The following is a 57,465-nucleotide window of genomic DNA, read 5'->3' on the forward strand; positions in this document are numbered from 1 at the left end:
GAGACAGGCAGTCAGGCCCTTCTTGGGTCACAGGCATCGACGAGAGGTGAACCCTCGTCGTCGAAAAATCTGAGGTGCCGACGGGTCAATGGAAGGACATGGGTGTCAGTCTATCGGCGTGTGAGTCAGGCAACCTCAGAGTCTCAACGACACCAGACTTGCAAAGGTTAGCTTGGTTTTTAAGAACCGGTCTAATCCAATTAGATCTGGTATCTGTAGTATTACTATCGGCGTGTAATACCAGTGGCTGGTTGATGCAGCCTTCGCGCAGCACGGCACGCTGGATTACCTCGCTGCTATTGGCCATGGACTCCTGGTCGAAGACCTCGGCATCGACGATCTTGCGACTGTAGATGTCGACGATCATATACAGGTAGTAGAACTGCCCACGCACCTGGGTCGGTAAGTAGGTCACGTCCCAGCTCCAACAGGCATTGGGGCGTGTCACCCGGTGTCGCTGGGGGTCGCCCTTGGGACGTGGAGCGCGAGCGCGGCCACGGTGGTCAGGTTACATCCGGAAACTCAGCCTGCCGGATGTAGTGCACCTAAATCCCGAACGGGACCCAGTGCCACAGGCCGCAGGATTTTAAAGAGCTGAAGTCATTTTATATGGCAACTATGTTGACAGACTCCGCACTCCTCCGGCGATAGGGCATGACGCGGGACAGGCCGCACCGCTTGAGGCCGGCGATCCTGATCGCCCCGCACCCAGCGGCGATACGTGTTGGTGCCGATGCCGAGTTCAGCGCATGCCGACTGCAGGCGTGCCCCTTGGGCACGCGCCTCATCGATCAGCTGTATGGCGTCCTGGCGATCTGTGGTGCTGATCATTCGTCCTCGTCCCCCAGATCGCTCGGGCCTTTTTTCGCAGCGTCAACAGGGCAGCGGTTTCGGCGAGCGCGGCCTCCTTGCGGCGGAGCTCGCGCTTGAGTTCCTTGTTCTCCTGGCGTTCCGCCTTGCGTGCTTCACTCTGCTGCTTGGTGGCGGCATCGCTTCGGTCGTTAGCGCCTTCACAGCTCGCACGCCAGCGCTGGATCTGCTCGGGATAGAGGCCACGCTGCCGGCAGTATTCAGCACGCTCAGCCTCGCTGAGGGCCGCTGTCTCCAGAACGGCGTGGAACTTGTCCTGCGAGCTCCAGCCTTCGGGATCATCGCTCTGGTCAGGTAGCAAACGGCCTGCTTGCCGAGCCTTCTTGCGCCAGTTGTACAGTGTCGCAGCGGAGATGCCTTCTTCCTGGGCCACTTCTGCCACCGTGCGGTTGTGCGGCGGGAGCAGCTTCTTGAGGATGGCCTCCCGGCGCTCGTCGGAGTACTTCATCGGAACCTCATCACGCCCCATATGGTTCAGAGTCTAACAGCCGCTGATACTCCAACTAGCGTGACAGTGGGGGGAAGGGTACCAGCGCTGGCCCTCCTGCTTCTACCGGGTGGTCCAAAGTGCTGCGGTTATTCTATGAATCCAGGTAAGGCAGTCTTCGGTGTTCACGTTAATCATTTAGAAAGCTATAAAAGGCAGTTTTTAATGTTAAAAAGGTATGCCAAAAACACAGGAGTTATGAAAATATCTTCCGTTGTGGCTGTTTTTTTAATAAGCTTGCAAAGCTTTTATTTCCACACGATTGGTGCGTCACTGTTAACAGTCTTCGGAAGTGTTTTGTTGTTGGCCACAGGCCTTTCTCGCATATTCTTTTCTCCTCGCATGATTCTTTTCCTGGTGGCGGTTTTTTTCTTTTTTACATATCACTCTTTTGTTTCAATATATAGTCACTCTTCGTATTCTCCGCTATTTTCTTTCGTGGTTACTGTTTTTACAGTTTGTGGTGCTTTTTTTGTTTTTTCAAACAATCCAAGGCTTCTTACAGATGTGCTAGGCCTTGTGATTTCTATCCATATCTTCTTTTATCTACTTCAAGTGGTTTATTGGTTTACTTTTGGGGAGTATTTGGATTTCCTAGAGCCTGTGACCGGCGACACACAAAGATACTCCTCCCAAAAAGGAATGCTACTAGACGGTGAGCGTGTGCCAAGATTTACCGGACTTTTTAACGAGCCTGGATCTTATAGCACTTATTTATTCTCCCTCGCGGCGGTTAGGTTTTTAGCAGTGAGAAAACTCGACCGCATTCTAATATTTGCATTGGCTTCTATGGTGTTGAGTTTTAGCTTGTTTGGCATCGTTCTCTCTTTTTTGTTTCTGGTCTTTGCTTTATTTGTAGTGAGAGAGAGAAGAACTGTATGGTTTTTAGCCCCTTTGTTTCTAGTCGCTGCTTATGTGATATTTCCGGAAGTTGAGCGGAGGTTGTCTTCAGATTTTTCAGGCTTAGATGGTAGATTTCAGGTGGTTGATAATATTTTTATTCTACGAAACTTTTTATATGGATCTTTGAGCTACGGTGAGGCTTCATTCGCTGCTAATGATACAGGTGTTTTTTTGTTTCTTTTGTCATATGGTGGTATAGGTGAGTTGCTTGTTTTTTTGATAGTTGTTGTAAGTGTTTTATATTCTCGCGGTTGGATCGCGGCATGCGTGCTTATAATGATTTTGTCTACAAAAATTAAAATAAACTATCCTATGCTTTGGTTTGTCATGGCATGTATTGTTATTGCTGGGTCTAGAACTCAATTATACTATAATAATGCTAGTTTTAAGAATGTAAAAGCAGGACCTTCACTTTCCTGATGTGCTAAGTGCGGGTTGCTTGTTTCAGGTGTTTTTTTTAGCTGTGCCAATAATTTTCGAGAGGCTCAATGAAGGCCGTACATGTTATCATCGGTTTAAATGTGGGTGGCGCTGAGCTGATGCTCAAGAGACTTATTGAGGCTCATGGGGGGCAGCCGGAGATAGTTCATAGCGTGATTTCATTAACAGATCAAGGTGTACTGGGTGACTCTTTAAGTAAACAGGGAGTGAAAGTTTACTGCTTAGGCATGTCGGGTATCACTACGGGGCTTGCAGCATTTTTTAAGTTACGGAAGTTGTTGCTGCAGCTGCGTCCCGATATTGTTCATACTTGGATGTACCATGCCGATCTGCTGGGTGGACTGGCCGCACGCAGCATCGGAATGAAAAACTTGATCTGGTGCATTCGCAGTACTGATATTCACAAAGGAGGCAGTAAAGTTACCTTGTTGATTCGAAAGCTTTGTGCCTTGCTGTCATGGCGATTGCCGCGTGTGATTATCTGTGCGGCAGATGCGTCTCGTCAGGTACATGAGGCGGTTGGCTATGCATCGGATAAAATGCAGGTGATACCCAACGGTTTTGACCTTGATAAGCTGTTGGTTACGCATGACCCAGGCACCCGCGTTCGAGATGAGCTAGGTATAAGCCATGCGTGCACGTTGGTGGTATCCGTTGGCCGGTATAATCCAGTCAAAGACCACAGGACTTTTATTGAAGCAGCAGCCAAGGTGGCAGAACTGCGTGGTGATGTGAGATTTATGCTTGTTGGGCGAGGTCTTGAGTGTGCTAACTCGCAACTTATGGCATTGATTGATGCAACTGGCCATAAAGATGCTTTTTATCTGTTGGGAGAACGCAACGATGCCACCGCCTGCCTAAAAGCCAGTGATGTTTTTTGCCTACACTCTATTACTGAAGGGTTTCCCAATGTACTGGGTGAGGCAATGGCCGTGGGGTTGCCCTGTGTAACGACGGATGTAGGCGACGCGGCCTACCTTTTGAATAACCCTGATTGGGTGGTGCCTGCTGCTAAACCCGATCAGCTTGCCGAGAAGCTCAATGCTATGCTGTCCCTTCCTCACGCTGAAAGATTGGCACTGGGTAAAGCGGCTGCTTTCCGTATTCGTGAACATTTCACTATGGAAGTGATCAGTCGTCGTTACTACCATCTTTACACATCGCTTATCGACTAAAGTTATTTTATTTTAAGATAGATATCTTTATGCAAAATGATGCATGCACCCCTGTTTTTCGGGTCGTGATTTTAGCTGGCCTCCCGCGCTCCCTTATAAACTTTCGCGGCCCCTTGGTCAAAGCCCTTTGTGATGCAGGCCTTGAAGTCCATGCAGTTGCCCCTGGCTTTAACTCTGATTTGGAAACTCAGGCACAGCTTGAAGTCTGGGGTGTCATCACCCATGATGTGCCTATGCAGCGCACGGGTACCAACCCGCTGAGAGACCTGAAGGCGCTTCGCTTTCTCTACCATCTCTTCCGCGAGATCAAGCCTGATATGGTGCTGGGCTATACTATTAAGCCAGTGATCTACGGTACCCTGGCGGCCAGGCTTGCCAAGGTGCCCAAACGCTATGCGCTTATTACCGGACTGGGATATGCCTTCACTGGAGAAGCACGGGGCAAGCGAGGGCTGATACAACTCATGGTTCGTGGGCTCTATCGTCAGTCGCTGAAGCGAGCCAACCTTGTGTTCTTCCAGAACCCCGATGATGAGGCGCTGTTCAAGCAACTTGGGCTTCTTAGCCAGCAAGTGCGTTCCAAGGTTGTGAACGGCTCGGGCATCGATACGTCACGATTCACGCAGGTTCCGCTGCCCAAGGGCAACCCCAGCTTCTTGCTAATCGCTCGCCTGCTGGGTGACAAAGGCATTCGCGAGTATGTGGAAGCCGCTGCGTGTGTGCGTGAGCGCCATCCGGAAATCAGTTTCAAGGTGGTAGGTGATATCGACGCCAATCCGGATTCCATTACGCTCCATGAGCTGGATGCTTGGATCGCGGCGGGGCATATCGATTACCTGGGCAAGCTCGATGATGTGCGCCCGGCGATTGCCGATGCTAGTGTCTATGTACTGCCAAGTTACCGAGAAGGTACGCCGCGAACTGTGCTAGAGGCTATGGCCATGGGCCGGCCTATTATCACCACTGATGCACCCGGCTGCCGGGAGACGGTGGTAGAGGGTGACAATGGTTACTTGGTGCCGGTGAAGTCCGTGGATGCTCTGGTCGAGGCGATGTTGAAATTTATCGATCAGCCGGCCCTGATCGAGAGGATGGGACAGCGCTCACGTGCGATAGCCGAAGAAAAATATGATGTGCAAAAGGTTAACGCAGTGATGCTGGAGGCGATGGGCATTACGGATAGGTCTACACCGGACATTTCCAGTAACACTTAAACCGATACAGCTCATCAGTCATGGAAAGAGCTAATCCATATTATGTTGAAACGTGGTTTTGATGTTTTTGCATCGTTGTTCGGCTTGTTAATACTATCTCCGTTGATGATGGTTGTTGCGGTGATAATCCGCGTCAGGCTAGGTTCGCCAGTTTTGTTTCGTCAGGCGCGCCCCGGCCTGAACGGCAAACCCTTCGAAATGATCAAGTTCCGCACCATGCGCGATACCTATGATGAAAATGGCAATCCGCTGCCTGACTCCGAGCGAATCACGCCCTTTGGCCGTTTCTTGCGCTCCACGAGCCTGGATGAGCTGCCCGAGCTCTGGAATGTGTTGAAGGGTGACATGAGTGTGGTGGGGCCACGGCCGCTTAGAATGGAGTATTTGCCACTTTACAACGCCCATCAGACAAGAAGGCATGAAGTTAGGCCTGGTGTGACGGGCTGGGCACAAGTAAATGGTAGAAACTCAATATCGTGGGAAGAAAAATTCGATCTTGATATTTGGTATGTCGATAACCACACGTTTTTTTTAGATATCAAGATAATATTGGCAACCATCAGGAAGGTGCTGTCTCGGGAAGGTATCAGCAGTAGTAAAGAGGTTCCTATGCCAAAGTTTGAGGGGAGTCATCGTGGATCACGAAAATAGTTCAGACTTGGTCATTGTAGGAGCAAGTGGATTCGGAAAAGAAGTTGCCTGGCTTTCACGCCGTCTTGGATTAAATGTCAAAGGCTTTTTGGATGATGGGATTGAGCCTGGTAGTATAGTTTTCAACTACCCAGTTCTCGGAAGAATTTTAGATTGGCCTGAATATTCTTTCTGTAAATTTGTGATTGCAATAGCATCGCCTAGAGTGAGAAAGATTGTCGTTGAAAAGATGTCTCAAGTTAGGTCGCCTGACTTTGCTACCTTAGTAGATCCTGCCGCTATCCTGGAGGATGATTCGTTAGATATCGGCCCAGGAACGATAGTATGTGCTGGTACCATATGTACTGCTGACATTGTCATTGGAAGCCACTGCATTGTAAACAAAGCTTGCAGTATCGGTCATGATGTTAAAATTGGTGAGTTCGTCACTATATCTCCAAAGGTAATGCTTGGCGGGAGCGTTTTAATCGAGCATGGTGTGGAAATAGGTGCTATGACTGCTGTTCAGCAAGGGGTAAAAGTTTCTCAAGGCGCCATGATAGGTATGGGAAGTGTTATTAGGAAAAATCTACCCGCCAATACTCTGGTAGTTGGCAACCCGCCTAAAACACTCCGCAAGCTGAAGGAGTTTTGATGCTAAACGGACCCTTTTCGCCCTGGCCCTCCTTTACGGAAGAAGAGGCCGAGGCAGTGCAGCGGGTGCTGCTCTCCAACCAGGTGAACTACTGGACCGGCCAGGAAGGCCGCGAGTTCGAGCATGAGTTTGCCCGCTTCGCCCAAACCGAGTACGCCATCGCCGTTTCCAATGGCACCACCGCGCTGGATCTCGCCTTGAAGGGGCTGGGAATTGGAGAGGGTGATGGTCGGGGCCGCGATGAGGTGATCGTTACCTCGCGTACGTTCCTGGCGTCTGCTTCCAGCATCGTCACTGCCGGTGCGGTGCCGGTGTTTGCCGATGTGGATCGTGACTCCCAGAATATTACTGCCGCTACGGTGGCCGAAAAGATCACGCCAAATACCCGCGCGATACTCGCCGTGCATCTGGCAGGCTGGCCATGTGAGATGGATGAGCAGATGGCGCTGGCCGAGAAGCACGGCCTCACTGTGATTGAGGACTGCGCCCAGGCTCATGGCGCCACCTATCGGGGTCGCAGCGTGGGCAGCATCGGCCACGTGGGCTGCTGGTCGTTCTGTCAGGACAAGATCATGACCACTGGTGGGGAAGGGGGCATGGTCACCACCAGCGATGAGGCGCTGTGGCGCAGGATGTGGGCCTACAAGGACCATGGCAAGAGCTGGGAGGCGGTGTACGAGCGCGAACACCCACCGGGTTTCCGCTGGCTCCACGAAAGCTTTGGTACCAACTGGCGGCTGACCGAGATGCAGGCCGCCATCGGTCGCATTCAGCTGGCTCGCATGCCGCAGTGGAAGGGGGCGCGCCAGGCCAACGCCCAGCGTATCTGGCAGGCGGCCAACGAGTGCCCTGGTCTACGGGTGCCGCCGATTCCCGAGCATATCGAGCATGCGGCCTACAAGTGCTATGTGTTTGTGGAACCGGAAAAACTGGCCGAAGGCTGGGATCGCGATCGTATCCAGGCGGCAATCGTCGAGCGGGGTGTGCCGTGCTTCTCGGGCTCGTGTTCCGAGGTCTATCTCGAAAAGGCCTTCGATGGTTATTCGGGTAACCCTGGCTGGCGGCCCGAACACCGCTTGCCCGTGGCGCGGGAGCTGGGTGAGACCAGCCTGATGTTTCTGTGCCACCCCACGCTAACCGAGGCCGAGATCGACAAGACCTGCGAGATGATTCGTGAGGTGATGGAAGAGGCGGGGGCTGAGGGGCGAGGTACGAGGTACGAGGGGCGAGGAAGAGAGGAGCGAGGAGCGAGGAGCGAGGAAGAGAGGGACGAGGGGCGAGGAAGCGAGGGGCGAGGGGCGAGGAAAAAGAGGTACGAGGGGCGCGGGACGAGGAAGTGAGCGGGTAGGGGCGAGGAAGCGAGGGGCGAGAATCGAGTGATTGGTGGGGCTGGCCTATGCTGATGGTATGAAGTCAGTATGGGGGAGCGGACATGCGGTTTGAGGACTTGGAGGTTTGGAAGCGTGCCGCGCGCCTGAGCACGAATATTTACCAGCACTTCTCGGACTCAAGAGATTTTGGCTTCAAGGATCAAATCACTCGCTCATCGTTGTCCATCGCCAGCAATATCGCTGAGGGCTATGAGCGTATCGGCGAGAAAGATCGCATTCGCTTTCTGAATTATGCCAAGGGCTCTTGTGGTGAGCTGCGTACACAAATCTACATCGGCACCCAGATCGGCTATATCGACCGCCAAGTAGGCAAGCTATGGGTTGAAGAGACTCATGAGCTTTCCAGAATGCTTTACGGTCTGATGAACCACTTCCGTAAGCAAGGATAGTCGAGGGCCTAAATTTGAGGGATATTGCTCCTCGCCCCTCGCCCCTCGCCCCTCGCCCCTCGCCCCTCGCCCCTCGCCCCTCGCCCCTCGCCCCTTTCCCATCTATTTCAATCAAGGACATCAACCATGTTGAATCTGGATAACGTGCGCCTGGGCGTGATTGGCCTGGGCTATGTGGGGCTGCCGCTGGCGGTGGAGTTTGGCAAGGTGCTGCCCACCGTGGGGTTCGATATCAATGCCCGGCGCATCGGTGAGTTGCGTGATGGGGTGGATCACACCCTGGAGGTGGAGCCGGAGCTGCTGGCGCAGGCGAGCCAGCTGTCGTTCTCGAGCGAGCTGGAGGCGCTTCGGGAGTGCAACGTCTATATCGTGACCGTGCCGACCCCCATCGATGCCAGCCGCCGGCCGGATCTCACGCCGCTGGTTCGTGCCAGTGAGACCTTGGGCCAGGTGGTGGGGCAGGGCGATGTGGTGATCTATGAATCCACCGTCTACCCCGGTGCCACCGAGGAGGCCTGCATTCCGGTGGTGGAGCGGGTCTCGGGGCTGACCTACAACCAGGACTTCTATGCCGGGTATAGCCCGGAGCGTATCAACCCGGGCGACAAGGAGCACCGCGTTACTACCATCAAGAAGGTGACCTCGGGCTCCACACCGGAGGTGGCCGAGTTCGTGGATGCCCTCTATCGCCGGGTGATCACCGCCGGTACCCACCAGGCCAGCTCCATCGCCGTGGCCGAGGCCGCCAAGGTGATCGAGAACACCCAGCGCGATGTGAATATCGCCCTGATCAACGAGCTGGCGGTGATCTTCAATCGTTTGGGGATCGATACCGAAGAGGTGCTGGAGGCGGCCGGTACCAAGTGGAACTTCCTGCCGTTTCGGCCGGGGTTGGTGGGCGGTCACTGCATCGGCGTGGACCCCTACTACCTGACCCACAGGGCCCAGCAGGTGGGCTACCACCCCGAGATGATCCTGGCCGGGCGCCGGCTCAACGATGGCATGGGCGCCTATGTGGCAAGCCAGCTGGTCAAGCAGATGATCAAGCGGCGCATCCATGTAGACGGTGCCCGGGTGCTGGTGTTGGGCCTGGCCTTCAAGGAGAACTGCCCGGATCTACGCAATACCCGGGTGGTCGATATCCTCAATGAGCTTGCCGAGTACAACGTCCGGGTGGATGTCTTCGATCCCCAGGTCAATGGCGATGAGGCCGAGGTGGAGTATGGCATTCGCCCGGTGGAAACACCGGAAGAGGGCGCCTACGATGCCACCATCCTGGCCGTGGCTCACCGCGAGTTCTGCGAACTGGGTGCCGAGGGCATTCGTGCCTGGGGCAAGCCCGAGCAGGTTCTGTACGATCTGAAGTACGCGCTCGACAAGACCCAGGTCGATCTCAGGCTGTAATGATGTCGCAGTTAACGTAGCTGTAGCGTTTCACTCAGCTGTGGTGACTCTCGCACGCCGTGTACGACATCTCTTACACGGCGTGTCACTTTCCTGGCGTTACTAGCGGCTGAATGCTGGCGCCATCGGCTGCTATTATTCCGCGATTCCCCACCTTGCTCACCTTATCCCATGTCTCCTGGATCCTATGCATCCTGGAGTGGGAATGAGAAGGACCGTTCTGTGCTGATAAAGTTGTTTTACCCGCTGTTCCGGCTGCCACGCACCCAGAAGCGCCTGGTGCAGCTGCTGGCGGATGTGGTGCTGATCATCTTCAGCTTCGCCACGGCCATGCTGCTGCGTCTGGATAGCCTGGCCTTTATGACCCAGCCGGAGGTGTGGCTGGTGCTGCCGGTGATGATTCCGGTGAGCCTGTTGATCTTCATTCGCGTGGGGTTCTACCGCGCGGTGATCCGCTATATGAACCAGAAGGCGGTGAAGGCGGTGCTGGCGGGAGTGGCCGGCTCGGCGATTTCCCTGGCGGTGATCAACGTGCTGCTGAATCTGCCGGTGCCGCGCTCGGTGCCCTTTATCTACGCCATGCTGGCGATGCTGACCATCGGCGGGGTGCGGTTCTTCCTGCGGGCGATCTATCTACGGGGGCAGCTGCGCCACAAGACCCGGGTGCTGATCTACGGTGCCGGCTCGGCGGGTCGTCAGCTGGTGGTGTCGCTGCGTCAGGGGCATGAGTATGAGCCCTGCGCCTTCGTGGATGATGCCCAGGGGCTGCATCGCGCCTTTATCGAGGGGCTGAAGGTCTACCCACCCCAGGCAATACCGAGCCTGATCGATAACTACGGCATCCAGAAGGTGCTGATGGCCATTCCCAGCAGCAGCCGGGCAAGGCGGCGCGAGATTCTCGAGAGCCTGGAGCCGCTCAGCGTGCCGGTGCAGAGCATCCCCGGCATGAAGGATGTGATCCAGGGCCTGGCCAAGATCAACGAGGTGCGTGATGTGGCGGTGGAGGATCTGCTGGGCCGTGATCCGGTGCCGCCGGATGCCACCCTGATGGGCGCCAATATCCGCGATAAGGTGGTGATGGTGACCGGCGCCGGGGGCTCCATCGGCAGCGAGCTGTGTCGCCAGATCCTGCGCCAGGGGCCTCGCCAGCTGATCCTGCTGGAGGTCTCGGAGTACAACCTCTACCACGTGGAGCAGGACCTGCTGGGCCTGTTGGCCCGCGAGGGCCTCTCGGTGCCGCTGAAGGCGCTGCTGGGGTCGGTGCAGCACCAGGCCCGCCTCGAGGCGGTGATGACGCAGTTCGGCGTGCAGACTGTCTACCATGCGGCGGCCTACAAGCATGTGCCCATGGTGGAGCACAATGTGGTGGAGGGGCTGCTGAACAACGTGATGGGCACCCATGCCTGCGCCGAGGCGGCGATCGCCAGTGGGGTCGAGGCCTTCGTGCTGGTCTCCACCGACAAGGCGGTGCGCCCCACCAACGTGATGGGGGCCAGCAAGCGGCTGGCCGAGCTGGTGTGCCAGGCACTCGGCGGCGAATCGCACGGCACGCTGTTCTCCATGGTGCGTTTCGGAAATGTGCTGGGCTCCAGTGGCTCGGTGGTTCCGCTGTTCCGTCGCCAGATCGAGGCGGGCGGGCCGCTTACCGTGACCCATCCCGATATCACCCGTTACTTCATGACCATTCCCGAGGCCGCCCAGCTGGTCATTCAGGCGGGGGCCATGGCGCGCGGCGGCGATGTGTTCGTGCTGGATATGGGCGAGCCGGTCAAGATCGCCGAGCTGGCGGGCCAGATGGTGCGCCTCTCCGGCCTGGAGCCGGCGTTCCCCGACCGCGATGAGGTGATCGAGGGGCAGGAGAACCACCGGCAGGGCGATATCGAGATCGTCTTCACCGGCCTGCGCCCCGGCGAGAAGCTGTATGAAGAGCTGCTGATCGGCGATAACCCCGGGGCGACGCGTCACCCGCGGATCATGACCGCCAACGAGGTCTCGATCGCCTGGCGAGAGATGCGCCAACTGCTCGAGCGCCTGCTGGAGGCCTGTTACCGTTTCGACTACCCGGCCCTGCGTGAGCTCCTGCTGGAAGCGCCTACCGGCTACCAACCGACTGGCGAGGTCGAGGACCTGCTGTGGCAGGCGCAGCAGGCCGGCCACCAGACGGAAGACCTCAGCGCGGATCAGACCGCCAGGGTGGTAGACCTGCGAACCAGAAAGCGATCGTTAATGGGGTAAGTGAAAGAGGCAAGACGCCGAGCTCGGGAAGCCGAGCCTCGTTGATGCCTGCCGAGGGCACGTGTTGAGAGGCACGCCTTGGTACGCATGGTGCCACCTACGATTTTCAAACATGCAGTTAGCAAACAAGTACCCAAGACACCCGGCCGGGGAGACCCGCGCCGGGTGTCTTGCGTTCTGGGCCACAGATTTCGGCGCGCTGGTCATGGGGGCCGGGCGGGATTCATTGTCAGGGCCAGGGGTTGATTGTGGGAGGCCGGCTTTGCCGGGCGAATGGAGGCCAACGGCCTCCCCGAATGAGCCAGAAACATGCGCCAAGACAAGCGGGCGCCTGTCGGCGCCATCGCCCGGGAGGACCCGGCCTCCCACAGGGTGGCGAAGCCCCCAGTGGGTAGCGGAGCGTGGGCGGACGGGGGCATTGTCAGGGCCAGGGGTTGATTGTGGGAGGCCGGGGTTCCTTGTCAGGGCCAGGGGTTCATTGTGGGAGGCCGGCTTTGCCGGGCGAATGGAGGCCAACGGCCTCCCCGAATGGGCCAGAAACATTCGCCAAGACTACGGGCGTCTGACGGCGCCATCGCCCGGGGGGGCTCGGCCTCCAACAGGGTGGCGAAAGCCTCTCTGTGGCTCCTTGTTGAGTTCCACTGTTTGGCCGCCCTCTCGGCTCCCTTTATGGCATTGGGGGAGGGCAAGCTTCTCGGCTCCCTTATGGCTCTCTTTATGGCAAGCGGGGGAGGGCAAGCGGCTGTTTACACGGGATGTTGAATTTTATTCATGATTTTTTATCGGTCGAATAGTGCCATTAAAGTTAATTTTTGTAACTTATTGATTCTATGAGATAAGGGGAAATCCCGCCAAACCGGATTATGGTGACTTTGGTACACATGCTGTTACAAAGGTTTACGTTGCTGGGTGTCCGTACCATACTTCCTACTACCTGGCCTAAAGACGCTTGCGGAACGATGGTTGAGCCCGATCATACTGGAGATAAGCATGAACCTAAGGACTGGAAGTGTGGTGTTTGTCTCGGAGCAGAATCCACAGTCGACCCTATTCATTGACTATATCAAGAACCATATAAGCTGCTCCGTTTCACAGCTATCGCCCAATGAGAATACAGCCCGCCTTCCGGAAGGCACCGAGCTCGTGATCATCGATGCCGGCTATATGGACGAAAGCCTGATGCTGAAGTGGCATGAGCTGGTCGCCGAAAACCAGGATGTGCGCATGGCGGCCCTCAATATGCGGGATGAGGCGCACGCCGCTGAATTGCTGACGTTTCTGCATCTCTCGGGGGTGTTCTATCAGCACGACTCCCTCGACATGATCTGCAAGGGAATCGACCAGCTGCTCGAGGGGCACCTGTGGATGTCCCGGGCGCTGATGACGCGGCTGATCGAGTTCTTCAGAAAGCAGGCACTGAACTCCTACCGCCCCGCCTGCGGGCTCACTCAGCGGGAGCTTGAGATCATCGGGCTGCTGGGGTCGGGCGCTTCCAATATGCAGATCGCCGATACCCTGTTCGTGAGTGAGCACACCGTCAAGTCTCACCTCTATAACATCTTCAAGAAGATTGACGTTCACAACAGAACTCAAGCGGTTAACTGGGCCAGGCAGAATATTGGCGCCCCGCCTCCGCTGATGAAACCGAACACACGCCGGGGAGGAAAGGGATGCGACAGCGACTCGCTTCAGTAGTGTCTTCCTCGCTAGCGTCTCTCGTTACGCTGCTGATGCTGGTGGCCGTCAGCTCCCATGCTCAGGTGTCGCTTGACTCGGGTGGAGCGGCGCAGGGGCAGGCCAGCCGGGGTCAGGACAGCATCGCCGAACAGGAGGAGGGGGTCGCGGAGACGCCCGGCCAGGCCGAAGAGGAGTTGGAGCAGCAGTTCCAGCTTGGCGAGCCCGGCATTGCCGGGGTGCTGATCGATCGCACCATCACCATGACGGGGAAGACGTTCTTTCGGCAGTTTAGCCAGCTGAGTCTCGCCAGGCCGATTATTTCGGAGGCGAACCTGGCCGTCTACGAGAGACCCTCGGCGAGATGGGGAAGCCAGGTCTGGATTACCCTCGATAATCAGGTGGTGTTCGAGGCAACGATGCCCCCGCGCCTCAGCGATGTAGACGACTATGTCGAAGTGGCCATTGAACAGGTGGAGCAGCGGGTTATCAGGAAGTCCATTCTTCAGGCGCTCGATAACGACCCTGATCTGGCTGACGAAGAAATCTAGCACACACACGTTTATCTCGCGCAGGCGTATCTCGCAAAAGCTAGCTCGCACTGGTCAGCTCGTATAGGCGAGTCGTATAGGAGAGTAATAATGAAACCGAAACTTATCGTATCCGCAGCACTCGTCGCCGGTGTCGCATTCACGGCGAGCCTGACCTACGCGGGGGAGATGATCTACAGGCCCATCAACCCCTCCTTCGGCGGTGATCCCTTGGTGGGTAACTACCTGCTGGGCAAGGCACAGGCCCAGGATGACAACACCGATCCCAATGCCCCGGATTTCGGCGGGTTTTCCGAGACGGATCTGTTCCTTCAGAATCTGGAAGCGAACCTAGTCGAAAGGGCCATTAATGATGCTGTGAATGGTGAGCCAGGGCGTACTAGCGAGATCGAGAGTTCCAACCTGAGAATCAGGGTTCGCAGCCTGGGTGGCGGTGGCTTCGTGATGAATATTCTGGATCGCACGACGGGCGAACAGACAACGGTAAACCTAGGCCAACCCACGGGTCAGTTCTAATAGAACACTGGGCAGCCCTGAAAAGGCCGCCTGGATGACAAAGAAAAAAGGGACAGGGAGCAGAAGAATGAAAGTGATCTCGACGCTAATGGCGGCAGGGCTCTTGACCCTGAGCGGTTGTGCCAGTGTGGTGACATCCTATGATCATCTTGAGGGGGCGCCGGCGACCCTGACGCCACGAACAGAGACCTACAAGGATCTGACTCAGCTGCCGAAACCCACGGCGCCGGTATTGGCCGCCGTCTATGACTTCCGCGACCAGACCGGGCAGTACCGCCCGTCTCCCGCGAGCACGTTCTCCACGGCGGTGACTCAGGGTGGGGCGGCGATGTTGAGCTCGGCACTGGCGGAGTCGGGCTGGTTCGTGCCCCTCGAGCGGGTCGGTCTTCAGAACCTGCTGACCGAGCGGCGAATCATCAGGGCCAATCTGGAGCGCATTGGCAGGGAGAACGAGCTGTCGTCGCTGAATGCCGCGCGCGTTCTGCTGGAGGGGGGCATCATCGCCTACGACTCCAATATGAAGACCGGCGGGCTAGGGGCCGAGTACTTCGGTATCGGTGCCTCGGGCGAATATCAGGTGGATCAGGTAACGGTTAACCTGCGCGCCGTGGATATCGCGACGGGTGAGGTGCTGGGCAATGTCACCACCAGCAAGACCATCTACTCCCACGAGATCAGGGCCGGGGTCTATCGTTTTATCAGCTTCCAGCGGCTGCTCGAGGCCGAGGCCGGCTACACCCACAATGAGCCGGTGCAGATGGCGGTGATGTCGGCGATCGAGTCTGCGGTGATTCATCTGGTCACCCAGGGGGTCGACCGGGGGCTGTGGGCGCTACAGAACCCCGCGGATATCGATCACGAGGTGTTTGCCGCCTATCGCGACGCACCCGTTCCCATGCTGTAGCGCGTTATTGTTTCCTTACCGCATCACACCAGGCCGGCCCCTTGAGGCCGGCTTTTTTGTGATTCATCACAGACTGACGTGAAACCTGTAGGTCGGAGGGATGCTCCGCTACCCACTGGGGGGGAGACCCCCTGTGGGAGGCCGGGTCCCCCGGGCGATGGCGCCGACAGGCGTCTTGGTAGTGTTGCCCAGTACTGTGCCCTTACCGGGAGGCCGTTGGCCGCCATTCGCCCGGCAGAGCCGGCCTCCCACGATGAACCCCGGCCTCTCACGGTGAACCCCGGCCTCTCACGGTGAACCCCAGCCTCCCAATACTTACTGCCGAACGGATTCAGACCAGTTTGCGAGGAACCTTGTTAGTAAGCACTTTTTGCAAAAATGTCGAAAAATCAGACTTTTGAATGCGATTGTTGGCTTATCTAATGAACGACAGGAAAAGAGGATGAGTCTTTTAGTCATTTAAATTAATGTAAACCTATGATTGCTGTGTGTCTTGTTTGTGTAAATACTTGTAACAAGCTTAACGAGCAGGCAGGGCACACCATCATGACCTTCAAGGCGACTCAATTACCGGCGACTCCTTCCTTGCACTGCGCCGACATTCATCCGGCGTTTCGCAGGTCACTTTTGAGTCTTGCCTGTCTGGCGGCCCTGGGGGTTTCCGTATCGGTTTCGGCCCTGGATGTGCATCAGACGTCCGAGCTCGCCACGCAAGATTCGGCCTACTCCACTGGTAGTGTCGCGATAACGGAGCAGTCCGGTTTCGGCCATGTTAGCCGAATTCAGCAGTCGGGTAGTAACAATGAGTCGCAGATTATCCAGGACGGTCGCGTTAACCGAGCACTCGTGATGCAGAGCGGCGCGGGACATGACGCCAGGCTGCTGCAGTCGGGCGGCTACCTGGAAGGCTCCATTGTGCAGTATGGCCAGGGCCACGAGGCCAATCTGGTGCAAAAGGGCTACGGCAAGGAAGCCCATATTATTCAGTCTGGCGTCCGCGGTCGGGTGGATGTCATGCAAGTTAACGCCTCTCGTGGGACCCCTGTGGAAGTGACGCAGTTCTCCCGCGGAAAGGCAGCCATTCAGGTGATCCAACACTAACCAAGAGCATGGGTGGGTTGCCTGATTCGATGGGGTCGACTTACTTGAAGCGACTTCATAAAACAACCTGGTAAATGCCAACAACTATTGCTATGCCAGGGCAACACGTAAGGGGATCGATCATGAAAATCAAGATGACTCTGCTGGCTGCCGCTGTTGCCATGTCTAGTGGCTATGCCGTTGCAAGCGACGACAACACCGCCGTGGTCGGTCAGACCGGCTGGGGCAACGATGCAAGCGTCGATCAACAGTCAGGTGGAAACCACAATGCCAGCGTGACGCAGATTCTTGTGGGGAACGATGCCGCTGTGGTGCAGGCGGGCAATAGCCAAAATGCGACTCACTTCCAGTATGGCTGGGGTAACGAGTCGGTGAGTGAGCAGGATGGCCGTAATAACACCGTCAACGTGACCCAGTGGGGGGCACACAACGACTCTACCGTGGTGCAGGATGGCAGGCGCAACATGGCCACGGTGGATCAGTACGGCCGGCGTAACGTGTCGCTGGTCAAGCAGGATGGCTATCGCCACAGCGCCACTGTGCTGCAGACAAACCGCTCCAATGACTCCAATATCAAGCAGTCGGGCTACCGCCAGATTGCCAATGTGAGCCAAACCGGATCCTACAACGATGTCAATATCGACCAGGTGAACGGTGGCTGGTTCGGTGGCCTGAACATCGCCAACGTTTCCCAGACCGGTTTCGGGGGCAACGGTGATATCGAGCAGTCAGGTTTCCACAACATCACCGATGTGGATCAGGGCGGCTCCTTCAACGATGTCGATGTGCGGCAGACGGGCAGCCTTAACTATGCCGATGTCGATCAGACCGGTACCGGCGACTACGCCCTCGTCTCCCAGTATGGGTTGTTGAACGAGTCCTACGTGGAGCAGTCCGGTTACTACAATGACGCCGATATCAGCCAGTCTGGCTGGTACAACACCTCCAACGTCAACCAGTCCGGCTGGTTCGATGACGCCTCGGTGGCACAGAGCGGCGTCAACAACATGTCCAGCATCACCCAGTCCGGTGGCTTCCTGAACACTGCCTCGCATGTTCAGACCGGCAGCAATAACGTTGCCACCACCACCCAGACTGGCAGCTTCAACAACGCCTCGATCGTTCAGTAAATCGCCACTGGCGTTACGATCCTAGCGAACCGGCCTCTTGCGAGGCCGGTTTTTTGATTCATTGCAGACTGACGTAAAACCTGTCGGTAGGGGGATGCTTCGCTACCTGCTGGGGGCACCACCTTGTGGGAGGCCGGGTTCCCCGGGCGATGGCGCCGACAGGCGCCCGTAAGTCTTGACACATTTTTCTGGCCCATTCAGGGAGGCCTTCGGCCTCCATTCGCCCGGCAGAGCCGACCTCCCACAATGAATTCCGGCTTCCTGCAATCTACAATGAATCCCGGCCTCCCAATACTCAGTGCCGAACGGATTCACGCCAGTTTGCGAAGAACCTTTTTTCAATCATTGCATTTCAGTGCGAAGCCTATCGAACAGAGAGTCGCACGCGGCTTCCCTGCCCGCTGACGCGGGAGCTGCTGCGATTTCCGTTCTTGCTAAGTTCGATGACCAGGTTGCCGGCGTTCAGCTGTGTCAGCTCCAGGTCGATACCTTCCCCCTGGAACGTCAGGTGAGTAGGCACGCTGCCATCCAGCTGATGGTGCTGTGTCTCGCCATCAGCATAAAGGGTGGCGCTGCCCGTGAAGCGTGTGTCGGCATTGCCGGTGATATCCAGCGCTATCATGTCGTTTGCGAGGCTCCTGTTATTGTGGCCACCGTTGTATTGGTGGATGTTAGCTTGATCGCTGCTGATCGCGGATTGACAGGGGGCCAGCGTCAGAGCGGCCATGGCGAGGCATGTGGTGAGCTTCATTGCTGCATCCTCCAGGCGTTGTGAGTAGGGCGCTTCCGGTCAATATCCAGGTTGCCGCCGTTTGGACCATGCCTGGTACCTCTCGACAGCATGATTTTTATCACTCTTTCGATCATGAGGCGTCACCTTGGAAACAATTTGTTACTATATTTTTCTATATGGTAGCTCATCACAGCCTGTACCGGCTGAGGGGGGAGCCATGGCGACACTGCCATGGCGACAAGACGGCTGACATGGCACCGAGCGGGTATGGCATCGAGCGGGTATCACACCAAGCGGATGGCAGGGTGATCGAGGGCTGATATGACAATAGGCGATGGCATGGCGATACGAGGCGGCGATGTGAACCGCATGTCGGCTAGGCGTGAGGCCAGCGAAAAGGGAGTGATGGCAGGCCTGACCTGGATCGGGGTGCTGGCCACCATGGTGCTGCCGGTGCTGTTGCCGGGGGGCTACTGGTGGGGTCCGCTGTGGCTTGCACTGTTCGGTGTGTTCGCCGCGCTACGCCGGTTATGGCCGGCCGATCAGCCGCCGCGGGAGTTCGGTGATCGTGGCTGGGGGCTGGCGATTGTGCTGCTGTTGATTGCCCTGGGGCTGGTGATCATGGCGGGGGTGCATGATGAACTGCTCAAGGTGGCGCCACGAGTATTGGCGATCGGCGCCGTGCTGCTGGCCCTGGTCGCCCTGCATGCCTGGCTGCCAGCGATTTCCGCGTTCTGGGGCGGGGTGGCGCTGGGTGGCATGCTGACCGGCGCCTGGTCGCTGTGGCAGCGCCTGGAGCTGGGGGTGAGCCGGGCCAGCGGCCATGATCCGCTGCATGCCATTCTGTACGGCAATATCAGCCTGCTGACCGGCATGTTCTGCCTGGCCGGCGTGGCCTGGGCGCTCTCGCGTCCCCGTCGACCGCTGTGGCTGCTGGTGTTGCTGGCGGGCGCCATCGGCGGGGTGATGGCGTCGGTGCTGTCGGGCACTCGCGGGGGCTGGATCGCCATGCCGTTGATCCTGCTGGTCTTCCAGCGGGGGTTTATCAGCAGGTTGTCGGGGGGGCTGCAGGTGTCGCTATGGCTGGCCATTGCTGCGCTGATGGCGGGGCTGTATCTCGTGCCGCAGACGGGGGTGCAGCAGCGGATCTCCCAGGCGGTGAATGAGGTGACGCACTATCTGGAGGGGGAACCCACGGAGACGGTATCGGTGAGCACCCGTCTGGAGATGTGGCGCGGGACGGGTCGGTTGATCCTCGAGGCGCCGCTGCTGGGGCATGGTGCCGGGACCTATCATTCACGCATGGTCGCGATGGCCGAGTCGGGAGAGCTCGCCGAGACCGTGGCCTCGCACCGCCATGCCCATAATGATCTCCTCGATGCCTGGGTGAAATATGGAGTGCCCGGGGTTGGCATGCTGATCACCCTCTATGCGCTGCCATTCTGGCTGTTTCGTTCGGGCTTGAGCCACTCCGACCCGGGACACCGTGCCCTTGCGGTGTCGGGCCTGCTGCTGCCGGTCGCCTTTATCGACTTTGGCCTGACCTACAGCTTCATGGCCTATGCGGTGGGGGTGATGCTCTACGGCGTCTGGCTGGTGGTGATCTGGACGTTCTATCGGCATGCACCGATCCGGTCGGGCGCCAGATCACGCGATAAAACGCCGCCCGATGCCGATGCCGAGACCGCCGTCCCCGCCGCGGAATAGGCCTTTATGGTGCGAGGTCGATGAGGAAATTCAGGCAGCAGAAGGCGGTCTGCAATGTAATAGTACGTAACGACCATTGGTTGCCGCCCTGCTCCGTGAAGCCATCAAAATTGTAGAAAGGAGGGGCACGGCAGCCTGCGAAGAATCAAATAATACCGGGGGCGTGATATGCAGCAAAAAGGCACGGTGGTTCTGGTCTCCAATAGCTCCTGGTATCTCTACAACTTCCGCCGTGGCACCCTGTTGCACCTGCGCGACGCCGGATATCGGGTGATCGGCCTGGCGCCGTTCGATGACTTCTCCCATCGCCTGACGGAAGAGTTGGGGATAGTGCACTGGCCGCTGCCCATGGAGGGCAAGAATACTCGGGTGCTGGGGGAGGGCAGGAGCCTGCTGGCGCTCTTCGCCGCATTAAGGCGGGCAAAACCGCTCTTCGTTTTCAACTTCACGGTCAAGGCGAATATCTACTCGGGACTGGCCTGTCGGCTGCTGGGGCTTCCCTACGCCAATAACGTTTCCGGGCTGGGCACCGCCTTTCTCCACGATGGCTGGCTGTTTCGGCGAGTGCGTTGGCTCTACGGCGTTGCCAATCGCGGCGCGCGTCGGGTGTTCTTTCAGAACGACGAGGACCATGCGCTGTTCATGGCCCATGGTCTGCTGGGCGAGACCCCGACCACGGTGCTGCCGGGGTCGGGGGTGGATTGTGTTCGCTTCGCCTTCTCGCCTCTACCGTCACGGTCACCCTTTACCTTCGTGATGATTGCCCGGCTGTTGGGCGACAAGGGGGTGCGTGAGTACGTTCGGGCCGCCGAGCGGGTGAAGGCCGAGCACCCCGGTACTCGATTCCTGCTTGTCGGGCCGCTGGGTGCCAGCAATAAAACCGCGATCGATGCCTGCGAGGTACATGCCTGGGAGGCCGCCGGGGTGGTGGAATACCTGGGCGAGCAGCCGGATGTGCGCCCCTGGCTCGAACAGGCTCAAGTGCTGGTGTTGCCCTCTTACCGTGAGGGCATGCCGAGAACCGTGCTGGAGGCGTCCGCCATGGGGCGGCCGGCCATCGTCTCCGATGTGCCGGGGTGTCGTCAGGCCGTGGTGGCGGGCGAAACCGGCTGGTTGTGTGAGGTGCGCAGTGCCGATGCCCTGGCATTGCGCATGCGCGAGTGCCTCTCGATGTCAGTGGAGCAGCTACAGCTGGCGGGAAACGCGGCGCGTCGGCGAGTCGAGCAAGAGTTCGATGAACGCCTCGTGGTATCGGCGGTTCAGCAGCTGTTGAACGAACCCCATGCCCAGGGTTGGATGATCCGACCGGCCGATTGATGCCTTGTCTTTCCAGCGCGATGCCAGCGCGCATTTCATCCAGTAAATGCCGATTCTCTTCGCCCTTTTGATTCCTTTGGACGGGAGTGCCCATGAAACTTCAATGTCCCCATTGTCACAGCTTCGGGCTATACAAGATCAAGCCATCCTGGTGGCTGCGCTTGCTCAGGGTGGAGCGCCGTTATCAGTGTGTCGACTGCGCCAGGGAGGTGCGGCGCTCCGAGGCGAAGGAGGTCGCCTGACGGCACGGCACGTATGACAAACCTGGTCTCTCCCCTGCGGTATCGACTGAACCTCCCTCTAGAAATTGAGTAAAAAAATCCGGCGGCACGGCTTCATTTGGAATGTAACAATTAGTGACATAGATAGTCGTCACGCTATAGCCGCCGGAGTTGCGAATGACCCTCAAGCCGAGCTCAACGTCCTCTCTTCATTGCGTGCCACGCAGCCTGGGCACGCGTGCCGCCTCTCCGGTCTGGGGTGCCAGGGTGCTGGCACCTCGAGAGCATGCCCTCCATGCCGATGCGTTGCGTCGCCTGAGTCATGAAGAGCAGGCACGCCTGCAGGATGCGCTGGTGCACGGTGCCGATCTCGATACTTACCTCACTGAGGTGCTGGAGCAGGCCGATATCGCGGTGCTTACCGCGGACGGCTGTCTGGCAGGATTCTGCGCCTTCCATACCGATGCCCTCGGCCAGTCCGGTGCCTTTGTCGCGCTGCTGGTGCTGTCGCCCGAGGCGCGTCGACGCGGCATGGTTCGGCCGCTGCTGGAAGCGACGGCCGCATCGGCGGTGGCGAAGGGCTTCGATGTGTTAGCGCTACGTGTACGCCATAGAGACTGGCAGACGATTCGCTTCTATCTGCGTCAAGGCTTTCGTGAGGCGGGGCGACATGGCCATGAACTTGAGATGTGTCTGGACCTGACTGGTGCGTTCTCCCTGGTGGCCGACGCTCTAACGGCAGAACCACGACGCTATTCGGCCGGCTGTGCCGGGCGGTAACAGACACTGATGGGTGAGGCGATGACGTTCAGACGATGCAAGAGAAGTCCCGTGGCGGCATCGATGACTTCACCAGGCCGACTCTATCGCGCGGAGCAGGAGTGAGATGACGATGGTAACGCATGCATTTCTGAACGAGAGCGCACGAAAGGTCGGCGACAGCTTTTATCTCTTCGATGAAGCGGCCTTCCGGCGCAACTACCTGGGGTTACGTCATCGTCTTCGGCAGCACTGGCCCGGCACCGATGTCGCCTATGCGCTGAAAGCCAACTATATGCCGGCCATCGTGGCCTGTGTGGCGGACATGCAGGGCCAGGTGGAGGTGGTGTCACGCTTCGAATATGACGTGGCGCGCCGCATCCTTCCCGCCGAGCGCATCATCTACAACGGGCCGATCAAGCGTGAGGCGGATCTGCGTCTCGCCCTCGAGGCGGGCAGCCAGGTCAATCTGGATTCGTTCGCCGAGCTCGAGGCCCTCGCCCGTCTTGCCGGGGAGTTACCGAGGGTGCGGGTGGGGCTGCGCCTCAACTTCCCCTCATCCGAGCTGATCAGCCGCTTCGGTTTCGGTGTGGGAAACGGTGAGCTCGAGGAGGCTCTCACCCTCCTGGAGGCTCTGCCGGGGGTCGAGGTGGTGGCGCTGCACTGTCATGCCACATGCCGTGCGTTGGGGGTGAAGGATCCGGTTCGGCGTATTCGCCTGCTGTGCGAGGTGGCCCGTCGTCTGCTCCCGGATCACCCCATCGAGACGATCAATATCGGGGGTGGCTTGCTGGGTGAGATGCCGGCCAGCCTGCGTTCCCAGTTTTCCTTTCCGGTGCCCTCCCTGGAGGAGTATGCCGATGCCATCGGCGAGGCCTTCTTGCGCCACCGGCCTGCGGCGGTGACGCGACTGGTGGTCGAGCCGGGTACCTCGATGGTGGCCAATACCATGACTCTGGCCGCCCGGGTGATGGAGGTGCGCCAGCGTCGCGATGGCTGGCAGGCGCTGCTGGATACCAGCATCAACGCCGTCAACCCGACGCGTTCGAGCGTGGCACCGCTGCTGGAGGCCGTCACTTCTCGCGCCGACCAGGCGAGCCCGACGCCGGCATTCAAGCTGGTGGGCAATACCTGCATGGAACACGACGTGATCCGCGAGGAGTTCATGGCGGATCTGCAGGCGGGGGACTTCGTGCTGGTCCTGAACCGGGGCGCCTACTCCTTGAACTATACCCCCCCCTTTATCGTGCCGGCCTGTGGTGTTGTCGACCTGGAGGGGCGCGTCCTCAAGCGGGCCGACCGGGAAGAGACCATTCTCGCCAGCTATACGCAACCGGCCGAGGCGTTTCAGGCGTTCCCGCCAGTTGATAACAAGGATACTGCCGACCATGAACATTCTCTTCACCTGTGCGGGTAGACGGAATTATCTGATCGCCTACTTTCGAACTGCATTGCGAGGCACTGGTCGCCTGGTGGCGGCAGATTGCTCTGCCTATGCGACGGCGCTGCAGGAGGCCGACGAAGCGGTCATCGTGCCGCGGGTCGATGATCCGGGATATATCGACGAGCTGTTATCGCTGTGTGTGAAGAAGCAGATCTCTCTGCTGGTGCCCCTGAACGACCATGAACTGCCGCTATTGGCGCGGGAGCAGAAGCGTTTTGCCGCTATGGGTACCCGTGTGCTGGTCTCTTCCCCCGAGGTGGTGGAGCTCGCCGCCGACAAGCTGGCCACGGCTCGCTTTGCCGAACGGATCGGGCTGCTTGCTCCGAAGACCTATCTGAGCCTGGAGGCTGCTCTGAAGGCCCTCGAGAGCCATGAAGTCCAGTTTCCCTTGATCATCAAGCCGCGCTGGGGGAGTGCGTCGCTGGGGGTCGAGCGTGTCGAGGATCGTGAAACGCTGGAGCTGGCCTGGCGCTGGAGTCAGCATCGCTTCCCGGCCCTGGGGCTTCGCCAGGCCAGCTCTACCGGCAGCGGTCTGATCATTCAATCGATGCTGCCGGGGCAGGAGTATGGTCTCGATGTGGTCAACGACCTGTCGGGCTACTATCGCACCACCTTCGTCAAGCGCAAGCTGGCGATGCGCTCCGGCGAGACCGAGCGTGCCATCACCGAGTCCAACCCCTTGCTCAAGGCCGTGGGGGAGCGCCTGGGTCAGGCGCTGGGGCATATAGGCAATCTCGATTGCGACCTGTTCTTCGATGGGCAGCAGGCCTACCTGCTGGAGCTTAACCCGCGTTTTGGTGGGGGCTATCCGTTCAGTGCCGAGGCGGGAGCCGATGTGCCGGCGGCGCTGATTGCCTGGGCCCAGGGACGAGAGCCCGCCTCCCGCTGGTGGGATCTGCGCGCCGGTGTATGCGCGGCCAAGTGTGATCGACTGGTGGACGTGGCACAGATCAATCGACCTGCCGATGTGGTCCATCTACGGGATCCTGTGGTGGAGCTGTATCTTCCCGTAGCGGTTGGCATGAGCCACTAAGGGGCAGGATGATGCGGTCATGGTCTGGTTTGGCCGTGTGGTCAGCGGGGGCGCTTGCGCTCACATTTTCCGGCAGCTATCTGGTCTTCATCATCCTCCTCTGCGTCGGGATTCCGGTAAGCGTCTGGGCGGGAGGCAGGCTCTGGGACAATGCCTTGCCCATGATTCTGCCAGTAGTGGCGGCGCTGTTTGCCTTCGCCTGGCTACTGGGAGGGAGTTGGCACGGCGAGACGCTGCAGGCCTTCAAGCTGGTGTGGCCGACGATGCTGATGGCGCCCATGCTACTGGTGCTTTTGCTGTTTCCCCCTGCCTCGGCATGGTTCTGGGCCGGTGTCTTGACCGGTGGTGTGGCGAGTGGTGTCTCGAGCCTGTGGCAACGGCTTGTCCTGGATGAGGTGCGTTCCGAGGGGGCAGGGAGCCTGAACGCGATTCTGTATGGCAACTTCAGTCTGATGCTGGCGGTATTCTGTCTCGCCGGCCTGGGCTGGGCCTGGGGTTATCGGCGCTCATCGCTCTGGACAGTAGCGCTGCTGGCTGGTGCCGGGGGTGGGTTGCTGGCGTCGGTTCTCTCGGGTACCCGAGGTGGCTGGGTAACACTGCCGGCCCTGCTGGGGGTGCTGTGGTGGGTTTATGGTCGAAGGTTCAACACCACTCAGATGCTGTTATTGGTGGCGGGAGCCGGCCTGGCGCTCGCATTGGTGATCATGTTGCCGCAGACCGGTGTGCAGCAACGCATCGCCGGAGGGCTCGAGCATGCCCACCGCTACCTCGAAGGTGAGCGGGGCGTAGAGCATGGTGGAAGGGTCGAGATCTGGCGCGGTGCGGCGATGCTGATCGCCGAGCGGCCCGTGTATGGCTGGGGCACGCGGGGGGCGCGAATTGAGCTTGAGCGCCTGGGAGCCGAAGGCTTGATTGATCCCAGGGTGGCTGATTACGCACATGCCCATAACGACATTCTGGATGCCTGGGTGCGCCGGGGGTTGCTGGGTGTACTTGCGCTATTGATGCTCTACATCGTACCGGTGGTGCTGTTCTGGTCAGGGCTCAATGACAGTTGCCCCAAGCAGAGAGCGCTGGCGACCTGTGCCCTGTTGCTGGTGGTGGGAAGCTTCGGCTTCGGGCTTAGCTACAGTTTCATGTTCTATCCGGTAGGGGTAACCCTGTATACGGGATGGCTCTGCGTGATGTGGGGCCTCTACTGTGCGTCGGATACATAGTGTGGGCACTGAGTACTCTAGGTATTGGGGGGTGAGAAAAATAAGGCAGGATTGATCTCGATACATTGTGTAACATTCATTGTGTAACATTGAGAGATGAATAGTTAACGTTGCACTTGGAGCTTGAGACCGCCGTTCCTTGGGTCTGCTATCGCTCGGCTGTGCTTATTGCTTGAATTCAGGTTGTAGAACTCAAGTCGTGGGCTCAGGACGTGAGCTCAGGTCGTGAGCCCAGGACTTTAATGCGGGGCTGTTTAGTCATTGTTGGGCACAGGGGCGCGTGCACAGGGAGTCGTGTACAGGTAGTCGTGTACAGGTAGTCGTGCACAGGGACGAGGGAATCGAGAGTGGGGTGTCGAGAAATGTATACCGAAATGGCGATGGCAGAGTACGACCACCAGATGAGTGAAGCTGGGTGGGTGATCTTCGAGAAGGCGATAGGCGATGATCTGGTCGCCGAGATGAAGGCGGATGTGCTCAAGTGGATCGATATCTGTGAAGAATATCAGATCTCGCGCGGGTTGAACGAGTCTGGTGACGGCACGGCGCATCAGACGATCGGGGGCAACGACAGCCTCGACAAGTTCTATCACATGCATCTGTTTCACGACTATATCGCTCGCTACTTCGATGATAAGCCCTACATCTTGAGCTGCAGTACGCCTACGGCAGGCTATGCACGCAAGCGCAACTACCTGCACAACATACATCGTGATATCGGTACCTACATCCCCGGCTACAATGCGCGCCTCAACATGATCGTGATGCTCGATGACTTTAGCGTCGAGAATGGGGCGACGCAGATCCTGCCAGGGTCACATCTTACGGAAGAGAGGCCTTCCGATGCGGAGTTCGAGGCCAACTGTGTCCCGATTATCGGTCCCGCGGGTTCCGTGGTGTTCTTCAACTCCTATCTCTGGCATCGCGGTGGGCAGAACAGGACCGAGGGGACACGTGTCGCCCTGACCAGCGGCTTTACCCGGCCCTTTATCAAGCCCCAGATGGATTATGCCCGCATGCTGGGGGAGGAGTATGGCCAAACGCTTTCGCCATTGACCCGACAGCTGCTGGGCTACAACAGCCGAGTGCCGGTCAGCCTGGACGAGTGGTATCAGCCCGACGCGCGGCGCTTCTATCAGAAAGGGCAGGGCTGAAGCTCAAGTGCGTTAGGCATCTAGAAAATTGTTGGGGCTGGTGCGACATGACGAAACGCAGGAACATGGTGGTGCTGGCCTCTTCCGGCGGCAGTGTGCTTGATCAGGCACTCGAGGTGGAGGCCTGCAGGCAGCATATCGCCCTCGTGGTGTGCGACCGCGAGTGCGGTGCCGTGGAGGTCGCCAGACGCCATGGAATAGCCGTTGAAGTCCTGCCATGCCGCACCGGCGGAGAGTTCTCGGATGCCCTCCATGACTATTTTCTGGACAAGCCCGAGGTGGATCTCTTTATCTCTTCATATTCCAGGCTGCTCTCTGGCCTGTTTCTGAAGAAGTACCGGGGGCGCATCATCAATTTTCATCCCGCTATCCTGCCTGCCTGTCCCGGCCTGGATGGATTCGGCGATACGCTGAAGGCGGGCTGCAGGTTTATCGGGGCGACCACTCACTTCGTGGATGAGGGGATGGATACCGGAAGGCCGATCCTGCAGGCGGCCAGGCCCTATGACCCCGAACTTACCGATGAGGCGAACAGGGAGAGGGTTTTCCAGCAGATGTGTCGAATGTTCGTTCAGGTGGTCGCCTGGTTCGCTGCAGGGCGCGTGGATCCGCATGGCCGTGTTGCCGGCGCACGTTACGAGCTGTCGGAGTTTTCTCCTAACCTCGATGAATGGGTGGAGCTGTCATGATCAAACGCACCTTCGATATTGCCATGGCCGCCATCTTGCTCCTGATCCTGAGCCCGATCATGCTCGTGGTAGCCTTGCTGATACGATGCGATATGGGCGGGGAGGTCTTTTTCCGTCAGTGGCGTCCGGGAAAGGACGAGATTCCCTTTCAGGTGATCAAGTTCAAGACCATGCGTGATGCGGTAGACAGCCAGGGTCACCCCCTGCCCGATGAAGAGCGTGTGACGCGTCTCGGGCTATGGATCCGCCGTGCAAGCCTCGATGAGTTTCCCCAGTTGTTCAATATCCTCAAGGGCGATATGTCTTTCGTGGGCCCTCGTCCCTTGCTGATGGATTATCTCCCTTACTTCATCGGCGATGAGCGGCGCCGCCACGAGGTTCGCCCCGGCGTGACCGGCCTGGCTCAGGTCAACGGCCGGCAGGATATCAGCTGGGAGAGAAAGCTGCGGCTGGATGTGGAGTATGTCGATCACCACACGCTCTGGCTGGACCTCAAGATCCTGTTTGCCACCCTGACCGTCGTGCTCAAGCGCGAGGGCATTCTCTATGCCGCTCCCCAGGGCCGACTCGATGATTACCGCAAGCGCCTGGGGCTTCGACATGTCATGTGAGTGATGCGCTGAACATACGGCGCCGTCACCGGTCGGCGTCGTCGCGCAGCTCATGGGCGAAGCAGGGCGGCGAGCTGGGCTCCCTGTCCGCCGCGTCCTCCTCGTGAAGGGCATAGAGCAGCCGCTCCTTGAGCAGCGGCAGCGGCGAGGCGTCGAGATCGCGCTCGGCGGTGAGCAGGGTGAGGGCCCCGCGATAACGGACCTGGCGCATCAGCGGCAGCAGCCGTTCGGGGTGGTCGCGCAGCTCGCCGCGATAGCGCACGGCGAACACGGTCTGGCTGATCTCCCCCCGCTGATACTGACGCCTGAGCGCCGGACTCGGCGAGGCGTCGCGGTACCAGTCGTCAAGCGCCAGCGCTTCCCGTGACCGCCCCCGGGGCCACAGTCGATCCACCAGCACGCGGGCGCCGTCCCGGGGCTCGGCGGGCTGGGCGATGCCCTTGATCTCGATGTGATAGCTCATTCGCTTCTCCTCGCTCCTCGCTCCTCGCTCCTCGCTCCTCGCTCCTTGCCCCTTGCTTCCTCGTTCCTCGCCCCTCGCTTCCTCGCCCCTCGCTCCTTGCTTCCTCGCTATTCGCTCAGCCGCTCCAGGGCCTCACGACTGTGCGACTGCCAGCGTCCGGGTAGCGCGGCGGCACGCGCCAGGGCATCGAGGGCCTCTGCTCGGCGTCCGGCGGCTTCCAGGGCGAGCCCCAGGTTGAGCCACGCCGGGGCAAGCGATTCGTTCGCCGCCGTGGCATTACCGAAGGCGCTGATGGCGCCTTCGAGATCGCCGGCGGCATGGCGGGCATTGCCGAGGCCGAAATGGACCATGGCGTTGTGCGGGTAACGCGCCGCCAGTGCCTCCCAGGCGGGCAGCGCCGCTTCGCTACCCTGTACTCCCTCGAAGTCGCCGATCGCCTGTAGTGCCGCCTCGGCGCCGATGGTGGTCGGTAGCTCCCCGGGGGGAAGCGCCACGAAGGCCCAGCGGTCGCTGCGGGCCCAGGTGGCGCCGAAGCGCTTGAACGACTCCTTGCGCCCTGCCTCCATGCCGCTGTGCAGGATCAGCGTTTCCTCCTGCAAATCGTAGCCGATGGCCACGGCGTAGTGCCACAGGGGCCAGGCGGGCAGGGAGAGGTTCTGCATCACCACGACCGGATGACCGGCATCGAGCTCGCTCAGCAGCGTCTCGAAGCGACCCTCGATCACGAAGGGAATCCTGCCATTGCGGCGCACCGTGGCCAGCATCTCGGGCTGCACGCTACCCTCGCGGCCGGGGGTAAAGACCTGGGGAATCAGGGTGTCGACGTCGGTTGCCACGCCGTCATGCTGGAGCACCATGGTCAGGGAGGCGGGCCCACACTGATAGTCGCGCTGGCCATGGAAGGGCACATCGTCGATCAGCACTCGCGGGGCTATTGCGCTACGGGTGGCGTCATCGAGACGTGGGGTGGTCGCACAGCCGGCGAGCAATAAAAGCAGCAGTACCAACGCAAGAACGCCCGCGGGGCGGGCGTTCCTGTTGCTGGTCGGCTGCCCTGAAAGGCAGTCGATCATGCTGGTACCTATCAACGCGTGAAGGGGTAGACGTTGGTCAGGCCGAGGATGTCGGTGACCAGCAGGATCACGAAGACGGCGAACAGCGCGCCGACCACGCTGGCGCCGGCGGGCATCTGGTCGAGGCGCTCGGCCATCTGGGCGGCCTCGGCGTCGGAGAGTGCGGCGACACGGGCCTCGACCTCGGCGGGGTCCACACCCTGGGCGACCAGCTGCTCGCGCACGTCATCGCGGGCCAGCACGGCATGGATCCGCTCGCGATCCGACTGGCTACGCTCCGCGGCGAGAGCCTCCTGGGTGGTGATCATGCCGCCGGCGGGAGCCGGGGCGGCGACGACCGGCAGGCTGCCCAGCATCAGGGCGAGGATCAGCAGGGGGCTGAGGTAGCGGTAGAGCTTCTTCATGATGGCGGTGTTCCTTTTCTTCGTATGGGTCTTCGTGTGGATTTCCGGCTCCTGGAGTGGCCACGCGTCGCGTCCCGGCGAGCGAGTGGCGTCACGATGATACGCGCCCAGTATAGAATGAAATGGTGTGAAATTTCATACCCTTGCTGCTTAAGGTAAGGGTTATCGTAGGTAGCTCGGTAGCTCGGGGCTGATCTGGCGACAAGTCTGCGAGGAGGCGCTGTAAATACCTCCCTGTACGCTACCTCGGCCGTCCCTGGTCCTCGGACCTCCTCTTCGACTTGCCCCCAGCGCCCCTTGGTTTCAGTAACTGCAATAGATCTGTGTTTAAGAGTCAACTGATACGGTAGGAGGAGGGCAGTTCGGCGAGCAGGCCGCGGCCGCCGGCCAGGGTCAGCGCCAGGTCATGAAGGCCATCCTGGAGGGGCAGGGCGGAGGCACCCTTGATGGAGAGGTCCAGCCGCTGGGCGAACAGCAGCAGCTTGTGCAGGCGTTTGACCGGCAGGCGGGAGAGGGCCTGCTGATAGGCCGGGCGGCGCTTCTCGAAGATGGCCGGTTTCTGCGCCTTGCAGGCGTGGTCGAAGCTCTGGCCCTGGTCGAGGTGCTGATGCAGGGAGAGCAGGGTGCGCAGCTCCCGGGTCAGGGCCCACAGCACGATGGGGGGCTCCACCCCTTCGCCGGCGAGGCCGGCCATGATGCGGGCGACCCGCGAGCGTTCGCCCTTGAGGCAGGCATCCACCAGGGTGAAGACATCGAAGCGTGCGCTGTCCTCCACGCCGCCGGCGACCTCGCGGGGGGAGACCCGGGCGCCGGCGGGCAGCAGCAGGGCGAGCTTCTGCAGCTCCTGATCGGCGGCCAGCAGGTTGCCCTCGGTGCGCTCACCCAGCAGGCGGGCGGCATCGAGATCGAGGTTGAGGCCGTGGCGAGAGGCACGATCGCGCAGCCAGAAGCCCAGCCGCGAGACATCCACTGGCCACACCGGTACGAACAGGCCCGCCTTGTCGAGCGCCTGGAACCAGGCACTCTTCTGCTGGCGGAAGTCGAGCTTGCCCATGGCCAGCAGCAGCACGTTGTCGCTGGCCTTCATCTCCTCGGCATAGGCTCTCAGCGCCTTGGTGCCCTCCTGGCCGAGGTTGCTGCCGGAGAGGCGCAGCTCGATCAGCTTGGCACTGGCGAACAGCGACATGCTGGCCGAGGCTTCGTGGAGGCGTCCCCAGGCGAAGTTGCCTTCGACATGCAGGATCTCGCGCTCCTCGATGCCGCGTGAACGCGCGGCGGCGCGCACGGCGTCGCAGGCCTCCATATGCTGCAGGGGCTCTTCGCCGGCGACGATCACCACCGGCGGCAGCTTCTTCGCCAGGGCGTCGGCCAGCTTGTCGGGGAAGACCTTCATGACAGGCTGCGCAGTCGCTCTATCAGCTGGAGGACGGCCTCCTCGAGCAGTTCCTCACGCACGGTGTCGCGACGCTCCTCGCGGCCCAGCAGGTCACCATCATCCACGCTGTAGCGGCGGGTGACCTCGAGGCGCTGCTGGTCGAGCAGATAGGCGCCATCGGCACGTTGTACCGAGAAGGGGGCGACGAGTCGCATCTCCTCGTCCCGCGGCCCCGACTCCAGCACGCTGACGCGACGCTGGCGAATATCGGGCCTGCCCAGGTTGAGAATCCGCTCGGCGCCGTCATGGACCCGGGTGCCGGCGGCGACCAGGCGCTGTTCGACCCGCCTGGCCAGGTCGCTGTCGGTCCCCGCCAGGGCGAGCTCGCTCAGCGGTGCCGATGGAGTGTTCAGGCCGCGCAGCCGAAAGCCGCAGCCGGCGAGCGCCAGGCCGGCAGTGCCGACCAGGCCCAGGGTGAGGAAGGTGCGTCGCTGCATGGCTTAGCCCACCACGATATTGACCAGCTTGCCCGGCACCACGATCACCTTGCGGACCGTCTTGCCTTCGGTGTGGCGCTGGACGTTGTCGGAGGCGAAGGCCGCGGCCTCGGCGGTGGCCTTGTCGGCGTCGGCGGGGACCTCGATGCGGGCCCGCAGCTTGCCGTTGACCTGCACGACCAGCTCGATGGTGTCGCGGGCCAGGGCGCTCTCGTCGAGCGCCGGCCAGCGGGCGTCGATCACCGGTTCGGCATGGCCCAACGCCGCCCACAGCGCATGGCAGGCGTGGGGGGTGATGGGTGCGAGCAGCAGCACGCAGGCCTCCACGGCCTCGCGCGCCACGGCGAGATCCTGAGGCGAAGACGCGTCGCTCTGCTTCTGGAACTGGCCGATGGCGTTGGTCAGTTCCATCACCGCGGCGATGGCGGTGTTGAAGGTGGTGCGGCGGCCGATGTCGTCACCCGCCTTCTTGATGGTCTCGTGGGTCTTGCGACGCAGCTCGCGCTGGGCGTCATCCAGATTGGCGACGTCCAGCGTGCCAGGCTGGCCCGCCTCGAGGTGCTCGCCGACCAGGCGCCACAGACGCTTGAGGAAGCGATGGGCCCCCTCGACGCCGGCATCGGACCACTCCAGGGACTGCTCCGGCGGGGCGGCGAACATCATGAACAGGCGCACGGTGTCGGCGCCGAAGCGGTCGATCATCGACTGGGGGTCGACGCCGTTGTTCTTCGACTTGGACATCTTCTCGATGCCGCCCATCTCCACCGGCAGGCCGTCCTCGATCAGCACGGCGCTGACCGGGCGACCCTTGTCGTCGCGCTTGACCTCGACATCGGCGGGGTTGAACCACTGCTTGCCGCCGTTCGCTTGCGGGCGGTAGTAGGTCTCGGCGATCACCATGCCCTGGGTCAGCAGGCGCTGGAAGGGCTCGTCGACATTGACCATCCCGAGGTCGCGCATCAGCTTGGTGAAGAAGCGCGCGTAGAGCAGGTGCAGGATGGCGTGCTCGATGCCGCCGATATAGAGGTCCACCGGCAGCCAGTAGTCGGCGCGCTCGTCGAGCATCGCCTCCTGGTTGTCGGCGCAGCAGAAGCGCGCGAAGTACCAGGAGGACTCCATGAAGGTGTCGAAGGTGTCGGTCTCGCGCACCCAGCCGTCGCCCAGGTCGGAGAACGCCGGCATGCGCTTGAGCGGCGAGCCGGTGGCGTCCACGGTGACCTCCATGGGCAGGGCGACCGGCAGCTCCTCATCGCTGAGCGGCTCGGTCTGGCCCTCGGGGCCGTACTTGACCGGGATGGGTGCGCCCCAGTAGCGCTGGCGCGCCACGCCCCAGTCGCGCAGACGGTAGTGGGTCTTGACCTCGCCGCGGCCGAGTTCGGCAAGCTTCGCGGCGATGGCGTCGAAGGCCGCCTCGAAGTCGAGGCCGTCGAACTCGCCGGAGTTGATCAGGATGCCGTGCTCGTCATGGGCGCCTTCGGAGAGATCCGGCGCCTGGCCGTTCTCATCGGCGATCACCGGCTCGATGGCGATTCCGTATTTGGTGGCGAACTCCCAGTCGCGCTGGTCATGGGCGGGTACCGCCATCACCGCGCCGGTTCCGAACTCCATCAGCACGAAGTTGGCCACATAGACCGGCACCTCGCGGCCGCTGAGGGGATGCACTGCCAGATGGCCGGTGGGCATGCCCTTCTTCTCGCGGGTGGCAAGCTCCGCCTCGCTGGTGCCGCCCTGGGCGCACTCCTCGCGGAAGGCGGCTAGTTCGGGGTTGTTCTCGGCGGCCTGGCGGGCCAGCGGGTGGTCGGCAGCCACCGCCACATAGGTCACCCCCAGCAGGGTGTCGGGGCGGGTGGTATAGACCGAGAGCGGCTCCTGAGTAGTCCCATCTTCAGACTTGATGTCAAAGCTCAGCTCCACGCCGCGGGACTTGCCGATCCAGTTGCGCTGCATGGTCTTGACCTGCTCGGGCCACTCGATGCTGTCGAGATCGGCCAGCAGCTCGTCGGCGTAGTCGGTGATGCGCAGGAACCACAGCGGGATCTCCTTGCGCTCGACCAGGGCGCCGGAGCGCCAGCCGCGGCCGTCGATCACCTGCTCGTTGGCGAGCACGGTCTGGTCCACGGGGTCCCAGTTGACCGTGGACATCTTCTTGTAGACCAGTCCCTTCTCCACCAGCTTGGCGAAGAACCACTGCTCCCAGCGGTAGTAATCCAGATCGCAGGTGGCGAACTCGCGGCTCCAGTCATAGGCGAAGCCCAGGGCCTTGAGCTGCTGGCGCATGTAGTCGATGTTGGCGTAGGTCCATTCGGCCGGGGGGACCTGGTTCTGGATCGCGGCGTTCTCGGCCGGCATGCCGAAGGCGTCCCAGCCCATGGGCTGCAGCACGTTCCTGCCCTGCATGCGCTGGTAGCGGGAGACCACGTCGCCGATGGTGTAGTTGCGCACATGCCCCATATGTAGCTTGCCGCTGGGGTAGGGGAACATCGACAGGCAGTAGAACTTCTCGCGGGTGGCATCCTCCACCGCCTTGAAGCACTGGTTCTTTTCCCAGAACTGCTGGGCGTCGCGTTCGATCTCTTGGGGCTTGTACTGTGCGTCCATCGCTGTCAACGGGTACCTTGGCTATCGGTTCGGCGCGCCGGGGGCGCACGCTCGAATGGCTTGTCCGGCGTCATGTTGCCTGTGCATGCTGGTGACAAGGCGTTGAACTGACGGCGGGAAGTCGTCTAAATGGTAGGGAGAGGATACCCCAGCACGGCCTTGCCCGGCTACGTTGGGGCTCGGCGTTTCCCCATTCGCATATCGAGGAGAGCACCATGAGTGATTCACACAAGGAGCACGAGGAACGCCACCTGCGCCAAGGCTATGAGCGGATGCTGGACCGCCTGCGCGAGGGGGCCCGGGAGCTGACCTGGGAGAACCTGCAGAAGGAGCTGGACGACGCGGTGGAGTTCGAGGCCGAGCTCGAGGAGTTCACCAAGGACGAGCTGTCGCTGCTGCGCGCCTGGGTGGAGCGCGATCTCAAGGATATGCGGCGCTATCTGAATGCCGGGGGGGAGGGCGTGGCGGCCTGGCTCGGCATCGATCTTTCGGCGTTGTCACGGCAGGTGAGCGAGTCGCTGCTCTCGATCGCCGATCGCAGCGTGGTGGAGCGCGAGCGCTTCGAGGAGGAGCTCGAGGCGGCCCGCGCCGATTACTGCGAAGGGGAGATGGCGGTGCCCGGCCGGCTGGCCTGCGTGCACTGCGATGCCGAGGTCGACCTGCCCGAGCTGACCCGCATCGAGCCCTGCCATCAGTGCGGGCATCGCTTCTTCCGGCGGGTGTCTCAGTAGGAACGAGGAACGAGGGGCGAGGGTCGAGGGTCGAGGAGCACCCTAGACCCCTTGCTCCTGTTATAGCCACGCATCCAGCACCACGACTCCTGCGACCACCAGCGTGGCGAGCACGGCGGCATAGCCCAGGTTCTGGCGCGTCATGCGGGTGCCGCTGATGCCGTAGCGGCCCTGCAGCGAGAGGTTGATGCCCGAGAGGGGGCCCACTGAAGTGCCCACCGCCCAGGCGGCGAGGGCGATAAAGGCGAACAGCGTCTGGCGCTCGCCACTCAGGTCGAGCATCGAGGCGAGTACCGAGACGCCGATGATGGGGTGCAGCCCGGCCACGGCGCTGGCCACGATGCCGAGGAAGCTGGCGATGGCCTGGGGGGCACCGAAGTGCGCGAAGAGCTGCCAGTCGTTGCCGGTGGCGGCGCCGATAAAGCTCGACAGCCCCTGGGTGAGCAGCCCCGCGCAGAGGAAGAGCGAGATCTCGCCGCGCATCGCCGGCAGCCGTTCCAGGGCGTGGTTGCGCACCCGTGTCAGGGTCCAGCGCGGGCCGCGGGGCAGGTTGCTGACCAGCGCCACCCCGGGCAGCAGGAAGGTGATGATGCTGACGATGGAGAGCCATGGGGTCAGGCCGAAGTGGAACAGCATCACCAGCACCGCCATGATCACGGGCATCAGCAGGCTGCGTGGCGACAGCGAGTAGCCGGCCACCCGGTCCAGGTCGAAGCGCCGGGAGAGGTCGAGCAGCGAGAGGGTGCCGGCGGCCAGGGCCAGGGGCAGGCCCAGGGCGAGGATGGTGGCATACTCCATCTGCGGGGCCAGGGTCATCACCACCCCCATGGAGGCGAAGAAGGGCGACCACAGCGCGGCGGCGGAGATGCCGCGATTGAGGGCCAGCAGCTGCGGCATGCTCAGCTCGCCATGCCGGCGCAGGCGGTCGCCGATCATGAAGATGGTGGAGAGGTTGAGGATGGCGCCGAGCAGGTGCACCCCGAGCCAGGTGCCGGCGGTGCCGCGTCGTCCCGTCACGGCGCTGCCGGGTGGCGGCGCATGCCCCTGGCGGGTGCCGATCAGGCCGATAAAGCTCACCCCGACCAGCATGGCCACCACATAGGTATTGCCATCCAGCATATGCGCCCAGGCGATCTCGGCGTCGTAGCGCAGCGCGGCGGCGAGCAGCAGCGTCACTCCCACGCCGGCCAGGACGCTGGCCTGGCGCCGATTGCTGCGCTTGAGATCCGGCCAGAGCAGGGCGACCGCCAGCCAGAAGACGACGCTGACCGCCGGCAGCATCACCGGCAGCCCCGCCAGGCGCAGGATCTGCAGTACCAGGCCGGTGAGGATCAGGCCACCGGCGAGCCGATGGCGCAGCGGTGTCGGAGAGGCAGGGCGAGCGGAGGGGGGCTTGGGCACGGGCAGGGCTCCTGGCTAGTCGGCTAGCAGTCTAACGAATCCTGCGCTGCCGTGCCGCTCAGGGGCTCGCGTGACGCCTCCAGCGCCGCCAGCATGGCCCGCGCGGCATTGGAGAGGGTGCGGTTGCGATGCACCAGATAGCCCAGCGGACGATGGATCGGCGGGTGGTCGACCGCCAGTTCGTGCAGCTCGCCGGCCACCAGGCGCTCCGGCAGCAGGCTCCAGCCCAGACCGATGGCGGTCATCATCTTGAGTGTCTCCAGATAGTTGGTGGAGAGGGCGACCGGCAGGCGCAGGCCGGCGGCTTCGAAGCGTGTCTCGATCAGCTCGCGGGTAAAGGTCTGTGGCCCCGGCAGCACGGCGTCGAAGTCGCATAGCTCGTCGAGGGCCAGGTGCTGGCGTTGGGCCAGCGGGTGGTCATGGGCGCAGACGAAGCAGAGACGGTCGACCCATAGCGGCACGGCCTCGAGCTGAGGGTCCGGATGAGGCGCCAGGGTGACCACGGCGATCTCAAGCGAGCCATCCAGCACGCCCTGATAGGCCTCCTCGGAGTCGAGGAAGTGCAGGTCGAGGCGCACGTCGGGGTGGTCCCGGGTATAGGCCTTGAGCAGCGGCGGCAGGCGATGCAGGCCGATATGGTGGCTGGTGGCCAGGGTCAGGCTGCCGCCCACGGCACCGGCCAGGTTGCCCAGGGCGCGGCGGCTGTCGCTGACCATCACCAGGATCTCCCGGGCACGAGGCAGCAGCACCCGGCCCGCCTCGGTCAGGGTGACGCGGCGGCCGATGCGGTCGAACAGCCGAGCGTCGATCTGGGTCTCGAGCACGGCGATGCGCTTGCTGACCGCCGGCTGGGTCAGATGCAGCTGCTCCGCCGCGCGTGAGAAGCTGCCGCTATCGGCCACGGCGAGAAAGGCCTGCAGGCTCTGGGTATCCACGGCGCCTCCATTTCGAATTCCATAAAGGAATGCAATCCATAAATAACATGAATTGATTTTATGGGCGAGGGGCGGGAAACTGGCCCTAAAGCGCCAAGACTGGAGCGCCGTGGGGTCAGGCCCCCTTGACCGGCTGGAGCGGCGCCGGGGATAGGCCGAAGCGGGGGTCCTATGCCAGGGGTGAGAAGCACTGCTTCGAACGGGCTGGCCATGGATGGCCAGCACTGGCCCTGCAAGCGGAGCAGGACGCGAGAGCGAAGCAGGGCATCGGTAGCGTACAGGGAAGTATTCACAGCGCCCCCGCAGAGGCCTGTCGCCGGAAAAGCCGCTCCTGGAAGGTGTATCAAGGCGCTTCCAAGACCGACTAAAAAAGCACAGGGCCGCAGGGCCCGGGAGAAACGATATGGCAGGCCAGACACTCTACGACAAGCTGTGGTCGCAGCATCTCGTCAAGGAGCGCGATGACGGTACCGCGCTGATCTACATCGACCGTCAGCTGCTCCATGAGGTGACCTCGCCCCAGGCCTTCGAGGGGCTGCGCCTGGCGGGCCGCAAGCCGTGGCGCATCGACGCCAACCTGGCCACGCCCGACCACAACGTGCCGACCACCCTCAAGGAGCGCGCCGAGGGCAATGCCGGGATCAAGGATCCGGTATCGCTGATCCAGGTGCAGACTCTCGATGACAACTGCAGCGAGTTCGGCATCGAGGAGTTCAAGATCAATGATCCGCGCCAGGGCATCGTGCATGTGGTGGGGCCGGAGCAGGGCGCGACCCTGCCGGGCATGACCGTGGTCTGCGGTGATTCCCATACCGCTACCCATGGCGCCTTCGCCGCGCTGGCGCACGGCATCGGCACCTCGGAGGTGGAGCATGTGCTCGCCACCCAGTGCCTGCTGGCCCAGAAGATGAAGAACATGCAGGTGCGTGTCGAGGGTGAGCTCGGCACCGGCGTCACCGCCAAGGACGTGGTGCTGGCGATCATCGGCAGGATCGGCACCGCCGGCGGCACCGGCTACGCCATCGAGTTCGCCGGCAGCGCCATCGAGAGCCTCTCCATGGAGGGTCGCATGACGGTGTGCAACATGGCCATCGAGGCGGGTGCGCGGGTCGGCCTGATCGCCGTCGACGACAAGACCATCGACTACCTGCGCGACCGTCACTATGCCCCCAAGGGCGAGCAGTGGGAGGCCGCGGTGGCCGACTGGCGCGGGCTGGTCTCCGACGCGGAGGCCGAGTTCGACAAGGTGGTGACCCTGGATGCCGCCGAGATCGAGCCTCAGGTGAGCTGGGGCACCAGCCCCGAGATGGTCACCGGCATCTCCGGCGAGGTACCCGACCCGGCCGCCCAGAGCGACGACAGCGTGCGCAATGGCTATACGCGCGCCCTGGAGTATATGGGACTTGAGCCGCGCCAGAAGATCACCGATATCCGCCTCGACAAGGTGTTTATCGGCTCCTGCACCAACTCGCGCATCGAGGATCTGCGTGAGGCGGCCAAGGTGGCTCGCGGCAAGAGGGTGGCCGACTCCATCCAGCTGGCCATGGTGGTGCCGGGCTCCGGCCTGGTGAAGCGTCAGGCCGAGGCCGAGGGGCTCGACCGGATCTTTATCGAGGCGGGCTTCGAGTGGCGCGAGCCGGGCTGCTCCATGTGTCTGGCCATGAACGCCGACAAGCTGGGTGCCGGCGAGCACTGCGCCTCCACCTCCAACCGCAACTTCGAGGGGCGTCAGGGCTACGGGGGGCGTACCCACCTGGTCAGCCCGGCGATGGCCGCCGCCGCCGCCATCGCGGGTCACTTCGTGGATGTCCGCGAGTTTGTCAACGATGGCGCTGCCAATGACGACGCCCAGGCGCAGGAGGCCTGAACCATGAACAAGTTTGAACGCACCACCGGCATCGTCGCGCCCCTCGATCGGGCCAATGTCGACACCGACCTGATCATTCCCAAGCAGTTTCTGAAGTCGATCAAGCGCACCGGTTTCGGCGTCAATCTGTTCGACGAGCTGCGCTACCTCGACGAGGGGTATCCCGGCCAGGACTGCTCCCAGCGCCCGCTGAATCCTGACTTCGTGCTCAATCGGCCGCGCTATCAGGGGGCCAGCGTGTTGCTGGCGCGCCGCAACTTCGGCTGTGGCAGCTCTCGCGAACACGCCCCCTGGGCGCTGGAGGACTTCGGCTTTCGGGTGGTGATCGCGCCGAGCTTCGCCGATATCTTCTACAACAACGCCTTCAAGAACGGCCTGCTGCTGGTGACCCTGCCCGAGGAGACGGTGGCGCGCCTGTTCCAGGAGGTCGAGTCCAATGAAGGTTATGCCCTGGACGTGGACCTGGAGAACCAGCGCATCACCACGCCCTCCGGCGAGGTCATCGAGTTCGAGGTGGATGCCTTCCGCAAGCACTGCCTGCTCGAGGGGCTCGACGATATCGGCATCACCCTGAAGGATGAGGGTGCCATTCGCGCCTTCGAGGCGAAGCATCGTGAGACGCGTCCGTGGCTGTTCCGCGACGGCGCCGAGGCCTGATAGTTCTTGCACCTGCTGGCGGGAAGCGGGACTGATCCGCGACGCCGCCGAGGTTTTACATTTTTAAGCACTTGCCGCCGGACCGCGGGGCTGATCCGGCGGCAGGCCTACGAGGAGGCGCTGTGAATACCTCCCTGTACGCTACCGACGCCATCCCTGGCGTAGGACCTCCTCTACGGCCTGCCCCCGGCGCCCCGCTGCGGTGTCGGCGGTAATCTCACAAGGAAGCAAAAATGACGCAGAAGATTCTGGTACTGCCGGGCGATGGCATCGGCCCCGAGATCACCGCCCAGGCCAGCCGCATCCTGGCCGCCTGTCAGGCCCGTGGCCTGGATGTCGAGATCGAGGAGGGGCTGCTGGGCGGTGGCGCCTATGACGCTCACGGCGAGCCGTTGCCCGCCGAGACCCTCGAGAAGGCCAGGGCCGCCCGCGGTATCCTGCTCGGTGCGGTCGGCGGACCCAAGTGGGACACCATCGAGGATCTCGCCAAGCGGCCCGAGAAGGGGCTGCTGGGCTTGCGCAAGGAGCTGGGTCTGTTCGGTAACCTGCGCCCGGCCATCACCTATCCCCAGCTGGCCGAGGCCTCGAGTCTCAAGCGTGAGCTGGTCGCCGGCCTCGATATCATGATCGTGCGCGAGCTGACCGGCGGCATCTATTTCGGACAGCCGCGCGGCATCGAGGAGCGTGACGGCCAGCGCGTCGGCTTCAACACCTACGTCTACAGCGAGAGCGAGATCGAGCGCATCGGGCGGGTCGCCTTCGAGCTGGCGCAGAAGCGCGGCAGGAAGCTCTGCTCCGTGGACAAGGCCAATGTGCTCGAGGCCACCATCCTGTGGCGCGAGGTGATGGAGCGGCTGGCGCCGGAGTACCCGGATGTCGAGCTCTCCCATATGTACGTCGACAATGCCGCCATGCAGCTGGTGCGCGAGCCCAAGCAGTTCGATGTGGTGGTCACCGGCAACATGTTTGGCGATATCCTCTCCGACGCGGCCGCCATGCTGACCGGCTCCATCGGCATGCTGCCCTCGGCCTCGCTCAACGAGTCAGGCCAGGGCATGTACGAGCCCTGCCATGGCAGTGCCCCGGACATCGCCGGCCAGAACGTGGCCAATCCCCTGGCAACCATCCTCTCGGTGGCCATGATGCTGCGCTACTCCCTGGACGCGCCGGCCCTGGCCGCGCAGATCGAAGAGGCCGTGGGCAAGGTGCTCGACGAGGGGCTGCGCACCGCCGATATCGCCTCCGGGGGCACCCGTACCGTCTCCACCAGCGAGATGGGCGATGCGGTGCTGGCCGCCTTCGAGGCGCTGTAGGTTCGAGGGGCGAGGTTCGAGGTTCGAGGATCAAGGGGCGAGGGGTGAGGTTCGAGGGGTCCCTCGTCCCTTGTCCCTCGCCCCTGTATACTAATGGCCACATTCTATTTCTGGAGGACTTCACATGTTGAAAGTCGGTTTCGTTGGTTGGCGCGGCATGGTGGGCTCGGTACTCATGCAGCGCATGGTCGAGGATGGTGACTTCCAGGGCATCGAGCCGGTCTTCTTCACCACCTCCCAGGTCGGCCAGGCCGGTCCCGACGTAGGCGTGGACGTTCCGCCGCTCAAGGATGCCTTCGACCTCGACGCGCTCAAGGCGCTGGATGTGGTCGTCACCTGTCAGGGCGGCGATTACACCAAGAAGGTCTATGCCGATCTGCGCCAGGGTGGCTGGAAGGGCTACTGGATCGATGCCGCCAGCACCCTGCGCATGGAGGACGAGGCCACCGTCGTGCTCGACCCGGTCAACCGTGGCGTCATCGACGCGCAGCTGGCCAAGGGTGCCAAGACCTTCGTCGGCGGCAACTGCACCGTCAGCCTGATGCTGATGGGACTCGGCGGGCTGTTCGAGGCCGACCTGATCGAGTGGATGACCTCCATGACCTATCAGGCGGCGTCCGGCTCCGGTGCCAAGCATATGCGTGAACTGCTCAACCAGATGGGCGGTCTGCGTGACAGTGTCGCCAACGAGCTGGCCGACCCGGCCAGTGCCATCCTCGATATCGACCGCAAGGTCACCGCGGCGATGCGCTCCGGCGAGTTCCCGACCGACAACTTCGGCGCACCGCTGGCCGGCAGCCTGCTGCCGTGGATCGACAGCAAGCTCGACAACGGCCAGAGCCGCGAGGAGTGGAAGGGCTCCGTCGAGACCAACAAGATCCTCGGTCTTCAGGACAACCCCATTCCCATCGATGGTCTCTGTGTGCGTATCGGCGCGATGCGCTCCCACAGCCAGGCCTTCACCATCAAGCTGAAGAAGGATGTGCCCCTCGACGAGATCGAGGACCGTCTCGCCAGGCATAATGAGTGGGTCAAGGTCGTGCCCAACGAGAAGGAGGCGACCATTCGTGATCTGACGCCGGCCGCTGCCACCGGTACCCTGACCGTACCGGTGGGGCGTCTGCGCAAGCTGGCCATGGGCGGTGAGTATCTTTCCGCCTTCAGCGTGGGTGACCAGCTGCTGTGGGGGGCCGCCGAGCCGCTCAAGCGGATGTTGATGATCCTCAAGCAGCAGTAACGCTTCGTTGTACCGGTAGCCGTACGATGGCGGGGAGCCTCCCTTGAGGCTCCCCGCTCTATTTATTGATTCATCGCAGACTGACGTGAACCCTGTAGATAGGAAGGTTGCTCTACTACCCACTGGGGGGCACTACCCTGTGGGAGGCCGGGTTCTCCGGGGGTTGGCACCACCCTGTGGGAGGCCGGGTTCTCCGGGGGTTGGCACCACCCTGTGGGAGGCCGGGTTCTCCGGGGGTTGGCACCACCCTGTGGGAGGCCGGGTTTCCCGGGCGATGGCGCCGACAGGCGCCTTGGTAATGTTGCTCAGTATTGTGCCTTTACCGGGAGGCCTTCGGCCTCCATTCGCCCGGCAGAGCCGGCCTCCCACAATGAGTCTGGCCTCCCACAATGAGTCTGGCCTCCCACAATGAGTCCGGCCTCCCACAATGAGTCTGGCCTCCCACAATGAGTCTGGCCTCCCACAATGAGTCTGGCCTCCCACAATGAGTCTGGCCTCCCACAATGAGTCCGGCCTCCCACAATGAGCTCAGCCCCCCCACACAATGAGCTCGGCCCCCAATGCTCACTGCCGAACGGATTTACGCCAGTTTGCGAAAATCCATTTATTTGCAGGTGGCTTGTCAAGGGCTAAAGGTTGAGGCTACGGGGCGCATAGGTATCAGGTTTATGGTACACAGAGAGTAAGACTCTATGGCATAACGGCTCTGCCTCGGCTGATACGACGTGTACGGTTCTTTCGTCGTTTGTAAGGGAATCACATGAAACGCAAGCTGACACTCGCCATGCTCTTCTCGCTCTCCGCCACTAGCCCCATGGCGCTGGCTGTGGGGCTGGGAGAGGTAGACGTGCGTTCGACCCTCAATGCGCCGCTGCGTGCTTCGGTGCCTCTGGTGGATGCCTCAGGCATCCAGCCGGAGTTGCTCAATGTCTCGGTGGCCAGCGAGCGGGCCTTTGCCGCGGCGGGCCTGGAGCGTACCCCGCTCGCCGCGAGCGTGAAGCTCAGCGTCGAGCGCCGTCAGGGGCGACTCCATGTCGACTTGATCACCCGGCGTCCGGTGCGTGAGCCGTGGCTCGACCTGCTGCTGCAGCTGGAGTGGCCGACGGGTCAGATGGTGCGCGAGGTCACGCTGCTGCTCGACCCCCCCAACTATGACGAGATGCCGGCGCTGGTGACCGGCAGCGCTCGCGGCGTGGCGTCTTCGGCGCCGTCTGCCGAGGAGCGCCAGGCTGCGTTCACTGCTGCTGCGGCGCCGTCCCGGTCGGCCTCCGCCTCGAATCGGGGGCCGACCTGGGTGCGCAGCGGCGACACGCTCTGGGGGGTGGCGGGTCGCCTGAGGCCGGATAGTGACATCACCATGAAGCAGATGATGGTGGCGCTGGTAGCGGCGAATCCGGAGGCTTTCCCTTCCGGCAATATCAACGCCATGCGCGCGGGCCTTGCTCTCTCGGTGCCTGATCGCGCCACCATCGTGGCCCGCTCTCCGGCAGAGGCCGAGCGTGTCGTCGGCGCCATGAACCAGGCGTGGGCCAATCGCGGCAGCGGGGCCCCGGCGCGGGTGGCGCTGAACGATGCGCAGAGCGTAGCCGAGGGCGCCGTCGTCGCCGCCCAGGATGCCTCTCGGCAGGCTCAGGTTTCGTCTGAGGGTGCCTCCGTTGATGAGGCCGCCGCCGATAGGAGCGTCGCCCAGAGCGAACCTCCGGCGACCGAAGAGGATGGTGCGGTTGATGACGCCGGCCCCCGCCTGACCCTGCTGACCGATGCCCAGGTGGCGGCGGAGCAGGGGGGCGGCGCCGAGACGGCGGCTACAGCAGGGTCGGTAGAGGAGGGCGGTGACGGTGCCTTGGAGCGTTCGGCAGCGGAGCCGGGCGTGGAAGATGCTGCATCACGAGACGACGCCGACGTCGATGCCGAGTCCGAGGCGGCGCTCTATGCCGATGGGCTCACCGAAGACCAGCGCCTATTGCGCCTGGAGGAGCGCTGGCGGCAGAGTCAGGCTCAACTGGAGGCGGTGCAGGCGGAGCGCAATGCGCTGGAGGAGGAGCTCGGCGATATGCGCGATGAGCTGTCGACGCTGCGCGATCAGCTGGCGTCGCTGACGGCCGGCGGCGCGGGTGTCGAGGGGCCAGGTGCCGGTGGGCTGGCAGCCGCTTCCGTCAATGAGCAGGAGACATCCTGGTGGGGAGGGGTCTATCCAGGCGAGTGGGATCGTAGCCTGGTGCTGGGTGGAGCCGGCCTGGCCGCGCTGCTGGGGCTGTGGCTGGCGCTGCGTTATCGTCGCCGCGACGGAAGAGAGGCAAGTGCCTCGGAGGCCGGCGTGGTGCGAGTGGCCACCCCCGGCGCGGCCTCGCCGCTGCAGGTTGGCGCTTCTCCATCGGGTGCGTCCATGTCGGGTACGTCCATGTCGGGTACGTCCATGTCGGGTGCGTCCATGGCGGCCTCGCCCAGCGGGTCTGGAATGAGCGCCACGCTTCCCCAGGCCGAAAGCATCAACGAAGCCGATATCTTTATCGCCTATGGGCGTTACGATCAGGCGCGCAAGCTGTTGGAGGGCAACCTCGAGCGTGAGCCCGAGCGTGACGATCTGCGCTTCAAGCTGCTCGGTGTCTATCTGGAGCTAGGCAGCTATCAGGCGGCCGAGCGCGAGGCGGAGGCGTTGATGGTGGGGGGCAGCCCCGCGATGGTCGAGAAGACCGAACAGCTGATGGCGGATTATGGCCTTGCCGCGGGGGCGGCGGCCGAGGAGCGTGGTGAGCGCGCCGACTTCGGTGAAGCGGCAGCCGTCGAGACCTGGGCCGAGCCTACCCAGTTCGATGAAACGACGGACGATGAGGTTCGGGGCGAACGGGCCGACTTCGGTGAAGCGGCGGCCTTGCCGCCCAGGCTCTTCGACCAGTCAGCCGGCGATGAGGGCGTGGAGGAGAAGACGCAGCCGAGGATGGCCGCTCATGAAGCGCCCCCCACGGGTGGCGAGTCCAGTAGCGAGATTGGCGCAGGTCTCGTGTCCGAGCCGGAGCCAGAGCGCGAGCCGACGCTGGCGTCAGAGCCGATGCAGGAGCCAGAGCCGATGCAGGAGCCAGAGCCAGAGCCAGAGCCAGAGCCAGAGCCTGCACGGGAGCCGAAAACGGCTGGTCGCTCCGCGACCGAGACACCCTCGTCACCGTCCAGTGTGACGCGTGCCGGTCTCGATGGCAGCGGCGATATGCTCGAGTATTGCCCCCCCGTCCTCGACTCTCCCGCCGCCTCTCGCGAGGAGACGCCCATGCAGCCCAGTGTCGAATTTACCACCGAGGGGCTCGGGGTCGCCGAGAAGGGTGCCGGGCTCGAGGAGGGGGCGAGCCTGGATCGCGGTGATGTCGAGGCGCCTGCCGATCGGTCATTTGCCGATAATTGGGAGGTGGAAGAGGTTTCCTTCCCGCCGCTTCAGACGGATAATAGCGAGTTTTCCATCAGCGCTGCCCAGCGCCTGATCGATGCCGGTGAAGCGGGTCGGGCCCGGGAGCTTCTCGATGAGCTGAGTCGCAACGGCGACCCGGCGACTCGGGCAGATGCCTTGGCGCTGCTTAGACGACTGGATGCCTGATCACCGCATGATTCTTTTCCAACGCCTCGATGAACGCACCCCCATGACCGGACGCCTGGCCATGGGGGTCGAGTATGACGGCAGCGCCTACTGTGGCTGGCAACGTCTCAAGCACGCCCCCTCGGTGCAGGCCTCCCTCGAGGAGGCGCTGGGCACGGTCGCCAGCCACAAGATAACGGTGCATGCCAGTGGGCGCACCGATTCGGGTGTTCATGCCACCCGTCAGATCATCCACTTCGATGCGCCGGTGCCGCGCTCCCAGAAGGCCTGGGTATTCGGCACCAATGCCAATCTGCCACGGGATATCGCCGTGCGCTGGGTCACCGAGGTGCCCGACGCGTTTCATTCGCGCTTCAAGGCGCTGGCGCGCCGCTACCGCTATGTGCTGCTCAATCAGCCGAGCCGCCCGGTGCTGGAGCGTGCCAACGTGACCTGGTGTCGCGACCCCCTGGACGCCGACGCCATGCACCGTGCCGCCCAGGTGCTGGTGGGCGAGCATGACTTCTCCAGCTTCCGTGCCGCCGGCTGTCAGTCCAAGACCCCCTGGCGCCATCTGCACTTCATCGAGGTGCATCGTCATGGCCCCCTGGTGGTGGTCGATGTTCAGGGCAATGCCTTTCTGCACCATATGATCCGCAATATCGTCGGTGCCCTGGTAACGGTGGGGCGGGGCGAGCGTGGCGATGACTATCTGGCCGAGCTGATGACTCTGAAGGACCGCACCCTGGCCGATGTCACGGCACCGGCCTGCGGTCTGCACTTCGTGGACTCGCTCTATGACGACCAGTGGGGGCTGCCCAGGGAGCCCCTGGGTCCCAATCTGCTCGCCTTCCTGGGGGAGTGGAGCGGTGAACGGACCCTTCCGGACTGCCCGATGGTCGAGTTCCGCCGTGGCCGGCCGCTGGCGCTCGACCGGGAGACGACATGATGCGCACCCGGGTGAAGTTCTGCGGGCTGACTCGCAATGAGGACGTGGAGGCCGCGGTGGCGGCAGGTGTCGATGCCCTCGGCTTCGTGCTCTGGCCAGGCAGCAAGCGCGCCATCGATGAGCAGAGGTTGGCCGAGCTGAGCGCACGGGTGCCGGCCTTCGTCACCCGGGTGGGGCTGTTCGTTGATGCCGAGCCCGAGTGGGTCGCACGCTGTGCGCCCCACCTCGACCTGCTGCAGTTCCATGGCAATGAATCGCCCGAGGCGTGTGCCGCGGGACCGCTGCCCTGGATCAAGGCGCTGCGCATGCGCGAGGATCTCGATCTGGTCGCGGCCGCCGAGGCCTATGCCGGCGCGCGGGCGCTGCTGCTCGATGCCTATCGCCCGGGGGTGCCGGGGGGGACCGGGGAGACCTTCGACTGGTCGCGGATCCCCGCAAGCCTGGCAAAACCTGTTATTCTCGCCGGAGGCTTGAGTGCAGCCAATGCCGCCGAGGCGATCACGACGGTCGCACCCTTTGCGCTTGACGTCTCCGGCGGTATCGAGGCCGCTCCTGGTGTCAAGGATGTGTCGCGCATGGCGGCCTTCATGAACGCGGTCCACGATGGCGACAACCGTTGCTGAGTGCCGCGAACTCGATTTGCCGACACTCGATATTCGGTAACCCCGAATCCCTGTCATTCCAGGCCCTGTAATCCCATGCGCTGTAACCCCAAGCGCTGTAACCGCAAGCCCCTATAAACCCAAGCCCCTATAAACCCAAGCCCAATGGCGATCTGTGAGGTGTCTTTCGTGAGCAAGTTCAGTGACCTGACCCGACTGCCGGATGCCCGTGGCCACTTCGGCCCCTATGGCGGCCGGTTCGTCTCGGAGACCCTGAGCTTCGCCCTGGATGAGCTGGAGAAGACTTACCTGAGTCTTCGTGATGATCCGGCGTTCCTGGCGGAATTCGACTACGACCTGGCCCACTATGTCGGCCGGCCATCTCCGCTCTATCATGCCGAGCGGTGGTCGAAGCAGCTCGGTGGGGCACAGATCTGGCTCAAGCGCGAAGACCTCAACCACACCGGCGCCCACAAGGTGAACAACACCATCGGGCAGGCGTTGCTCGCCAAGAAGAGTGGCAAGCCGCGAGTCATCGCCGAGACCGGTGCCGGTCAGCACGGCGTGGCCACCGCCACCGTGGCCGCGCGGCTGGGGCTCGAGTGCGATGTCTACATGGGGGCCGAGGATGTCCAGCGCCAGAAGCTCAACGTCTATCGCATGCGCCTGCTGGGCGCCAATGTGATCCCGGTGGAGTCCGGCACGCGTACCCTCAAGGATGCCATGAACGAGGCGCTGCGGGACTGGGTCACCAACGTCGATAACACCTTCTATATCATCGGCACCGTGGCCGGGCCGCACCCCTATCCGATGCTGGTGCGCGACTTCAACGCCGTGGTCGGTCGTGAGGCACGTCGTCAGTCGCTCGAGGAGTTCGGCGCCCTGCCCGATGCACTGGTCGCCTGCGTGGGCGGTGGCTCCAACGCCATGGGGCTCTTCTATCCGTTCGTGGAGGACGATGATGTCGTCATGTATGGCGTGGAGGCCGGCGGCGATGGTGTCGAGACCGGGCGCCATGCGGCGCCGCTGTCGTCTGGCGCGCCCCGCGGCGTGTTGCACGGCAATCGCACCTACCTGATGTCCGACGAGGGAGGCCAGGTCTCCGATACCCACTCGGTCTCGGCGGGCCTGGACTATCCCGGGGTCGGCCCCGAGCATGCGCTCTGGAAGGATGTCGGGCGGGTCAACTACGTGGCCGCCAACGATAACGACGTGCTCGAGGCGTTTCGCGAGCTGACCCGCGTCGAGGGCATCATGCCGGCCCTGGAGTCGGCCCATGCCCTGGCCTATGCCAAGGTGTTGGCTCCCACCCTGCGTCCCGACCAGAATATCGTCGTCAACCTCTCGGGGCGCGGCGACAAGGACATCATGACGGTGGCAAACCTCGACGGGATCTCATTCTAGATGACGGGCCAGACCATGAATCGTATCGACCAACGCTTCGCCGACCTCAAGTCCCAGGGGCGCCGCGCGCTGATTCCCTTTATCACCGCCGGCGACCCCGGCCCCGAGCACACCGTGGGCTTCATGCATGCCCTGGTGGAGGCGGGCGCCGATGTCATCGAGCTGGGGGTGCCCTTCTCCGACCCCATGGCCGATGGCCCGGTGATCCAGAAGGCCTGCGAGCGTGCGCTCAAGCGTGGCGTGCGCCTCTCTCATCTGTTCGAGATGGTGCGGGAGTTTCGCCAGAGCGACAGCACGACACCGGTGGTGCTGATGGGCTATCTGAATCCCATGGAGCGTATCGGCCTGGAGGCCTTCGCCGAGCAGGCCGCCGCGGCAGGCATCGACGGCGTGCTGACGGTGGATATGCCGCCGGAGGAGGCCGAGGAGCTGGGGCCGCTGCTGAAATCTCGCGGTCTCGCCTCGATTTTCCTGGTTGCACCTACCACTTCCGAGGAGCGGGCCGCTACAATATGCGCCCATGGGGAGGGATATCTCTACTATGTCTCCCTCAAGGGCGTTACCGGGTCGGCGATCCTCAATGCGACGGATGTGGCCGACCATCTGGCGCCGCTGCGGCGCATGACCGACCTGCCGCTGTGCGTGGGCTTCGGCATCCGTGACGGTGCCTCCGCGGCCGAGGTGGGCAAGGTGGCCGACGGGGTCATCGTCGGCTCGGCACTGGTCAGCCGCATCGCCGAGAATACCGAGACGCCCGAGGCGATTCCTGCCGAGCTCAAGGCGGTGCTCGGCGAGATGCGTCAGGCCCTGGACGCCCTGAACGCCTAACTCAAGTAGCGGCTACACGAATCGATTCATGCGCCCGGGGCCTCCCCGGGCGCCGACACGAACACGGACCCTTTCTGACATGAGCTGGCTAGACAAGATCGTGCCCTCCATTGGGCGAATCCAGCGCCAAGACCGCCGTGCGAGCGTGCCCGACGGGCTGTGGCGCAAGTGTCCCAAGTGCGAGTCGGTGCTATATCTTCCCGAACTCGAGAAGCAGCACAACGTCTGCCCCAAGTGCGATCATCACCTGCGCCTGACCGCCCGCAAGCGCCTCGACTGGTTCCTCGACAAGGAGGGGCGGGAAGAGATCGCCACGGAGGTCGAGCCCGTCGACCGCCTCAAGTTCCGTGACTCCAAGAAGTACAAGGACCGCCTGACGGCGGCCCAGAAGGAGACCGGCGAGAAGGATGCCCTGATCGCCATGCGTGGCACCCTGGATGGCTTGCCGGTGGTAACCGTGGCCTTCGAGTTCTCCTTCATGGGGGGCTCCATGGGGGCGGTGGTTGGTGAGAAGTTTGTGCGCGCCGCGACCCTGGCTCGCGAGGAGGGGATCCCGCTGATCTGCTTCGCCGCTTCCGGCGGGGCGCGGATGCAGGAGGCGCTGTTCTCGCTGATGCAGATGGCCAAGACCTCTGCGGCACTGGAGAAGCTCAAGGAGGCCGGCGTCCCCTATGTCTCGGTGCTCACCGACCCGGTCTTCGGTGGGGTCTCGGCATCGCTGGCCATGCTGGGGGATATCAACATGGCCGAGCCCAATGCCCTGATCGGCTTCGCCGGCCCGCGAGTCATCGAGCAGACGGTCCGCGAGAAGCTGCCGGAAGGCTTCCAGCGCAGCGAGTTCCTGCTCGAGCACGGCACCGTGGACATGATCGTGCACCGTCGTGAGATTCGCGATCGCCTGGGCCGAGTGCTGCGCAAGCTGACCCATCAGCCCGCCAGCGGAGAGCCTGAACTGGCGGTCACCCCGACGACCCCTGACCTGGTGGAAGAGGCCGAACAGGGCGAGGCCCGCGTTGATGCCGAACCGACGACGGCCGAGACCCCGACCGAGGCACCGGAAACCGGCGCCGAGGACACATCGTCTGCGAGTGATGAAGCGCCCGCAGACTCCGCCGACGAGCGGCGCTGACGCCCCATGAGCGAGGCGCTGCCCACCACTCTGGACGCCTGGCTGGCGCGTCTCGAGGCCGCTCACCCCGTGGGGATCGACCTTGGCCTCGAGCGCGTGGCCGAGGTCGCCCGGCGCATGGGACTGCTCGCTCGGCCCCTGGCCGGGCGCGTGATCACCGTGGCCGGCACCAATGGCAAGGGCTCCACGGTGGCCATGCTGGAGGCCCTGGCTCGCGCCCATGGCCTGACCACGGCGACCTACACCTCCCCCCATCTGGTGCGCTACAACGAGCGATTGCGTCTCGATGGCGAGGAGGCCGACGACGCGGCGCTGATGGCGGGCTTCGAGGCGGTGGAGCAGGCGCGTCTGGCGGGTGAGCCGATCAGCCTGACCTACTTCGAGGTGGGGACGCTGGGAGCGCTATGGGCGATCTCCCGTCGGCCGCCCGACCTCGCGATTCTCGAAGTGGGCCTGGGGGGGCGGCTCGACGCGGTCAATATCATCGATCCCGATGTGGCCGTGGTGACCACCGTGGCTCAGGATCATGCCGCCTTCCTCGGCACCGACCTCGAGCAGATCGGCCGTGAGAAGGCCGGCATCATGCGTGCCGGACGCCCCGCGGTGCTGGGCAGCCGCACCCTGCCGGCCAGCGTGCGCGAGACCGCCGCCAAGCTCGGCGCCCCCGACTATGCACTGGGCGAGGCGTTTACCCGCGAAGGCGAGGCCGAGGGGTGGTGCTGGAGGGGAGTGGGGTCAGACCCCAGGGGCTCGGGGTCTGACCCCGCCGCCTTCCTGAGTGATCTCCCGGACCCCGGCCTGCCCCTGGATAACGCCGCCACCGCGCTGCAGGCCCTTAGCCTGGCCGACGTGACTCTCGAGGTCGATGCATGCCGTCAGGCACTGGCGAGTGTTCGGCTGCCCGGGCGCATGCAGTGGTGGGGGCAGTGGTGCCTGGATGTGGGCCACAATCCGCATGCCGCCAGCTATCTGGCCAAGCGACTCCAGGCACGTCCCTGTCGTGGGCGTACCCTGGCGCTGCTGGCGATGCTGGGCGACAAGGACGCCGATGGCGTGATCGCCGCCCTGGCGCCGGTGATCGATGGCTGGGTGCCGGCGAGCCTCGCGGGGGAGCGCGCCCGCAGTGCCGATGAGCTGGCCGAGCGACTCACCGCCCGAGGCGAATCCGTGATGCATCGCGCCACGTCTCCCGGCGAGGCCGTCGAGTGGCTGGTGACCCAGCTGGGGGAGGAGGACCGGGTGCTGGTATGTGGCTCCTTCCTGACGGTGGGGGAGGTGTTGCCGCGGCTGGCAAGCGTCGCCGGTTCGGTACAGACTGACACGGACCAGAGCTCCAGGGAGGTAGCCCCGTGAAGTATGGTATGCGTGAGCGCCTGAGTGGCGCGGTGATCCTGATCGCTCTGGCGGTTATCTTCGTGCCGATGCTGTTCGATGACCCGGCCCCGCGTGACGGGCGCCCCGAGCCGTCGATCAGCATCGAGGCACCCATCGAGGTCGAGCGCCACGATGTGCCGGAACCGCAGCCACCGGCCAGCCTGTCGGGCGACGAGGCGTCCGGCGTGATTCCAGAGCCCACCCCCCGTCTCCTGCCCGGCGACGAGACGCGTTCATCCCGAATCGCTTCGACGGAGGCGACGAGCCAGGACATGCCGTCGGCGAGCGAACAGACCTCTGACGAGCCGGCATCTGCCGAACCGTCATCTGCTAAACAGGGCTCTACCCAGGAGCCCGCCGACACCGCGACTGCCGTGGATCCCATCGCCGAGCTGGCGCGGGCGGCCGACCAGCGACTGGCCGAGCGCTCATCATCTCCCGGCGCGGCCGTGGCGCAGGGGGAGTGGGCCGTTCAGGTCGGCAGCTTCGGCAAGCCATCCAACGTCGAGCGGCTGCTGGCTCAGCTGCGTGACGAGGGCTTCACTGCCTACAGCCGGCCACGCGGCAACGACCTTACCACCGTCTATGTGGGCCCCTTTGCCACCTCCGAGGCCGGTGAACAGGCGGTCGCCGAGGTCAAGGCGCGGGTCAATCTCCAGGGCCTGCTGGTCCGGGTGAAGGAGTGACATGACCCTGACCTGGCTCGACTGGATCTTTATCGCGCTGCTGGCGGTAACCGGCATTACCGGGCTGCTGCGTGGCCTGGTGCGCGAAGCCCTGGGCCTGGGGGCCTGGATAGTGGCCCTGCTGGCGGCACGGATGTTCGCACAGCCGGTGGCCGATCTGCTGGCGGGTGTCATCGACAGTCCCGATGGCCGCCTGGTGCTGGCCTTCGTGCTGGTCATCCTCGGTGTCGTGCTGGTCTGCGGGATCATCATCCGGCTGTTGCAGGCCGCCGTGGAGTGGGTCGGCATGGGGCTGGTCAACCGCCTGCTGGGGGCGGCCTTCGGGATGGCCAAGGGGGCCGCCATCCTGGTGCTGGTGACCATCGTGATCGGGCTGACCCCGCTGGCCAGGCTCGAGGCCTGGCAGGGGGCGGTACTGCGCCCGCATCTCGAGCAGTTGCGTGACTGGGCGGTCAGCCACTTCGAGGCCTGGGATGGGCGGGTTCCGGACGTGCCGTCATCGCTCGATGAGTTGTCCCTGCCGGGTAGCGACGCCACCACGCAGAGGGTCACAACGCCTCCCGAGAGATAATTTTCCGTGGGGGCCCTGTGGGTCTTCCGCGTTTCCAGATAGCAGTTACCAGTCCAGAGCTATTGCAGTTAGGCTACGCGCCAGACCAGCCCCGAGCTACCTGCGATAGCCCTGGTTACCAGTCAAGGCAAGTCCAGGAAAACGAGGTAAGGTGGAATGTGCGGTATAGTGGGCCTGATGGCCAAGCAGGCGGTGAACCAGGGCATCTACGACGCCCTGACGGTGCTACAGCATCGCGGACAGGACGCCGCCGGCATGATGACCTGGCATGAGGGCCGCTTTCTGTTGCGCAAGAGCAATGGTCTGGTACGCGATGTCTTCCATACCCGCCATATGGCGCGTCTGAGGGGCAACCTCGGCATCGGCCATGTTCGCTACCCCACCGCCGGCTCCTCCAGCGAGGCGGAGTCCCAGCCGTTCTACGTGAACTCTCCCTACGGCATCGCGCTTGCCCATAACGGCAACCTGACCAACTCCGATCAGCTCAAGCAGGAGCTGTTCTCCTCCGATCTGCGCCATATCAACACCAGTTCCGACTCGGAGGTGCTGCTCAACGTCTTCGCCCATGAGCTGGGCAAGCAGGGGCTGCACCTGGGGGCGGGCGATGTCTTCGATGCGGTGCGCCGCGTCCATCGGCGCTGCCGGGGTGGCTATGCGGCGGTATCGATCATCAATGGGGTGGGGCTGGTGGCCTTCCGCGACCCCCATGGTATCCGCCCGGTGGTGTTCGGCACCCGTGACGAGGGGGCCGGCCAGGAGGTGATGATCGCCTCCGAGTCGGTGGCCCTGGACGTGGGGGGCTTCGAACTGCAGCGAGACCTGGCGCCGGGCGAGGCGATCTTCGTCGACATGCAGGGCAAGATCTACACCCAGCAGTGCGCGGATGCTCCCCAGCTGACCTCCTGTATCTTCGAGCACGTCTATCTGGCGCGTCCCGACTCGATCCTGGATGGCGCCTATGTCTACGGCACCCGCATGCATATGGGACGCAAGCTGGGTGACCGCATCCAGAGCGAGTGGCCGGAGCATGATATCGATGTGGTGATCCCGATTCCCGATACCTCGCGCACCTCGGCGCTGGAACTCGCCCAGCATCTGGGGGTGACCTATCGCGAGGGGTTCATGAAGAATCGCTATATCGGGCGGACCTTCATCATGCCGGGCCAGACCCAGCGGCGTAAGTCGGTGCGCCAGAAGCTCAATGCCATCGGCGTGGAGTTCAAGGACAAGAACGTGCTGCTGGTGGATGACTCCATCGTGCGGGGTACCACCTGCAAGCAGATCATCCAGATGGCGCGTGAGGCCGGGGCCCGCAAGGTCTACTTCGCCTCCGCCGCGCCGCCGGTGCGCTATCCCAATGTCTACGGCATCGATATGCCCTCGGCCGGTGAGCTGATCGCCCATGGGCGCAGCGAGGCCGAGGTGGGAGAGCTGATCGGCGCCGATCGCATCTTCTACCAGAACCTGGACGATCTGAAGGCCGCCTGCCGTGAGGCCAACCCGGCCCTGGATGCCTTCGACTGTTCGGTGTTCGATGGCAACTACGTGACCGGTGATATCGACGATGTCTACCTGGCGGCGCTCGAGGCCTCGCGCAACGATGATGCCAAGCAGCAGAGCGCCGGTGACCATGCCCTGGTTGGCACCCATAATCTCGATGACGATATCGACGACTGAGGCGATGCGCATGCATGACGAACACGATAGCGACTCGCCCTGGGCGCTCGAGACCCTGGCGATTCGCGCCGGCCATGATCGTACCGGTGAACAGGAGCACGGCGAGCCGATCTTCCCTACCTCGAGCTTCGTCTATGGCAGCGCCGCCGAGGCGGCGCGCAAGTTCGGCGGGGAGGAGCCCGGCAATATCTATTCGCGCTTTACCAATCCTACGGTGCGTACCTTCGAGCGTCGCCTGGCGGCGCTGGAGGGGGGTGAGCGCTGCGTGGCGACGAGCTCGGGGATGGCGGCGATTCTCTCCACGGCGCTGGCGTTGTTGTCGGCCGGTGATGAGATCGTTGCCTCGCGCTCACTGTTCGGCTCGACGGTGAGCCTGTTCGACAAGTATCTGGGCAAGCTGGGCATCACCACCCGCTATGTGGAGCTGTCGGATCTCGAGGCCTGGGAGGCGGCGATGACGCCCGCGACTCGGCTGCTGTTCGCCGAGACCCCCTCCAATCCGCTCTCCGAGGTGGTGGACATCGCCGCCTTGGCCGAGATCGCCCATCGTCACGGGGCGCTGCTGGCCATCGACAACTGCTTCCTGACACCGGCGTTGCAGCGCCCCCTGACCCTGGGGGCCGATCTGGTGATCCACTCGGCCACCAAGTATCTGGATGGGCAGGGCAGGGCGATCGGTGGCGCGGTGGTGGGGCGCGACAAGGAGCTGGAGGAGCTATTCGGCGTGGTGCGGACCTGCGGCCCCTGCCTGAGTCCGTTCAATGCCTGGATCTTCACCAAGGGGCTCGAGACCCTTGAGCTGCGCATGCGGGCCCACTGCCAGAGTGCGCAGGCCCTGGCCGAGTGGCTGTCGGCTCATCCGGCGGTGACCCGTGTTCATTACAGTGGTCTCGCCAGCCATCCGCAGCATGCCCTGGCCGCACGCCAGCAGCGCGGCTTCGGCGCCGTGCTGGGATTCGAGGTCGCGGGGGGGCGCGAGGCGGCCTGGTCGGTGATCGATGCGACTCGACTGCTCTCCATCACCGGTAACCTGGGGGATGTGAAGAGCACGATCACTCATCCCGCCACCACGACTCATGGTCGCCTCAGCGATGCCCAGAAGTCGGCGGCGGGTATCGCCGAAGGGTTGATTCGGGTCGCGGTGGGGCTCGAGGCCCTCGATGATATTCGGGCCGATCTGGCCCGTGGGCTCGACGCCTTGGTCTGATTCCGACTGTCGTTCTGACGCCCGTGCCGGGAGATTCGGCACGGGCGTCTTCGTCTACGCCATACGCCAAAGCAACACTTTTTTCGAATGCAGCATTTGGGTTTATTCAGCGGACTCGAACGATTACCTGGGGTAAGCTGTCCCATATCAAGTATGGGGACGGAGGGGCCATGTGGCGTAATACCAATGATGGCTGGGGGATGGTCAGCATCCTGCTGCACTGGACGCTGGCCATCCTCATCATCGGACTCTTTATCCTGGGGTGGTGGATGACCGGTCTGGGTTACTACGATCCCTGGTACAACCTGGGCCCCTGGTGGCATCGTTCGCTGGGCATGTTGGTGCTCTTTGCCACCCTGCTGCGCCTGGG

The 57,465-nt window shown here is 62.5% G+C and carries 53 protein-coding genes (1 of these 53 only partly in view); 42 read left to right on the forward strand and 11 right to left on the reverse strand.

Features of this window, described 5'->3' with window-relative positions:
- Positions 1–85: 85 nt before the first annotated feature.
- Both E0702_RS21730 and E0702_RS07570 read right to left on the reverse strand, forming a co-directional pair.
- The gene (locus E0702_RS21730; protein ID WP_132042467.1) at positions 86–448 is read right to left on the reverse strand and encodes a DDE-type integrase/transposase/recombinase; all 363 of its coding nucleotides are present in this window, start codon (positions 446–448) and stop codon (positions 86–88) included.
- A 336-nt stretch (positions 449–784) separates the two neighbouring features.
- Positions 785–1,318 (reverse strand): transposase, encoded by a 534-nt coding sequence (locus E0702_RS07570; protein ID WP_165927500.1) that lies wholly within the window; start codon positions 1,316–1,318, stop codon positions 785–787.
- 135 nt (positions 1,319–1,453) lie between these two features.
- Between E0702_RS07570 and E0702_RS07575 the strand changes: the two genes are divergently transcribed.
- The 15 genes from E0702_RS07575 (at position 1,454) to E0702_RS07645 (ending at position 17,670) form a co-directional block, all read left to right on the forward strand.
- Positions 1,454–2,680, forward strand: a complete 1,227-nt coding sequence (locus tag E0702_RS07575; protein ID WP_132042470.1) for a hypothetical protein — start codon at positions 1,454–1,456, stop codon at positions 2,678–2,680.
- Between the two features lie 68 nt (positions 2,681–2,748).
- Positions 2,749–3,876 (forward strand): glycosyltransferase family 4 protein, encoded by a 1,128-nt coding sequence (locus tag E0702_RS07580; protein ID WP_132042472.1) that lies wholly within the window; start codon positions 2,749–2,751, stop codon positions 3,874–3,876.
- A 29-nt stretch (positions 3,877–3,905) separates the two neighbouring features.
- Positions 3,906–5,090 (forward strand): glycosyltransferase family 4 protein, encoded by a 1,185-nt coding sequence (locus tag E0702_RS07585; protein ID WP_132042474.1) that lies wholly within the window; start codon positions 3,906–3,908, stop codon positions 5,088–5,090.
- A gap of 42 nt (positions 5,091–5,132) precedes the next feature.
- A complete protein-coding gene (locus E0702_RS07590; RefSeq protein WP_132042476.1) occupies positions 5,133–5,741 on the forward strand; it encodes a sugar transferase in 609 nt (202 codons plus the stop codon).
- Positions 5,725–6,375 carry an acetyltransferase gene (locus tag E0702_RS07595; RefSeq protein ID WP_132042478.1) on the forward strand — a complete coding sequence of 217 codons (651 nt, stop codon included), beginning with the start codon at positions 5,725–5,727 and terminating at the stop codon, positions 6,373–6,375. The genes E0702_RS07590 and E0702_RS07595 overlap by 17 nt, the downstream gene beginning before the upstream one ends.
- Positions 6,375–7,715, forward strand: coding sequence for a DegT/DnrJ/EryC1/StrS family aminotransferase (locus tag E0702_RS07600; protein ID WP_132042480.1), 1,341 nt, complete (start codon positions 6,375–6,377; stop codon positions 7,713–7,715). The genes E0702_RS07595 and E0702_RS07600 overlap by 1 nt, the downstream gene beginning before the upstream one ends.
- A gap of 92 nt (positions 7,716–7,807) precedes the next feature.
- Positions 7,808–8,155 (forward strand): four helix bundle protein, encoded by a 348-nt coding sequence (locus E0702_RS07605; protein WP_132042482.1) that lies wholly within the window; start codon positions 7,808–7,810, stop codon positions 8,153–8,155.
- A 126-nt stretch (positions 8,156–8,281) separates the two neighbouring features.
- A complete protein-coding gene (gene tviB, locus E0702_RS07610; RefSeq protein WP_165927501.1) occupies positions 8,282–9,559 on the forward strand; it encodes a Vi polysaccharide biosynthesis UDP-N-acetylglucosamine C-6 dehydrogenase TviB in 1,278 nt (425 codons plus the stop codon).
- Between the two features lie 222 nt (positions 9,560–9,781).
- On the forward strand, positions 9,782–11,794 hold the full coding sequence (locus E0702_RS07615; RefSeq protein ID WP_240721696.1) for a polysaccharide biosynthesis protein: 2,013 nt from the start codon (positions 9,782–9,784) through the stop codon (positions 11,792–11,794).
- 990 nt (positions 11,795–12,784) lie between these two features.
- A complete protein-coding gene (locus E0702_RS07620; RefSeq protein ID WP_132042684.1) occupies positions 12,785–13,489 on the forward strand; it encodes a LuxR C-terminal-related transcriptional regulator in 705 nt (234 codons plus the stop codon).
- Complete coding sequence (locus E0702_RS07625) at positions 13,465–14,019, forward strand: CsgE family curli-type amyloid fiber assembly protein (protein WP_132042486.1); 555 nt, start codon at positions 13,465–13,467, stop codon at positions 14,017–14,019. Before E0702_RS07620 ends, E0702_RS07625 begins: the two co-directional genes overlap by 25 nt.
- Before the next feature lie 90 nt (positions 14,020–14,109).
- Positions 14,110–14,535, forward strand: coding sequence for a curli assembly protein CsgF (locus E0702_RS07630; RefSeq protein ID WP_132042488.1), 426 nt, complete (start codon positions 14,110–14,112; stop codon positions 14,533–14,535).
- A 67-nt stretch (positions 14,536–14,602) separates the two neighbouring features.
- On the forward strand, positions 14,603–15,439 hold the full coding sequence (locus E0702_RS07635; protein ID WP_132042490.1) for a CsgG/HfaB family protein: 837 nt from the start codon (positions 14,603–14,605) through the stop codon (positions 15,437–15,439).
- 546 nt (positions 15,440–15,985) lie between these two features.
- A complete protein-coding gene (locus E0702_RS07640) occupies positions 15,986–16,540 on the forward strand; it encodes a hypothetical protein (protein WP_132042492.1) in 555 nt (184 codons plus the stop codon).
- 122 nt (positions 16,541–16,662) lie between these two features.
- The gene (locus E0702_RS07645) at positions 16,663–17,670 is read left to right on the forward strand and encodes a hypothetical protein (RefSeq protein ID WP_165927502.1); all 1,008 of its coding nucleotides are present in this window, start codon (positions 16,663–16,665) and stop codon (positions 17,668–17,670) included.
- Positions 17,671–18,034: 364 nt separating this feature from the next.
- Here the strand turns inward: E0702_RS07645 and E0702_RS07650 are convergent, their stop codons facing one another.
- Positions 18,035–18,421 (reverse strand): hypothetical protein, encoded by a 387-nt coding sequence (locus E0702_RS07650; RefSeq protein ID WP_132042496.1) that lies wholly within the window; start codon positions 18,419–18,421, stop codon positions 18,035–18,037.
- Between the two features lie 303 nt (positions 18,422–18,724).
- On the opposite strand from E0702_RS07650, the gene E0702_RS07655 reads away from it, so the two are divergent.
- From E0702_RS07655 to E0702_RS07695, 10 genes are all read left to right on the forward strand, one after another.
- Positions 18,725–20,110, forward strand: a complete 1,386-nt coding sequence (locus E0702_RS07655) for an O-antigen ligase family protein (protein ID WP_132042498.1) — start codon at positions 18,725–18,727, stop codon at positions 20,108–20,110.
- A gap of 168 nt (positions 20,111–20,278) precedes the next feature.
- Positions 20,279–21,427, forward strand: a complete 1,149-nt coding sequence (locus E0702_RS07660; protein WP_132042500.1) for a glycosyltransferase family 4 protein — start codon at positions 20,279–20,281, stop codon at positions 21,425–21,427.
- 92 nt (positions 21,428–21,519) lie between these two features.
- Positions 21,520–21,669 carry a hypothetical protein gene (locus E0702_RS19045; protein WP_165927503.1) on the forward strand — a complete coding sequence of 50 codons (150 nt, stop codon included), beginning with the start codon at positions 21,520–21,522 and terminating at the stop codon, positions 21,667–21,669.
- Between the two features lie 156 nt (positions 21,670–21,825).
- The gene (locus tag E0702_RS07665) at positions 21,826–22,428 is read left to right on the forward strand and encodes a GNAT family N-acetyltransferase (RefSeq protein ID WP_132042502.1); all 603 of its coding nucleotides are present in this window, start codon (positions 21,826–21,828) and stop codon (positions 22,426–22,428) included.
- Positions 22,429–22,540: 112 nt separating this feature from the next.
- Entirely contained in the window at positions 22,541–23,824 is a 1,284-nt protein-coding gene (locus E0702_RS07670) for an alanine racemase (protein WP_165927504.1), read from the forward strand.
- Positions 23,796–24,884: an ATP-grasp domain-containing protein gene (locus tag E0702_RS07675; RefSeq protein ID WP_132042506.1), complete on the forward strand. Its 1,089-nt coding sequence runs from the start codon at positions 23,796–23,798 to the stop codon at positions 24,882–24,884. Before E0702_RS07670 ends, E0702_RS07675 begins: the two co-directional genes overlap by 29 nt.
- A 161-nt stretch (positions 24,885–25,045) precedes the next feature.
- A complete protein-coding gene (locus tag E0702_RS07680) occupies positions 25,046–26,101 on the forward strand; it encodes an O-antigen ligase family protein (RefSeq protein ID WP_165927505.1) in 1,056 nt (351 codons plus the stop codon).
- A 401-nt stretch (positions 26,102–26,502) separates the two neighbouring features.
- A complete protein-coding gene (locus E0702_RS07685; RefSeq protein ID WP_165927506.1) occupies positions 26,503–27,255 on the forward strand; it encodes a phytanoyl-CoA dioxygenase family protein in 753 nt (250 codons plus the stop codon).
- 47 nt (positions 27,256–27,302) lie between these two features.
- Positions 27,303–27,944, forward strand: coding sequence for a phosphoribosylglycinamide formyltransferase (gene purN, locus E0702_RS07690; RefSeq protein ID WP_132042511.1), 642 nt, complete (start codon positions 27,303–27,305; stop codon positions 27,942–27,944).
- Positions 27,941–28,555: a sugar transferase gene (locus tag E0702_RS07695; RefSeq protein WP_132042513.1), complete on the forward strand. Its 615-nt coding sequence runs from the start codon at positions 27,941–27,943 to the stop codon at positions 28,553–28,555. The genes purN and E0702_RS07695 overlap by 4 nt, the downstream gene beginning before the upstream one ends.
- Positions 28,556–28,580: 25 nt before the next feature.
- Here the strand turns inward: E0702_RS07695 and E0702_RS07700 are convergent, their stop codons facing one another.
- The 6 genes from E0702_RS07700 to leuS form a co-directional block, all read right to left on the reverse strand.
- A complete protein-coding gene (locus E0702_RS07700) occupies positions 28,581–29,018 on the reverse strand; it encodes a DUF488 domain-containing protein (protein WP_132042515.1) in 438 nt (145 codons plus the stop codon).
- A 107-nt stretch (positions 29,019–29,125) separates the two neighbouring features.
- Complete coding sequence (locus E0702_RS07705; protein ID WP_132042517.1) at positions 29,126–30,091, reverse strand: PA2778 family cysteine peptidase; 966 nt, start codon at positions 30,089–30,091, stop codon at positions 29,126–29,128.
- Between the two features lie 11 nt (positions 30,092–30,102).
- The gene (locus E0702_RS07710) at positions 30,103–30,495 is read right to left on the reverse strand and encodes a PA2779 family protein (protein WP_132042519.1); all 393 of its coding nucleotides are present in this window, start codon (positions 30,493–30,495) and stop codon (positions 30,103–30,105) included.
- A 334-nt stretch (positions 30,496–30,829) separates the two neighbouring features.
- Complete coding sequence (gene holA, locus E0702_RS07715) at positions 30,830–31,888, reverse strand: DNA polymerase III subunit delta (protein ID WP_132042521.1); 1,059 nt, start codon at positions 31,886–31,888, stop codon at positions 30,830–30,832.
- Entirely contained in the window at positions 31,885–32,367 is a 483-nt protein-coding gene (locus E0702_RS07720; RefSeq protein WP_132042523.1) for an LPS-assembly lipoprotein LptE, read from the reverse strand. Before E0702_RS07720 ends, holA begins: the two co-directional genes overlap by 4 nt.
- Positions 32,368–32,370: 3 nt before the next feature.
- A complete protein-coding gene (leuS, locus tag E0702_RS07725) occupies positions 32,371–34,965 on the reverse strand; it encodes a leucine--tRNA ligase (protein ID WP_132042525.1) in 2,595 nt (864 codons plus the stop codon).
- A gap of 215 nt (positions 34,966–35,180) precedes the next feature.
- Here leuS and E0702_RS07730 point away from each other — a divergent pair, with 215 nt between their 5' ends.
- Positions 35,181–35,696: a zinc ribbon-containing protein gene (locus E0702_RS07730; RefSeq protein ID WP_132042527.1), complete on the forward strand. Its 516-nt coding sequence runs from the start codon at positions 35,181–35,183 to the stop codon at positions 35,694–35,696.
- A 60-nt stretch (positions 35,697–35,756) separates the two neighbouring features.
- On the opposite strand, the gene E0702_RS07735 is transcribed toward E0702_RS07730, so the two are convergent.
- Both E0702_RS07735 and E0702_RS07740 read right to left on the reverse strand, forming a co-directional pair.
- On the reverse strand, positions 35,757–37,097 hold the full coding sequence (locus E0702_RS07735) for a hypothetical protein (protein WP_240721697.1): 1,341 nt from the start codon (positions 37,095–37,097) through the stop codon (positions 35,757–35,759).
- 23 nt (positions 37,098–37,120) lie between these two features.
- Complete coding sequence (locus E0702_RS07740; RefSeq protein ID WP_132042529.1) at positions 37,121–38,032, reverse strand: LysR family transcriptional regulator; 912 nt, start codon at positions 38,030–38,032, stop codon at positions 37,121–37,123.
- A gap of 403 nt (positions 38,033–38,435) precedes the next feature.
- On the opposite strand from E0702_RS07740, the gene leuC reads away from it, so the two are divergent.
- From leuC to E0702_RS07820, 16 genes are all read left to right on the forward strand, one after another.
- Positions 38,436–39,899, forward strand: coding sequence for a 3-isopropylmalate dehydratase large subunit (leuC, locus tag E0702_RS07745; RefSeq protein ID WP_132042531.1), 1,464 nt, complete (start codon positions 38,436–38,438; stop codon positions 39,897–39,899).
- 3 nt (positions 39,900–39,902) lie between these two features.
- On the forward strand, positions 39,903–40,556 hold the full coding sequence (gene leuD, locus E0702_RS07750) for a 3-isopropylmalate dehydratase small subunit (RefSeq protein ID WP_132042532.1): 654 nt from the start codon (positions 39,903–39,905) through the stop codon (positions 40,554–40,556).
- Positions 40,557–40,789: 233 nt separating this feature from the next.
- On the forward strand, positions 40,790–41,869 hold the full coding sequence (gene leuB / locus E0702_RS07755; protein WP_132042534.1) for a 3-isopropylmalate dehydrogenase: 1,080 nt from the start codon (positions 40,790–40,792) through the stop codon (positions 41,867–41,869).
- A 124-nt stretch (positions 41,870–41,993) separates the two neighbouring features.
- On the forward strand, positions 41,994–43,106 hold the full coding sequence (gene asd, locus E0702_RS07760) for an aspartate-semialdehyde dehydrogenase (RefSeq protein ID WP_132042536.1): 1,113 nt from the start codon (positions 41,994–41,996) through the stop codon (positions 43,104–43,106).
- Positions 43,107–43,866: 760 nt separating this feature from the next.
- Complete coding sequence (locus tag E0702_RS07765) at positions 43,867–46,689, forward strand: FimV/HubP family polar landmark protein (RefSeq protein ID WP_132042538.1); 2,823 nt, start codon at positions 43,867–43,869, stop codon at positions 46,687–46,689.
- 7 nt (positions 46,690–46,696) lie between these two features.
- Positions 46,697–47,617, forward strand: coding sequence for a tRNA pseudouridine(38-40) synthase TruA (gene truA / locus E0702_RS07770; RefSeq protein WP_132042540.1), 921 nt, complete (start codon positions 46,697–46,699; stop codon positions 47,615–47,617).
- Positions 47,614–48,240: a phosphoribosylanthranilate isomerase gene (locus E0702_RS07775; protein ID WP_132042541.1), complete on the forward strand. Its 627-nt coding sequence runs from the start codon at positions 47,614–47,616 to the stop codon at positions 48,238–48,240. Before truA ends, E0702_RS07775 begins: the two co-directional genes overlap by 4 nt.
- Positions 48,241–48,384: 144 nt before the next feature.
- Positions 48,385–49,623: a tryptophan synthase subunit beta gene (gene trpB / locus E0702_RS07780; RefSeq protein ID WP_132042543.1), complete on the forward strand. Its 1,239-nt coding sequence runs from the start codon at positions 48,385–48,387 to the stop codon at positions 49,621–49,623.
- Positions 49,624–49,638: 15 nt separating this feature from the next.
- Positions 49,639–50,451, forward strand: a complete 813-nt coding sequence (gene trpA / locus E0702_RS07785; RefSeq protein WP_132042545.1) for a tryptophan synthase subunit alpha — start codon at positions 49,639–49,641, stop codon at positions 50,449–50,451.
- Between the two features lie 79 nt (positions 50,452–50,530).
- Positions 50,531–51,580 (forward strand): acetyl-CoA carboxylase, carboxyltransferase subunit beta, encoded by a 1,050-nt coding sequence (gene accD, locus E0702_RS07790; protein WP_132042547.1) that lies wholly within the window; start codon positions 50,531–50,533, stop codon positions 51,578–51,580.
- A 6-nt stretch (positions 51,581–51,586) separates the two neighbouring features.
- Positions 51,587–52,933: a bifunctional tetrahydrofolate synthase/dihydrofolate synthase gene (gene folC / locus E0702_RS07795; RefSeq protein ID WP_132042549.1), complete on the forward strand. Its 1,347-nt coding sequence runs from the start codon at positions 51,587–51,589 to the stop codon at positions 52,931–52,933.
- Positions 52,930–53,640: an SPOR domain-containing protein gene (locus E0702_RS07800; RefSeq protein ID WP_132042551.1), complete on the forward strand. Its 711-nt coding sequence runs from the start codon at positions 52,930–52,932 to the stop codon at positions 53,638–53,640. The genes folC and E0702_RS07800 overlap by 4 nt, the downstream gene beginning before the upstream one ends.
- 1 nt (position 53,641) lies before the next feature.
- Positions 53,642–54,211 (forward strand): CvpA family protein, encoded by a 570-nt coding sequence (locus E0702_RS07805; protein WP_132042553.1) that lies wholly within the window; start codon positions 53,642–53,644, stop codon positions 54,209–54,211.
- 156 nt (positions 54,212–54,367) lie between these two features.
- Entirely contained in the window at positions 54,368–55,888 is a 1,521-nt protein-coding gene (purF, locus tag E0702_RS07810) for an amidophosphoribosyltransferase (protein ID WP_132042555.1), read from the forward strand.
- Between the two features lie 10 nt (positions 55,889–55,898).
- On the forward strand, positions 55,899–57,095 hold the full coding sequence (locus E0702_RS07815; RefSeq protein WP_132042557.1) for an O-succinylhomoserine sulfhydrylase: 1,197 nt from the start codon (positions 55,899–55,901) through the stop codon (positions 57,093–57,095).
- Positions 57,096–57,265: 170 nt separating this feature from the next.
- Positions 57,266–57,465, forward strand: the 5' portion of a protein-coding gene (locus E0702_RS07820) for a cytochrome b (RefSeq protein WP_132042559.1). The gene runs 352 nt beyond the window's last position; the window shows 200 of its 552 coding nt (coding positions 1–200); its start codon is at positions 57,266–57,268; the stop codon falls past the right edge of the window.

The organism is Halomonas marinisediminis, from assembly GCF_004347715.1.
Classification (GTDB): domain Bacteria; phylum Pseudomonadota; class Gammaproteobacteria; order Pseudomonadales; family Halomonadaceae; genus Halomonas; species Halomonas icarae.

Bases quoted from the DNA above. Each gene is read 5' to 3' on its own strand.
- leuD (WP_132042532.1), top strand. From the start codon at position 39,903: ATGAACAAGTTTGAACGCACCACCGGCATCGTCGCGCCCCTCGATCGG.
- purF (WP_132042555.1), top strand. From the start codon at position 54,368: ATGTGCGGTATAGTGGGCCTGATGGCCAAGCAGGCGGTGAACCAGGGC.
- leuS (WP_132042525.1), bottom strand. From the start codon at position 34,965: ATGGACGCACAGTACAAGCCCCAAGAGATCGAACGCGACGCCCAGCAG.
- E0702_RS07730 (WP_132042527.1), top strand. From the start codon at position 35,181: ATGAGTGATTCACACAAGGAGCACGAGGAACGCCACCTGCGCCAAGGC.
- E0702_RS07645 (WP_165927502.1), top strand. From the start codon at position 16,663: ATGAAAATCAAGATGACTCTGCTGGCTGCCGCTGTTGCCATGTCTAGT.
- E0702_RS07620 (WP_132042684.1), top strand. From the start codon at position 12,785: ATGAACCTAAGGACTGGAAGTGTGGTGTTTGTCTCGGAGCAGAATCCA.
- tviB (WP_165927501.1), top strand. From the start codon at position 8,282: ATGTTGAATCTGGATAACGTGCGCCTGGGCGTGATTGGCCTGGGCTAT.
- E0702_RS07630 (WP_132042488.1), top strand. From the start codon at position 14,110: ATGAAACCGAAACTTATCGTATCCGCAGCACTCGTCGCCGGTGTCGCA.
- folC (WP_132042549.1), top strand. From the start codon at position 51,587: ATGAGCGAGGCGCTGCCCACCACTCTGGACGCCTGGCTGGCGCGTCTC.
- E0702_RS07665 (WP_132042502.1), top strand. From the start codon at position 21,826: ATGACCCTCAAGCCGAGCTCAACGTCCTCTCTTCATTGCGTGCCACGC.
- E0702_RS07605 (WP_132042482.1), top strand. From the start codon at position 7,808: ATGCGGTTTGAGGACTTGGAGGTTTGGAAGCGTGCCGCGCGCCTGAGC.
- truA (WP_132042540.1), top strand. From the start codon at position 46,697: ATGATTCTTTTCCAACGCCTCGATGAACGCACCCCCATGACCGGACGC.
- E0702_RS07685 (WP_165927506.1), top strand. From the start codon at position 26,503: ATGAGTGAAGCTGGGTGGGTGATCTTCGAGAAGGCGATAGGCGATGAT.
- E0702_RS07655 (WP_132042498.1), top strand. From the start codon at position 18,725: ATGACAATAGGCGATGGCATGGCGATACGAGGCGGCGATGTGAACCGC.
- E0702_RS07670 (WP_165927504.1), top strand. From the start codon at position 22,541: ATGGTAACGCATGCATTTCTGAACGAGAGCGCACGAAAGGTCGGCGAC.
- E0702_RS07710 (WP_132042519.1), bottom strand. From the start codon at position 30,495: ATGAAGAAGCTCTACCGCTACCTCAGCCCCCTGCTGATCCTCGCCCTG.
- leuC (WP_132042531.1), top strand. From the start codon at position 38,436: ATGGCAGGCCAGACACTCTACGACAAGCTGTGGTCGCAGCATCTCGTC.
- E0702_RS07815 (WP_132042557.1), top strand. From the start codon at position 55,899: ATGCATGACGAACACGATAGCGACTCGCCCTGGGCGCTCGAGACCCTG.
- E0702_RS07590 (WP_132042476.1), top strand. From the start codon at position 5,133: ATGTTGAAACGTGGTTTTGATGTTTTTGCATCGTTGTTCGGCTTGTTA.
- E0702_RS07640 (WP_132042492.1), top strand. From the start codon at position 15,986: ATGACCTTCAAGGCGACTCAATTACCGGCGACTCCTTCCTTGCACTGC.
- E0702_RS07765 (WP_132042538.1), top strand. From the start codon at position 43,867: ATGAAACGCAAGCTGACACTCGCCATGCTCTTCTCGCTCTCCGCCACT.
- E0702_RS07580 (WP_132042472.1), top strand. From the start codon at position 2,749: ATGAAGGCCGTACATGTTATCATCGGTTTAAATGTGGGTGGCGCTGAG.
- trpA (WP_132042545.1), top strand. From the start codon at position 49,639: ATGAATCGTATCGACCAACGCTTCGCCGACCTCAAGTCCCAGGGGCGC.
- E0702_RS07635 (WP_132042490.1), top strand. From the start codon at position 14,603: ATGAAAGTGATCTCGACGCTAATGGCGGCAGGGCTCTTGACCCTGAGC.
- E0702_RS07570 (WP_165927500.1), bottom strand. From the start codon at position 1,318: ATGAAGTACTCCGACGAGCGCCGGGAGGCCATCCTCAAGAAGCTGCTC.
- E0702_RS07805 (WP_132042553.1), top strand. From the start codon at position 53,642: ATGACCCTGACCTGGCTCGACTGGATCTTTATCGCGCTGCTGGCGGTA.
- E0702_RS07705 (WP_132042517.1), bottom strand. From the start codon at position 30,091: ATGATCGACTGCCTTTCAGGGCAGCCGACCAGCAACAGGAACGCCCGC.
- purN (WP_132042511.1), top strand. From the start codon at position 27,303: ATGACGAAACGCAGGAACATGGTGGTGCTGGCCTCTTCCGGCGGCAGT.
- accD (WP_132042547.1), top strand. From the start codon at position 50,531: ATGAGCTGGCTAGACAAGATCGTGCCCTCCATTGGGCGAATCCAGCGC.
- E0702_RS07720 (WP_132042523.1), bottom strand. From the start codon at position 32,367: ATGCAGCGACGCACCTTCCTCACCCTGGGCCTGGTCGGCACTGCCGGC.
- E0702_RS07675 (WP_132042506.1), top strand. From the start codon at position 23,796: ATGAACATTCTCTTCACCTGTGCGGGTAGACGGAATTATCTGATCGCC.
- E0702_RS07695 (WP_132042513.1), top strand. From the start codon at position 27,941: ATGATCAAACGCACCTTCGATATTGCCATGGCCGCCATCTTGCTCCTG.
- E0702_RS19045 (WP_165927503.1), top strand. From the start codon at position 21,520: ATGAAACTTCAATGTCCCCATTGTCACAGCTTCGGGCTATACAAGATC.
- E0702_RS07585 (WP_132042474.1), top strand. From the start codon at position 3,906: ATGCAAAATGATGCATGCACCCCTGTTTTTCGGGTCGTGATTTTAGCT.
- E0702_RS07700 (WP_132042515.1), bottom strand. From the start codon at position 29,018: ATGAGCTATCACATCGAGATCAAGGGCATCGCCCAGCCCGCCGAGCCC.
- E0702_RS07575 (WP_132042470.1), top strand. From the start codon at position 1,454: ATGAATCCAGGTAAGGCAGTCTTCGGTGTTCACGTTAATCATTTAGAA.
- holA (WP_132042521.1), bottom strand. From the start codon at position 31,888: ATGAAGGTCTTCCCCGACAAGCTGGCCGACGCCCTGGCGAAGAAGCTG.
- E0702_RS07680 (WP_165927505.1), top strand. From the start codon at position 25,046: ATGATTCTGCCAGTAGTGGCGGCGCTGTTTGCCTTCGCCTGGCTACTG.
- E0702_RS07660 (WP_132042500.1), top strand. From the start codon at position 20,279: ATGCAGCAAAAAGGCACGGTGGTTCTGGTCTCCAATAGCTCCTGGTAT.
- E0702_RS07650 (WP_132042496.1), bottom strand. From the start codon at position 18,421: ATGAAGCTCACCACATGCCTCGCCATGGCCGCTCTGACGCTGGCCCCC.
- E0702_RS07775 (WP_132042541.1), top strand. From the start codon at position 47,614: ATGATGCGCACCCGGGTGAAGTTCTGCGGGCTGACTCGCAATGAGGAC.
- trpB (WP_132042543.1), top strand. From the start codon at position 48,385: ATGGCGATCTGTGAGGTGTCTTTCGTGAGCAAGTTCAGTGACCTGACC.
- E0702_RS07600 (WP_132042480.1), top strand. From the start codon at position 6,375: ATGCTAAACGGACCCTTTTCGCCCTGGCCCTCCTTTACGGAAGAAGAG.
- leuB (WP_132042534.1), top strand. From the start codon at position 40,790: ATGACGCAGAAGATTCTGGTACTGCCGGGCGATGGCATCGGCCCCGAG.
- asd (WP_132042536.1), top strand. From the start codon at position 41,994: ATGTTGAAAGTCGGTTTCGTTGGTTGGCGCGGCATGGTGGGCTCGGTA.
- E0702_RS07625 (WP_132042486.1), top strand. From the start codon at position 13,465: ATGCGACAGCGACTCGCTTCAGTAGTGTCTTCCTCGCTAGCGTCTCTC.